The following is a 56804-nucleotide window of genomic DNA, read 5'->3' on the forward strand; positions in this document are numbered from 1 at the left end:
GCGTCGGACCCGACGCCGGCGTGGCCGACGGCGCGCCGCCGGGCGCGAAGTAGGTCGACGCGTCCTCCCGACTCAGGGTTGGCCCGGTCGGGATCAACGCGAGCAGCGAGCCGGGCACCGCCAGTGGGGTGACCCCGCCGTAGCCGAGCACGGCCAGCGTCTCGCCCGACCCGAGCGGGTAGCGGACGCCCTGCGGGCTGATCAGGTAGACCGTCGACCCGGCGGCGCCGGATCCGCTGGTCCCGGCGCCGGGGGCAGCCTGGGCGAGCACCCCCTTGCCGCCGGGCAGCAGCACGGCCTCGGCCGTACGCACCGCGTCCCGGGAGGTCTGCCGCACCGGCACCGGGCCCGGCTCGCTCGCGGTCAGCTCCGCCGGTGCCCGGTCGAAGACCTCGACGGTGGTCGTCGGCGGCCCGCCGCCGCTGCCCGCCCGGTACGTCGCGCAGAGCAGTGTCTGCCCGGTCCGGGCCGGGTACAGGGTGGGCAGCGTCTGCGGCAGCCCCTCCTCGTCCACCCGCCGGTCGGTGAAGAGCCGGCCGACCTGATCCGGCGTGATGTCGGTGATCTGACCGCCGCCGCTGATCATCAGGAGGGCGGTGATCTCAGAGATTGAGACGAGTCCCTCCCGGGTCAGCACGTAGTGCTGCCCGGCGGCCCGGAACACCTGACCGACGTTCGCCGGCCTGCCGCCCACGCTCAACCCGCTGCGGTCGCCCTGACCCGGCAGTGACGGCTTCCGCAACGGCGGCCCGGCCGGTACGGCGTTGAGCAGCTGCTGCCCGACCGGCAGCGCCGCCGTCCCGGTCATCCGCAGCGCCGCGATCGCCTGGTCGCCGCCGAGCACCTGGAGGCGGGCGTTGCCGGTGAGCAGGTGCCGCTGACCGTCCACGGTGACCAGCACCGCGCGGTCGCCCAGCGGGGTGCCGCCGGGCAGCGCCCGGTCGATGACCACCCGCGTGGTGGAGCGGCGTGGGTCGGCCGGGTCGGGCACGTCGCAGACCGACCACGGCAGCCCGGTCAGCGACTTGCGGTCCGGCAACGCGTCCGGCGCGCCGACGATGCCGACCGTGCGGCCGCGCGGCCGGTCCCGCAGCGACGCCTGGGACATCGTGCGGACCGCAGGATCCGCCTCGTTCAGGATCAGCCGGGCCGAGGTGTAGTTGAGCGTCGGGTGCAACTGCCCCTCGACGAACACGTACGTCGCGCCGGTCTCCCGTTCGATGACCAGCGTGTTCTCTTCCAGCGGCGCGGTGTTCCCGGTCAACTGGCCGTAGGCGCCGACCCCGCCGAGCACCACGGCGGCGGCGATCACACTGCCGAAGACGGCCATGCCGAGCCGTCGCATCGGCAGGTTCGTGGTCTCCGGATCGCCCGACAGCAACGCGGAGACGATCCGGCGGGTGACGAAGCGGTACGCCTGCACCTGATCGCGGCGGGTCCGCATGACTTACCTCCGGCGGGGTGGATCCGCGACGATCAGGGTCGGAGTGCCGTCGCGGGCTTCCCTACGATAAGGGGCCGACGGCGGGTCCTTGGGACCACCGCCCGTGGCCGGCGCCGGACCGACCCGGCGTGGAGCCGTACCGTGCAGGAGGGACAGTCACCGATGACGCAGGTCCAGGCGCGACCCGCCCGAGTGGCCACGAACCCGTCCGACGTCCCGGCGCGGGCAACGCCGCCGGCCGACCGGCCCGGCCGGGGACGGGTCGGTCCGGTGCTGGTCGGGCAGCTCGTCGTGCTGGAGTTGTGCGCGGTCGCCGTCTGGGCCGCCGGTGCCGGGCCCAGCTGGGTGCTCGCCGCGGTGGGCACGGTGGCGGCGCTGATCGTCCTGGCCGTGTTCGCCCGCCGGGGCGGCCGCTGGTGGTTCGAGGACCTGCTGCTGCGTCGGCGTCTGCGCCGGCGGCGCGAACGCGCGGCGGCGGCGCTGGCCGGCGGCGCGGCGTCGGACCCGCGCCTGGCCGCGCTCGCTCCCGAGCTGAGCGTCATCGAGCTGACCGACCGGGGCACCCGGCTCGGCATCGGGCAGGACGACCAGGGCTGGTTCGCGGCCGTCGCGTTGCAGCCCAGCACGGGCGCGGTGGTCGGTTCGGTGGAGGCGTCGACCGTGGACCAGGCGCTGCGGGTGCTCACGGACTTCGCCGCCCCGGTCTCCCGGGCCCAGGTCGTCGCGCACACCCTGGTCTGGTATCCGGCGCCCGGTGCGCCGCCGGCCGCGCACCGGACCGTGTGGGTCGCACTGCGGCTCACCGTCCGCGACGCCCGGGTCGAGGCGGTGAGCCGGGGCGGCGGGCTGCCCGGCGTACACCGGACGCTGGCCGCCGGGATCGGCCGGCTGGGCAAGGCGCTGACCGCCGCCGGGCTGGCCCACCGGCCTCTGAGCCGCGACGAGCTGCGCGCGGCCGTGGTCTCCGCCGCCGGGCTGGACCTGGTGCCGGAGCCACCGGCGGAGACCTGGCTGGGGCTGCGCGGCGGCGGTTGGACGCATCGCTGCCTGGCCCTGCGGGGCCGGTCGGACGCCCCGCTCGGTCCGCTGGTGGACGCGATCACGGCAACCTCCGCGCCGTCGCACACGGTGGCCGCGGCGGTGTCGCCGGACGGTCGGGTGGCGGCCCCACTGCTGCGTGTCGCGGCGATGGACAACCACGTCGAGGCGCTGGTCAAGGTAGTCCGGGACATCGCGCAGCGGGCCGGTACGCCGGCTCGGCCGGTCGACGGGCAGCACGGCCCCGGCGTCTACGCCAGCGCGCCGGTGGCCTCCACGTTGGGCGGCTCGGTCCGTCCGCAGCCGCGCTGACCGTCCGCCCGCCGACCAGCCGTCCGGCTCGCTGGCCTGCGGCCCCTCGATCAGGGCCGCAGGTTGACGATCCAGCCGTACAGGCCGCAGACCCAGACGGCGAGCGGAACCAGCGCGATGATGAGCATGATCTCGACGATGTCGAGCAGTCGGCCCCAGACCGGGGAGATGGGCTTGCCGGCCACGGTCAGCCCGTAGATCAGGCTGATCACGGCGGCCAGCAGCAGCCCGCCGAGGATCACGCCGAGCCGGACCGGCAGCGACCCGTTCGCGAAGGTCCCCGCGGCGGTCAGGCCGAGCCCGACGGTGCCGGTGAGCAGCACCGGGGTGCGCTGGGCCCGGCCCAGGAGCGGACGGGCCCGCAGCAGCGAGAGCAGGGCCAGCACCAGGCAGAGCAGCACCGCCGGGAGGCGTCCGTCCAGGGCGAGCACCAGCTGCGCGCCGAGCACCAGCAGCGACACCGTCCACAGCAGACCGGTGAGGAACTCGTCGGCCCGCTCGCTCTGCTGGAGCACCTGCCGGCCGTCGACCGACTCGCTGTCGGTCTTCAGGTCCTCCGGGCCGGTCGGGATCGACGGCACCGGCAGCCGGGCCAGCCGGTAGGCCACCATCGGCAGCGCCGGCACCACGCCGAACGCGATCGCCGCCACCACCGCCGCCGAGCCGGGCGCATCCATGCCGAAGGCCAGGCAGAGCAGCGCGCCCAGACCGATCGCGGCACCCACGCCCAGCGCCGCGAAGAGGAGTGGGTAACGGTCGCCGACGGCCAGCGCGGCGACCGCCCCGGCGACCACCACCGCGGTGGCCGCGAGCAGGACGTGCGGGCTGGCCAGGTCGGTCAGCGGTCGATCGCCGGCGAGCAGCAGCAGGCCGCCGATGCCGGCGTGCACCAGACCCACCATCGCCAGCACGGCGCCGGTCCGGCTGTCACCGGCGGCCCGGGACAGCACCGCCGCGCCGACCAGCAGCGCCACCGCGACCAGCAGCGCGGCCAGCGCGCCGGGAAGGTGCGGCGGGCCGGCGAAGAGCGCGGCCAGCGCACCGGCGCTGAGCGCCGCCGCGGCGAACAGCACCGCGAAGGACCGTGTCGTCCCGACCTGCCAGGCGCCCGGGCGCTGGTTGGTGGCGGTGGCGACCGCGTCCACGACGTCGTCGAAGACGACCTCCGGCGCGGCCGCGGACCGGGGGTTGAAGTAGAGCACCTCGCCGTCGCGGACGCCGAGCTGCCCGGCGGTACGCCCGCCGTCCAGGGGCGCTCCGCCCAACCGGGACAGTGCCCACCCGCCGTGCCGCACGCCCTCGTCCGCCAGGTCCTCCCCGGCGTAGCGGAGCAGGGTGGGGAGCAGGTCGGCCATCGGCACGTCCGACGGCAGGGCCAGATCCATTCGGGTACGGGGAGCCACGATGGTGATCCGGCTCAGACCACCGGTCGCCGTCTTCGTTGCCACAGTGGCCTCCTGGTGTCCTTCTACGATCAGCTGGCCCGCGGTGCCGCGCGGTGCGGGTCCACCGCGCCCACGGGAGATTACCTACGATGACGGGCACGTACGATGCCCACCCGCGGACTTCGGTCCGCGACGGCAGGTCGTTGAGGCCGCTTCTGGGGAGGAGACAGCCGTGAGCACGGTGGTGTTCCGCCGGCTCCCGCGTCAGCCGGGGCCGGCCTTGCCGCGCGGTGAGGTGCTGCTGGAGTCCCCACCTGAGCTGCCCGAGCCGACACCCCGCGGGATGGGGCAGCTGCTCATGATCCTGCCGATGGTCTGCGGGGTCGGCGCGATGGCCTTCCTCTACGCCGGCCGGGGCGGCGGCATGATGACGTACGTCGCCGGCGGCCTTTTCGGCGTCTCGATGCTCGGGATGGCGATCGGGTCGCTGAGCAACGGGGGCAACGACAAGGCGGAGCTCAACGCCGATCGCCGCGACTATATGCGCTACCTCGCCCAGATGCGCAAGCGCACCCGGCGCGCGGCGGGGCAGCAGCGGGCGGCGATGGACTGGCGGCACCCGGAGCCCGACGCGCTCTGGTCGATCGCCTCGTCCCGGCGGCTCTGGGAGCGGCGGATCACCGAGGACGACTTCGGCGAGACCAGGATCGCGCTCGGCCCGCAGCGGCTGGCGGTGGAGATCGTCCCGCCGGAGACGAAGCCCGTCGAGGACCTGGAGCCGATGAGCGCCATCGCGCTGCGCCGGTTCGTCCGGGCACACTCCACCGTGCCCGACCTGCCGACCGCGCTGTCGGTGCGCGCGTTCAGCCGGGTGGTGCTGCGCGGCGACCGGGAGCCGGTGCTCGACCTGACCCGGGCGGCGCTGGGCCAGCTGGCCACCTTCCACGCCCCGGACGACCTGGTGATCGCGGTGGTCGCCGCGCCCGACCGGCAGTCGGCCTGGGACTGGGTCAAGTGGCTGCCGCACGCCCACCACAGTGGACGCACGGACGCCGCCGGCGCCCGCCGGCTGGTCTTCGCCAGCCTGGCCGAGGCCGAGGAGTCGCTCGCCGGGGAGCTGGCCGGGCGACCCCGGTTCGCGCCCGAGGCGAAGCCGCTGACCACCGCGCCGCACGTGGTCGTGGTGGTCGACGGCGGCGAGATCGCGCCGACCTGTCAGCTGGTGGGTCAGGGGCTGCTCGGCGCCACGCTGATCGACCTCTCCGGGACGGTGCCGCGCGACGCCGGGCGCTGGCTGCTCTGCCTCGACGCGGGCGACGGGACCAACCTGGAGCTCGTCCGGGGCAGCTCGTCGTCGCGGCTGGGTCGACCGGACCGGCTCAGCGCCGAGGCCGCCGAGGGGCTGGCCCGGCAGATCGCCCCCTACCGGCTCTCCCAGCAGCAGGCCAGCAACGAGGAGCCGCTGGCCCGCAGCATGGAGCTGCCCGACCTGCTCGGCGTGGGCGACGCCGCCGCCGTGGACGTGCACCAGACCTGGCGTCCGCGCGGTCACCGGGACCGGCTGCGCATCCCGCTCGGCGTCGGCCCGGACGGCAACGTGGTCGAGCTGGACTTCAAGGAGTCGGCGCACGAGGGCATGGGCCCGCACGGCCTGGTCATCGGCGCGACCGGGTCCGGCAAGAGCGAGCTGCTCCGTACGGTGGTGGCCGCGCTGGCGGTGACGCACTCGTCGGAGGAGCTGAACTTCGTCCTGGTGGACTTCAAGGGTGGCGCGACGTTCGCCTCGCTGGAGGCGTTGCCGCACACCAGCGCGGTGATCACCAACCTGGCCGACGAGCTGCCGCTGGTCGACCGGATGCGCGACGCGCTCGCGGGCGAGATGGTGCGCCGGCAGGAGCTGCTGCGGGCGGCCGGCAACTACGTCTCCCGCTTCGAGTACGAGAAGGCCCGGGCGGCCGGTGAGCCGCTGGCGCCGATGCCCAGCCTGCTGATCATCTGTGACGAGTTCAGCGAGCTGCTCGCCGCGAAGCCCGACTTCATCGACCTGTTCGTGATGATCGGCCGGCTGGGCCGGTCGCTCGGCGTGCACCTGCTGCTGGCCAGCCAGCGGCTGGAGGAGGGCAAGCTGCGCGGCCTGGACACCCACCTGTCGTACCGGATCGGTCTGCGCACCTTCTCCGCCGTGGAGAGCCGGATCGTGCTCGGCGTGCCGGACGCGTACGAGCTGCCGAACGCGCCGGGCCACGGCTACCTCAAGACGGACACCAGCACGATGCTGCGGTTCCGGGCCGCGTACGTGTCGGGGCCGTACCGGGCGCCGGGGCAGCAGGCGTCCGCGTCGCAGGCCCTGGTGCAGCGCCGGATCGTGCCGTACGGCGTCGACTTCATGCCCGCGCAGGCCCCGCAGGTGCCGGTGGACACCGCGCCGGAGCCGGAGCAGCCGGCCGACGGCAAGGCCGTGGCGATGCTCGACGTGCTGATCGACCAGCTCAAGGGCCGGGGCCGGCCGGCGCACCAGGTGTGGCTGCCACCGCTGGCCGACCCGCCGAGCCTCGGTGAGCTGCTCGGCCAGTTGGCCGTCGACCCGACGTACGGGCTGTGCACCGCGTCCTGGCCGGGCCGGGGACGGCTCACCGTGCCGGTCGGCGTGGTGGACCGCCCGTACGAGCAGCGCCGCGACCCGATGATGGTGGAGCTGGCCGGCGCCGGCGGCAACGTGGTCATCGTCGGCCGCTCACTCAGCGGCAAGAGCACGATGCTGCGTTCCCTGCTCGCCTCGCTGGCGCTCACGCACACCCCGCGCGAGGTGCAGTTCTTCTGCCTGGACTTCGGCGGTGGAGCACTGCGCAGCCTGGAGCGGCTGCCGCACATGTCCGGGGTGGCCGGCCGGCGGGACGTCGAGGCGGTGCGCCGCACGGTGGCCGAGGTGGTGGCCGTCCTGGACGAACGGGAGGCGCGCTTCGCCCAGCACGGCATCGACTCGGTGGCGAGCTACCGCCGCCGGAGGGCCGCCGGCGAGTTCGCCGACGACCCGTTCGGCGACGTCTTCCTGGTGGTGGACGGCTGGAACACCCTGCGCCAGGACTACGAGGAGCTGGAGCAGACCATCACCACGCTGGCCAACCGGGGCCTCGGCTTCGGTGTGCACGTGGTGCTCACCGCGGTGCGCTGGGCGGAGATCCGGATCAACATGCGGGACCTGCTCGGCACCAAGCTGGAGCTGCGGCTGGGTGACGCGTCGGAGTCCGAGATCGACCGCCGCGCGGCGACGAACGTGCCGGAGAAGGCGCCCGGTCGCGGTCTGACCCGCGACAAGCTGCACTTCCTGACCGCCATCTCGCGGATCGACGGCCGCCGGGACATCGAGGACCTCAGCGAGGCGTCGATCGCCCTGGCGGGGCACGTGGCGGCCAACTGGCCGGGCCGGCCGGCGCCGAAGGTGCGGCTGCTGCCGCGCCGGCTGCCCGTGGCCGAGCTGGCCCGGATCATCGACCGGTCGGCGCCCGGCCTGCCGATCGGTGTCAACGAGTCGGCGCTCGCGCCGGTCTACCTGGACCTGGCCAACGAGCCGCACCTGACGGTCTTCGGCGATGCCGAGTGCGGCAAGACCAACCTGCTGCGGCTGATCGCCCGGGGCATCACCGAGCGGTACACGCCCGCGCAGGCCCGGCTGGTTATCGCTGACTACCGGCGCGGTCTGCTGGGCGTCGTGGAGGGCGACCACCTGCTGGACTACGCCCCGTCCAACCAGGCGTTCGCCCAGGGTCTCGGTTCGATCCGCAGCGCGCTGTCCAACCGGCTGCCCGGCCCGGACGTCACCACCGCGCAGCTGCGGGACCGCAGCTGGTGGAAGGGCCCGGACCTGTACATCCTGGTGGACGACTACGACCTGGTGGCGTCCGGCGGCAGCAATCCGCTCAGCGCCCTGCAGGAGCTGCTGCCGCAGGCCCGCGACATCGGCCTGCACCTGATCATCACGCGTCGGGTCGGCGGCGTGTCCCGGGCGCTCTACGAGCCGGTGCTGCAACGGCTGCGCGAGTTGGACTCGCCCGGCCTGCTGATGTCCGGCAACCGGGAGGAGGGTGCGGTCTTCGGCACGTTGCGACCGAGCCCGCAGCCACCCGGCCGGGGCACTCTCGTCCGCCGTCGGGACGGCCAGCAGCTGATCCAGACCGCCTGGTCCGAGCCGTCCTGACGAGGGTCGGTTCGGGCCGGGCCGGTCCGGTCCACGCCAGCGGGTGGTTCGCCGGCGTCGCCGGCTCGTGATGGGCGGATCGCGGCCGTGTCGGATTCCCGTCCGGTCGGGCCGCCAGGGCCGCGTTGCTGGTGGTCAGCGTGGGGAGTCAGGTCCCGCCGTGCTCCTGGTGGCGTGACCCGATTCACCACTATCCATCGAACGCGGCCGGTCAGGGCTGCGCGGGCTGGACCGGTTCCGCTACGGTCTTCACTGGAGTGTCCGTCGGTGGGGTGTTGCTGCCTTGCCGCGGGGGAGGGGCGCGGCAAAGCCGCCGCCACAACATGACGGAAGGGTGTGAAGCATGGCGTTCGAGGTCGAAGCTGCGACTCTGCATACCGCCGCGAGTGACGTGCGGTCCACGCGCAGCGAGGTCGACGGCGAGCTGAAGAAGCTGTGGAACGTAGTCGACGACCTGGCCATGGCGTGGAAGGGTCAGGCGTCCACTGGTTTCCAGTCGCTCATGCAGCGTTGGAACGAGGACACCGTCAACCTGCTGACGGCGATGGACAGCATCGCTGACCTGCTCGACAAGTCGGGTACGACGCACCAGGTCAACGACGAAGAGCAGCAGCAGATGCTGGACAAGTTCCACTCTGCTCTCAACCCGTGATCCGTAGTTAGCAGAGGAGGAAATCGTGACGATCAAAGTTGACTACGCGGTCCTCGAGAGCAGCAACCAGCAGATGCAGGCCATCTCGAAGACCATCGACGAGAAGCTGGACACGCTGCGGTCGATGCTGTCCAAGCTCCAGTGGGACGGCGAGGACCGGGCCGCCTACGAGCAGCACCAGGCGAAGTGGGACTCGTCGGTCCGGGACATCAACCGGATCCTGAACGAGATCGGCGGCGCCGTCGGCATCGCCCGCGAGAACTACGTCTCCACCGAGATGAGCAACGCCAAGGTGTGGGGCTGAGACAATCACCGGTGCGGCTCCGGTCCGGTTCGACCGGACCGGAGCCGCATTGCGTTGGCGTCGACACAGGTTCTGGGAGAGCGATGGGTACGGGGAAGTCTTACCGTTCGGCGCGGGTCACCGCCGCGGCCGTGCTGGCGTTGTGTGCCGCGATGGCCTCTGCCGTGGCCCCGGCACCCGCCCAGGCCGCCGACACGGTCCGTGGCCTGCAGTGGTATCTCGACTCGCTGAAGATCCCCCAGGCGCACAAGGTCACCAAGGGCAAGGGCGTGGTGGTCGCCGTCATCGACTCCGGTGTGGACCCGTCGCACCCTGACCTGCGTGGTCAGGTGCTGTCGGGGCACGGCGTGAACGCTGCCGCCGCTCCGGACGGGCGGCGCGACGACGACGCGGAGTCTGGGCACGGCACCTCGATGGCCGGCATCATCGCCGGCCGTGGCGGGAGCGCGACGCGGGAGTTGGGCATCGCCCCGGCCGCGAAGATCCTCCCGGTCTCCATGGGGCCCCGTGCGGCCGGCATCGACATGGTCCTCGCGATCCGCTGGGCGGCGGACGCGGGCGCCGACGTCATCAACATCTCCTACGGTGGCGACCCGGCCCGGCCCGACCCGGACCTGACGGACGCCGTCAAGTACGCGTTGGGCAAGGACGCGGTGGTGGTCGTCTCCGCCGGAAACGTCGAGGAGGGCGACCGTCAGGTCACCCTTCCGGCCAACATCCCCGGCGTGGTCGCCGTCTCGGGGCTGGACAAGCGCGGTGGCTTCTTCGCAGGCTCGGTGCAGGGCCCGGAGATCGTGCTCGCCGCGCCCATGGAGAGCATCATCGGGCCGGCGCCCAAGGCGGTCTCGCCGAACGGCTACACGGTGGCCAGCGGGACCAGCTCGGCGGCCGCCATCCTCTCCGGGGTGGCGGCGCTGGTTCGGGCGAAGTATCCGAACCTCGACGCGGCCAACGTCATCAACCGGCTGGTCAAGACCGCTCGCGATGCCGGGCCGGCCGGTCGGGACCCGCAGTTCGGCTTCGGCGCCGTCGACCCGCTCGCCGCGTTGACCCGCTCGGTGCCGGCGGTGACGGCCAATCCGCTGCTGGAGGGCGCGGCGGCCGACCCGAACCGGCCCGGCGGTGCCGCCCGGCCCGGCGACGACGACGGCCCGGCGGTCGAGTTCGGAGTCAGCAACAGGGCCGGCGCCATCGTTCAGGTGGTGCTCTGCCTGGCTGTGCCGATTGTCGCGCTGGTCATCCTGCTGGTGGTGCTGCGGCGGCGTAAGCGGCGCGCGCCGGCGGCTGTCGGCGGCCCGCTTCCCGGCCCACCGGGGCCGCCGCCCGGTTGGCCCGCGGGTCCGCCCGGGTGGCCGACGCCAGCGGGTCAGGCCCCACCTCAGTACTCCGGCCCGGGCTACGGTCCGCCGCCGGGCCAGCCGGCGCCGGGGTATCCGCCGCCGGGCTATCCGCCGGCTCAACCCGCGCCGGGCTACCCGCCGGCTCCGGCCGCGCCGGCGCCGCCGTCGGGCGGCCCCGGTTGGCCGGGTGCCGGCCCGGGGCAGGCTCCACCGCCATCCGGCCCACAGCAGCAGTGAGCGCGGACCACCAGTCAGGTTTTCGGGGAGGGGACCGATGACGGACGACACGACCAAGCAGCCGGAACGGTTCGAGACAGACAACATCTACATCCCGGTTCCGATGGGCGCGGTGCCGACGCCGGGTCTGGCCGTGACCGGCTTCGAGATCGACAACGTCAACCACGCCGCGACGCCGAAGGGGCTGGTCACCGCGCCCGGCGAGGCCGGTGTCAAGACCGAGTGGGACGCCACCAGCCTGGACTCGGCCATCAACTGGCTGGAGACCCATGCGGCGTACCTGAACAAGCTCTCCTACGACATGGTCGACATCCAGGACCTGATGGGTGGCGCCGCCGCTGGCGCCGCGGCCGGTGCGCCCGGCCAGGCGAGCCCGCTCGGTGGCTTCGACTGGGCCAGCCGGTTGGCCGCCAAGCATCAGGGCCTCTACCAGGGCACCGAGAGCGGCGTCCGGCGGCTCTCCCAGAGCCTCTACGACGCGGCGGAGGCACTGCGTCAGGTCAAGGAGAACTACGAGACGGCGGAGCATGCCAACGCGATGTCCGCCGCCGACATGCAGCGGGTCTTCGGCGACGTGGCCGGCAACGGCGACGGTCGCTAGAACGGGGAGGACGGCAGATGGGCCTGAGCTGGGAAGAGATGTGCCAGAAGGTCGTCATCGACGGCCGACCGGGTGACGTGGAGAGCGCCGCCCTTGGCTGGGAACAGCTGATCAAGAATCTCAACAACGTCAAGCAGAGTCTCGACACCAACATCAAGGACCTGGGCACGGTCTGGAAGGGCCCGGCGTACGAGGCGTTCAAGGGTCACGTCGAGCAGATCGCCAAGGACACCGGCAACATCGTGGCGGACGCCGAGAAGGGCACTGGCATCGTCCAGTCGCTCAAGAGCGCCGCGGAGAAGCTCACCGCCGCCCAGCGGGACTTCCCGGTGCCGGCGACCTGCGTCAACGACGTGCTGGAGGCGCGGAACGCCAAGCTGACCCTCAGCGTGGGCTTCTTCGAGGCCAAGGTGGCCCCAGACTTCCTCGGCTGGTTGGATCCGGTGACCGCGGTCGCCGACTGGATCAACGACCGGTCCGAGGAGGCGGCGGGCGTCTACCAGCGGGTCAGTGGCGACTACCAGAACATCGCCCCGGGCACCCCGGGTGATGCGAGCGGCTTCGAGAACAAGACACCGAAGACCGAGATTCCGAAGCTGGACAACGGTGGCGGCGGCGGTGGCGGGATCGGCAGCGTACCGGACATCGGCGGCAAACCGTCCGTCGGCGACCTGGGCGCCAAGCCCTCGATCGACGCCAACGGCATGCCGGACACCGGCAACCTGCCCGGCGGCTCCGGCACGCACCCCGACCTCTCCGGCGGGTACGACACCGGTTCGGGTGGTGGCTACCCCGGCACCGGTGGGGTGCCGGGCACCGGCGGTCTGGAGGACGACTACAGCAGCGGCCTCGCGGGTGCCGGCGGCGGTGGCACACCGGGTCTCGGCTCCGGTCTGGGGGGCGGTGGCCTGGGCTCCTCGGGCCTGGGCGGCGCCGGTGGGCTCGGCAGCGGCGGCGGCGGCTTGAGCGGCGGCGGCGCTGGTGCCGGCGTTCTCGCGGGTGGCGGCGCACTCGGGCGGGCGGTCTCCCCCAACATGGGCCCGATGATGGGTGGTGGCGCGACCGCCACCACCACGGCCGGCGCAGGTCGGGGCGCGACGGGTGCCGGGGCCGGCGGCCGGGGTGCGGGTGCCCGAGGCGCGGGTGCGATGGCCGGGATGGGCGCCGGTGCGGGCGCCGGCTACGGCGAGGAGGAGGCTCCCCGCAACACCTGGCTGGAAGAGGACGAGGACGTGTGGGGCGCGGACGGCGGTGGCACTTCCGGCGTCCTGCGCTGATCGTCGGGACACCACGGCACCGGCGGGGACGCCCCGTCGGTGCCGTGGTGCGTACGACCACCGGAGGCCGTGTCAGGCCCGCTCAACCGGCGTCGGTCAGTTGGTGACCGGCGAGTCGGTGCGCCGGCCCGGGCGCCAGCCGCGCCGGCGGCCTCGGATCAGGATCGGCCGGGCGGCCAGCAGCAGCACGGCGAGCAGGCCGCCGACCGCGGCGGCCCAGATCGCGACGGTGCGTTGCCAGCTCAGCGGGTCGTCCGACCGGTCGGGCGCCGGGAGCTTGCCGGCGGGCGGATCGGTGCGGGTGCCGAGCAGGCTCGACACGGCTCGGTACGGGTTGACCACTCCGTAACCGACCTCCCCGTTGTGCCCGTTCGGCGGGTTGTCCGCCGTCCGTTCCAGCCGCTCGGCGACCTGGTACGGATCGAGGTCCGGATGGGCGGCCCGGACCAGCGCGGCCACTCCTGACACGTACGCGGCGGCGAAGCTGGTGCCGCCGGTCGGCTCGGCGCGGTAGCCCTCTCCGCGCGGGGCCGGGCCGACGATGTTCAACCCCGGCGCGGCGACGTCGACGTAGGCGCCGCTCACCGAGGTGTCGACGTGGCCGCCCTGCTCGTTCACGCCGGCGACCGCGATCACGCCGTCGTACGCGGCCGGGTAGCCAGTCTTGTCCTGCTGCTGCTCCTGCCGGTTGCCGGCAGCGGCGACCAGCACTACCCGCTTCGCGAGCGCGTTCTTGACCGCCTCCTCCAGTTCGGGGCGGGGCAGCGTCACCAGGGACAGGTTGATCACGTCGGCGCCCTGCTCGACGGCGTAGTCGATGGCCGCGGCGATCTGCGCGGGCAGCCCTTCGTCGTTGGTGCCCTTGGTGTCCGGCAGCACCCGGACCGGCAGGATGCGGGCCGCCGGGGCGATGCCGCTGAACGGCGTGCCGGTGCCTTCCTTGCCGGCGATGATGCCGGCGACCATCGTGCCGTGCCCGGCCTGGTCGCACTGGCCCTTGTTGGCCGGCAGGCCGTTGAAGTCCCGGCCTTCGAGCACCTGGCCCTTGAGCAGCGGGTGGGTGGCGGACACGCCGGAGTCGATGACCGCCACGGTCACGCCGGCGCCCCGGGACAGCGGCCACGCCGAGGCCGGGTCCAACCGGCGAAGCGCCCACGGCATCTCCGGTAAAGCGTCCTCGCCACCCGGGCCGCAGGTGGGCGCCGCGACGGCCGGGGAGGGTACGGCCACCAGGGCGGCGCCGAGCAGGACGGCCAGCGTTCCACTGAGGACAGCACGGACGGCACGTCCGGTACGGCGGGACGGGTCGGTCGCGCTCAACGGCAGGCATTCGCGCACCCGCAGAGATTACCGCTGTGTGCTGGCGGGCAACGGCCCGGCGACGGCGGTCAGGATGGGCGGGCGGCCTCCGGGGCGGGTGTCTCGGCGAAGAGCGCGAGCAGATCCCCGACCTGGCGGTCGGCCTCCGCGGGGTGCCGGAAGTGGCCGGCAGGGTTGAGGGTGTACTCGTTGCGCCGCCCGACCCGGGTGCGGTGCAGGTAGCCGCCGGCCTCCAGGTCGGCGACGATCGCCTGCGCGGCCCGCTCGGTCACGCCGACCTCGGCCGCCACGTCGCGCAGCCGCGCCGTGGGGTTGCGGCCGATGGCCAGCAGAACGTGCCCGTGGTTGGTGAGGAACGTCCAGTTCCGGCCGCCGGTGCCGCCAGCCGCCGTCGCCGTGCTCGCCATCGTGGGACCGCCTCTCCCGTTGGTCGACCCTGCCCTCAAGCGTCGCCCGATGACCGGCCGGGGCCAACGTATGAAATCTATATCACGCATATCTTGACGCATCTTGCGGTGCGTGTGACGGTGGAGCCCGAGTCAGCGCCTGTAGCCAGCCCGCCGAAGGCTCGGTTGAACAGGTAAAACACGTGGAGACGAGGTGCGGGCGATGAGCCGTCCCGGTACAGCCGGCGGGCAGCCGGGCCCGCAGCGGGCCGCCAACCGGGTGTCAGCACCGACCGTGCCGGCCCAGGCGTACGCCGAACTGGCTGCCGGCAACCGCCGCTTCGTCAGCGGCATTCCGCGCCACCCCAATCAGGACGCCGGGCACCGCGCGGCGGTGGCCGACGGGCAGCACCCCTTCGCGGTGATCGTCGGCTGCTCCGACTCCCGGTTGGCCGCCGAGATCATCTTCGATCGTGGGCTGGGTGACCTGTTCGTGGTCCGCACCGCCGGGCACACCACCGGCCCGGAGGTGCTGGGCAGCGTGGAGTACGCGGTGACCGTGCTCGGCACCCCGCTGGTGGTGGTGCTCGGCCACGACTCGTGCGGTGCGGTGCAGGCGGCCCGGCAGTCGGCCGCCACCGGCACCCCGCCCCAGGGGCACCTGCGCGCGGTGGTCGACGCCGTCCTGCCCAGCCTGCGCCGCGCCGCGGCCGAGGGGGTGGACGACATCGACGGCATCATCGACATCCACATCGCGCAGACCGTCGAGGCGCTGCTCGGGCAGTCGCCCGTGCTGGCCGACGAGGTCGCGCAGGGGCGGTGCGCGGTGGTGGGGATGTCGTACCGGCTCGCCGCCGGAGAGGTGCGTCCGGTGGCCGCCGTGCCGCCCGCGACGCTCGATGTGCCGATCGACGCCGGCACGCCGGCCGCCTGAAACGCGTCGAGGGCCGTCCCGCGTCACGCGGGGCGGCCCTCGGACAGGAACGCGCGGGTCAGAGTAGCGACATGTGCACGTGGTCGGTGTGGTTCGACGGCCCGCTGTACGACTTCCAGCCGGTCGCCGGGAACCAGATCTGCCGGTTCCAGATCACGTAGTAGATGCCGAGCCGATCGGCGTTGCGGATGAGGAACGCCGCGACGTTGTTGCCGTACGTCCGGGTGTCCTCGTTGTGCCACGGGCTGAAGCCGCTCTTCTGCAGCGACCAGTCGCAGGCGCGGCCCTTCGGGTGCTCCCACGGCCCGCCGGAGCGGTAGCAGCCGACGAACCGGTTGAAGCCGGCCCGCTTGACCTCCTTGTACGCGTGCAGCGTGCGCGGCGTGACGCAGCCGGACGTGGTCGGGTCGTTCTCGCTGCACGACTGGGGCTTCCAGTCGCCGTCGGCGGTCCGGCCCGGGCCGAGCCGGGCGACCGGTGAGGTGGCCGACACCAGCCCGCCGGTGAAGCCCTTCCCACCGACCAGGGCGAGCGCCTTGTCCGCGTCGCGCTTCTCCTTGGCCATCAGGGCGGTCTGCTTCTGCTGCTCGCGGACCTCCGCGTCGAGGGCCAGCTTGGCCTGCTCGGCACGCTCCTTCACCGCGTTGACCTCGGCGAGCTTCTTCTCGTTGACCATGTTCATCTCGTCGAGCGCGGCGGCGCGCTGGACGAAGGAGTCGGGGGCCTCGCTCTCCAGCAGCATCGCCATCGGCCCGATCCGGCCGGTGCGGTACGACTGGGAGGCGATCTGCCCGACCTGCGGTGCCAGTGCGTCCAGGTCTGCCTTCGCCCGAGTGACCTCCACCGCCAGCTCAAGCTGCCGCTTCTTGGACTTGTCCAGTTTGGACTTGGCCGCCGAGTACTTGCGGTTGGTCTGCTCGATGACGTCGGTGAGCAGCTTGGGCTCGCCGTCCTCCTCGTGCCCGGACGGTGTGGGGGTCGTCGGGGCGGCGTGGGCCGGGAGCGGCCCGGCGAGCACGGTCAATGCGGCGATCACGGCCACCACGGGTGTCAACCAGCGGCGTAGGGGTGCCGTCACAATGTTCCCTTCCGTCGACCGCCGACCGGGTTAGCTGACGGGTTCGGGGCGGAAGTGGCCCCTACCGCTGTCGCGGATTCACCCCACGTACCTGGGTTCCCGGCTCGCCGGTTGGCGATTGGGCGGTGGTACCGCAGGCGCCGCTTCGCGCCTTCATCGGTAACCGACGGCGAGGTTACCCGAGAGCCCACCGGCTGAGCTACGCCCCGATACCGACTAAAAGCGTCATTTCGCCATGGCGTTGAGTGACCAGTGACGGGGTTCTCAGGGCGAACGCCCCTGCTGGTCACGTTGAGGAGTGTCACCATGCCGTATCCGTGCTCCTGTTCGGATCTGGCCACCGGTCGGTGGCGGGGGATGGGGGTGTGGTCCGCGCCGGGTCGGACGACGTGGGGTCGGGTCGACCCGTACGCGGGGAGCTCAGTGCGGCCAGCGCCTCGGCGCGGTCGGGCTGCGGTCGCGGCGCGGGCGTGGCGGCGGTGGGCGTGGCGCCCTGCCGGCCGGCTGCGGTCACCATCGCGGCCAGCCCGGTGGTGAGCGGCACGGCGGCGATCAGCCCGAGCGTGGCGACCGCGCTGCGGACGATCTCCTGCGCCAGGAACTCGCTGGTCAGGATCTGCCCGAGCGGCCGCGAGTCGGCGGTGAGCAGGAGCAGCAGGGGTAGGGAGGCGCCCGCGTACGCCAGCACGATGGTGTTGACGGTGGACGCGATGTGCGCCCGGCCGACGCGGGTCGCCGCCCGGTAGAGCTGCAACCGGGTCAGCCCGGGGTTGGCGTTGGCCAGCTCGGTCACGGTGGCCGCCTGGGTGACCGTCACGTCGTCGAGCACCCCGAGCGAGCCGATGATGATCCCGGCGAGCAGCAGGCCGTGCAGGTCGACGTCGGCCTGGAACATCGACAGGGTGGTGGCGTCCTCGCTGCCGAAGCCGGTGAGGTGGGTGGCGGCGGTGACGATGGTGGCCAGTACGCCGGTGAGTACCAGGCTGCCCAGGGTGCCGAGCACCGCGACCGAGGTCTGCGCGCTGACTCCGTGGGTCAGGTAGAGCACCACGAACATGATCAGCGCGGCGCCGACCACAGCGACCAGCAGCGGTGACCGGCCCGCGCCGATACCGGGCAGCACGAAGGTGAGCAGGATGGCGAAGCTGGCGGCCAACCCCGCCAGCGCGGCCAGACCACGCCACCGGCCGAACGCGACGATCGCGGCGGCGAAGATCACCGCCAGCCACAGCAGCGGCGCGCCGCGCTGGTGTTCGGCGATGTTCCAACTGCTGGCCGTGGGGTCGGTCGGGTCGGTCAGCTCGACCAGGATGACCTCGTCGTCGACCTCGACCCGGGGAGCGCCCGGTCCGGCCGGCACCGGTGTCTGGATCTGCTGGCCGGAGTCCGGCCCGTCGTTCACCCGCACGTCCACCGTGCCGCACGGCCCGTCCCCGACACCCGGTGTGCCCTCGGGGCTCGAAGCAGCCGGTGGGCACGGCTCGGTCACCACCCGGGTCACCGTGCCGTGGTAGCGCGGCACGTTCGCTCCACCGTCGGTCTGCGGTGACCCGTCGCGCGGCCAGAGCACCACCGCTGCGAGCACGGTCGCGACGAAGAGGGGCACCACCGTCGCGATGAGGATCCGTCGCACCCGGGGCGGGGCGGACGGAGCGGAACGGGTGTGGTCGGAACCCAATGCGAGACTCCCAACGATCCGGTGCGGGGTACGTGCCGGCGGGCTGGTCGGTTCAGCGCCGCGGCGGGAAAGCGGCGACGAGCGCGCCGAATCGCTGGATGGCGACCGCGTGATCACGAACGGTGAGCGCTCGGCCCGGTCGGCGGACGGCGACGCCGCACCGGGGCGGCATCTCTGCCCGGGCGCGTAGCGGGTTCCGGAGGGCCATCGTCGGAATGCTAACCAGCCCGACCCGGGGACGCAGGTCGTGGCGGAGTGTCGGAGTGGTCGAACCGCCCGCGTGGCGGTTTCCGGCGCGGCATGTTGGAGTCATGCCCGCTCCGTCACCGCCCGACCCCGATCGTCCTGCCGGCGACCAGCGACACGCCGACGGCGGGCCGCAGCAGCACGGCGGGCACGACAAGCACGCGGGGCACGACAAGCACGGCGGGCACGACAAGCGCGGCGGGCACGACAAGCATGCGGGGCACGATCCGGCGATGTTCCGCCGCCGGTTCTGGATCTGCCTGGCGCTCACCGTGCCGGTGGTGTTGACCAGTCACCTGGTGCTGGACCGGCTCGGTCTCGACCTGGACGTCCCGGGCCGGTCCTGGGTCGGGCCCGTGCTCGGCTCGGTGGTGTTCTGGTGGGGCGGCTGGCCGTTCCTGGTGGGTGCGGTCCGCGAGGTCCGCGATCGGGCGCCGGGCATGATGCTGCTGGTCGCGATGGCGATCACCGTCGCCTACACCGCATCACTGGCCACCAGTGCGGGTGCCTTCGACCTGGATTTCTGGTGGGAGCTGGCCGCGCTGGTCACCATCATGCTGCTCGGGCACTGGCAGGAGATGAAGGCGATCGGTCAGGCCAGAGGCGCGCTCGCGGCGCTGGCCGCGTTGCTGCCCGACGACGCCGAGCGGGTGACGGCGGACGGGCGGATCGAGCCGGTGCCGGTGGCCGAGCTGCGGGTGGGTGACGTGGTGCTGGTCCGGCCGGGTGGGCGGGTTCCGGCGGACGGTCGGATCGTCGACGGTGGCGCCGAGCTGGACGAGTCGATGATCACCGGCGAGTCGCGTCCGGTCGCCCGGTCGGCAGGGGACCGGGTGGTGGCCGGCACCGTCGCCACCGACTCGGCGATCCGGGTGCGCGTCGAGGCGTTGGGTGAACAGACCGCGCTCGCCGGCATCCAGCGGATGGTCGCGCAGGCGCAGCGCTCCGGCGGGCGGGCCCAACTGCTGGCGGACCGGTTCGCCGCCGCGCTGTTCTACCTGGCAACCGGCACGGCCGTGCTGACCGTGCTGGTCTGGACCGTGCTCGGCCGGCCCGACGAGGCGGTGGTCCGCGCGGTCACCGTCCTGGTGATCGCCTGCCCGCACGCGCTCGGGCTGGCGATTCCGCTGGTCGTCGCGCTCTCCACCGCGCTGGCCGCGCGGTCCGGCATCCTGGTCAAGGACCGGTTGGCGCTGGAGCGGATGCGGACCGTCGACGCGGTGCTGTTCGACAAGACCGGCACGCTGACCCGGGGCGAGCACGCGGTCACCGACCTGGTGACCGCGTCCGGCGTGGGACGGGACGAGGTGCTGCGGATCGCGGCTGGTGTGGAGTCGGACAGCGAGCATCCGCTGGCCCGGGCGATCGTGGCGGCGGCCGGGGACGTCGCCCCGGCCACCGGGTTCCGGTCGCTGCCGGGCCGCGGCGTGCAGGCCTTTGTCGACGGTACGGAGTACGCGGTGGGTGGGCCGACGTTGCTGCGGGAGCTGGGCCTGTCGCTCCCGGCCGAGCTGGACGCGCCGATCGGCCGGTGGTCGGCGCGGGGCGCCGCGGTGCTGTACCTGGTGCGGCTGCCGGGCGCCCTGCTCGGTGCGTTCGCGCTGACCGACGAGGTACGTCCGGAGGCCCGGCGGGCCATCGTCGAGCTGCGCGCGGCGGGTGTCCGCACCATCGCCATGATCACCGGTGACGCCCGGCCGGTGGCCGAGGCGGTCGCCGCCGACCTGGGCTTCCGGCCCGGCGTCGACGAGGTCTTCGCCGAGGTGTTGCCGGCGGAGAAGGACGGCCGGGTGGCCGAGCTTCAGCGGCGGGGACTGACCGTGGCGATGGTCGGCGACGGGGTGAACGACGCGCCGGCGTTGGCGCGCGCCGACGTGGGTATCGCGATCGGCGCGGGCACCGACGTGGCGATCGAGTCCGCCGGGGTGGTGCTGGCCTCGTCGGACCCGCGCGGGGTCGGCGCCGTGGCCCGGCTCTCCCGGGCGTCGTACCGCAAGATGCGCCAGAACCTGGCCTGGGCGGCGGGCTACAACGTGGTGGCGCTGCCACTGGCGGCCGGGGTGCTGGCGTGGGCCGGGGTGGCGTTGAGCCCGGCGCTGGCCGCGGTGCTGATGTCCGCGTCCACCATCGTGGTGGCGCTCAACGCCCAGTTGCTGCGCGGGGTACGCCTCGACCCGGAGCCGGACTGACGGCCCGGCCCGGCGGCCGCGCACCGTCGACGGCCGGGTCACTGCGCCCGGCCAAGGGCCAGGGTCTCAGCCGCGCTTCATCAGCCGGCCGACCGCCGCCATCATCTCGGTGGCCATCTCGTCGGCCCGGCCCTCGGCCGCGCCCTCGTGCATGCAGTGCCGGGCGTGCCCGTCGAGGAGCCCCAGCGCGACCTTGTCCAGTGCGGCCTGGATCGCGGAGATCTGGGTGAGCACGTCGATGCAGTAGCGGTCCTCGTCGACCATCTTCTCGATGCCCCGGACCTGCCCCTCGACGCGGCGGAGCCGCGCGAGCAGCTGGTCCTTGCTGGCCGTGTATCCGCGGATCGGAGTGGGTGCGGTCATGACGACCAGGATAGCCTACCCCTGGGGGGTATGGTACTGTCCCTTCCTGTCGGGATACCCCCACCGGGTACCGGTACAACATCAGGGCAGAGGTCCACCTCCGAATTACCCCAGGGGGGTATAGGCTCGGAGGTGGCGGAGGGAGACGGATCAATGGTCAACACGACGTACCAGGTGCAGGGCATGACCTGTGGGCACTGCGTCAGCTCGGTCAGCGCCGAGGTCGGCGCCATCGCGGGCGTGCGCGACGTTCAGGTCGACCTGGCCACCGGCCGGGTCACCGTCAGCAGCGAGCAGCCGCTGGACACGGAGGTCGTCCGGGCCGCCGTCGACGAGGCCGGCTACGACCTCGTCGACGCCTGATCGAGAGGTTCGGCGATGAACACGGTGACCAGACTGGGCGGCTTCGCCCTGGGCCTCGCGGTGGTCTTCGGCGCGGCGTACGGGATCGGGCAGGTGGCCGGCCCCGCCGCCCCGGTCGCCGAGAGCTCGCACGACGACGGCGCCGTCCACCAGCCGGGCCCGGCCGACCAGGGCGAGCACGACGAGGCGGCCGACCGGCTCCCCGGCGGCCTGCTCGTCTCCGACCGCGGCTACACCCTCGAACCGGTCGCCGCCCCGGCCGGCGAGTTCGCCTTCCGGATCGGCGGCCCCGACGGCCGGCCGGTGACCCGGTTCGACGTGGCCCACGACAAGCGGATGCACCTCATCGTCGCCCGGCGGGACCTCTCCGGCTTCCGCCACGTGCATCCCGACCTGGCCCCGGACGGCACCTGGCGGGTCGCCACCCCGCTGGCCGGCCCCGGCCAGTGGCGGGCGTTCGCCGACTTCGCCCCGACCGGGGGAGAGCCGCTGACCCTCGGCGTGGACGTGACCGTCCCCGGCCCCTTGGTCGAGCGACCACTGCCCGCACCGGCGACCAGCACGACCGTCGACGGCTACACGGTCACCCTGACGCGCGCGGTACGGCCCGGCGGCACCTCGCCGCTCACGCTGACCGTCAGCCGGCACGGGCGGCCGGTCACCGACCTGGAGCCCTACCTGGGCGCGTACGGACACCTCGTGGCGCTACGCCGGGGCGACCTGGCGTACCTGCACGTGCACCCGGAGGGGACGCCCGGTGACGGGCGCACCCGGCCCGGTCCGGCCGTCACCTTCCTCGCCGAGGCGCCCTCGGCCGGCAGCTACCGGCTCTACCTCGACTTCCGGCACGGCGGGTCGGTGCACACCGCCGAGTTCACCGTGGTCGCCGGCACGCCGACGACCGGCGGCGATCCCACCCCGGGCGGATCCGCACCGACCGAGGGCGCCGACCACGGCACCCCCGGGCACGGGCACAACTGACGGGACCAGATGATGACCACCACCAGCAGACCGCTGCCCGAGGCGCCGAACCGGATCGAGTTGGCGATCGGCGGCATGACCTGCGCCGCCTGCGCCGCCCGGATCGAGAAGAAGCTGAACCGGATGGACGGGGTCAGCGCGACCGTCAACTACGCCACCGAGAAGGCCACCGTCCGGTACGCCGACGGCGTCACGCCGGACGACCTGATCGGCACGGTGCAGAAGACCGGCTACACGGCCGCCCTGCCGTCCCCGCCGGCCACCGCCGAGGAGCCGGTGGACGCGCTGCGCGGCCCGCGTACCCGCCTCTGGGTGTCGGTGGCGCTCAGCGTGCCGGTGGTCGTGCTGGCCATGGTGCCGGCCTGGCAGTTCGACTACTGGCAGTGGCTGTCGCTGACCCTGGCCGCTCCGGTGGTGGTCTGGGGCGGGCTGCCGTTCCACCGCGCCGCCTGGACCAACCTGCGGCACGGCGCGGCGACCATGGACACCCTGGTCTCGCTCGGCACCCTCGCCGCGTTCGGTTGGTCGCTCTGGGCGCTCTTCCTCGGCGACGCCGGGATGCCCAGGATGACGCACCCGTTCCGTTTCGACATCACCCGCACCGAAGGCGCCGGCAACATCTACCTGGAGGCGGCCGCCGGGGTGACGGTGTTCATCCTGGCCGGCCGCTATTTCGAGGCCCGCTCGAAGCGGACCGCGGGCGCCGCCCTGCGCGCTCTTCTCGAACTGGGCGCCAAGGAGGTGGCGGTGCTCCGCGACGGGGTGGAGACCCTGATCCCGGTGGACCAGCTCGCCGTCGGTGACCGGTTCGTGGTCCGCCCCGGCGAGAAGATCGCCACCGACGGCGTGGTCGACGAGGGCACCTCGGCCGTCGACGCCAGCATGCTCACCGGCGAGTCGGTCCCGGTCGAGGTCGGCCCGGGCGACGGCGTGGTGGGTGCCACGATCAACGCGGGCGGCCGGCTCGTCGTCACCGCCACGCGGGTCGGCGGGGACACCCAGCTCGCCCGGATGGCCGACCTGGTCGAGCAGGCCCAGAGTGGCAAGGCGGCCGTGCAGCGGCTGGCGGACCGGATCTCCGGCGTCTTCGTGCCGATCGTCATCACGCTCGCCGTGGGCACCCTCGGCTGGTGGCTCGGCACCGGGGCCGGGCCGACCGCCGCGTTCACCGCCGCGGTGGCCGTGCTGATCATCGCCTGCCCCTGCGCGCTCGGCCTGGCCACGCCGACCGCCCTCCTGGTCGGCACGGGCCGGGGCGCGCAGCTCGGCGTGCTGATCAAGGGGCCGGAGGTGCTGGAGTCGACCCGGCGGGTGGACACGGTGGTACTGGACAAGACCGGCACCGTGACGACCGGCCGGATGACCCTGGTGGACGTGGTGCCGGCCGCCGGTGCGGACCGTGCCGAGCTGCTCCGGCTCGCGGGGGCGGTCGAGGCCGCCTCCGAGCACCCGATCGCGCGGGCGGTCGCCGCGGGCGCCGCCGAGGCCGGGGCGCTGCCCCCGGTGGCCGGTTTCGCCAACGTCGAGGGGCTGGGCGTGACCGCCACGGTGGACGGCCGGAGTGTGCTGGTGGGCCGGCTCCGACTGCTGCGCGAGCGCGGGCTCGACGTACCGCCGGAGGTTCAGCAGGCGGTCGCCGACGCGGAGGCCGGCGGCCGGACGGCGATCGTCGCCGGTTGGGACGGGCGGGCCCGGGGGATGCTCGCGGTCGCCGACGTGGTCCGGCCGACCAGCCGCGCGGCGGTGGCCCGGCTGCGCGCCCTGGGGCTCACCCCGGTCCTGCTGACCGGGGACAACGTCACCGTGGCCCGGGCGGTCGCCGCCGAGGTGGGCGTCAACGAGGTGATCGCCGAGGTGCTGCCGGCCGGCAAGGTCGACGTGGTCAGGCGACTCCAGTCCGAGGGCAGGTCGGTGGCGATGGTCGGCGACGGGGTCAACGACGCTCCGGCGCTGGCGCAGGCCGATCTGGGCCTGGCGATGGGCACCGGCACCGATGTGGCGATCGAAGCGTCGGATCTCACCCTGGTCCGTGGTGACCTGGACGCCGCGGTGGACGCCATCCGGTTGTCCCGACGCACGCTCGGCATCATCCGGGGCAACCTGTTCTGGGCCTTCGGGTACAACGTGGCGGCCCTGCCGCTGGCCGCTGCCGGGCTGCTCAACCCGATGATCGCCGGCGCCACGATGGCCCTGTCCTCGGTGTTCGTGGTGGCCAACAGCCTGCGCCTGCGCCGGTTCCGCCCGGCCGCCCCCGCTGACGGGGTGTGACGGCGGAGTCGGCCGAAATGGTTGGACCGGGGACGGTGGGGGTACTGCTGGTGGCGTAGCGACGCTCGCGATGGAGGTTGGCACATGGGTATCGACGACAAGATCAACAACGCCACCGAGGACGCGGCCGGCAAGCTGAAGGAAGGCGCCGGTCGGGCCACCGACAACGAGCAGCTCGAGGCCGAGGGTCGCAACGACCAGGCCGGGGCCAAGCTCAAGCAGGCGGGCGAGAAGATCAAGGACGCTTTCAAGAGCTGACGTTCGACGTGCCCCGCACGCCGGGCCGGTGACCTCGCCGGCCCGGCGTTCTGTCTGTCCGACCGCTCCGGTGACCCTGAGATCCCCCTGATTCCGTCTCCGCTTCCGACCGCCGCGCGGCGACACCTGCTAACTTCTGTTGGCATGTGCAAGGGCTGGTTATGAGTGCCGCTTCGCCGCCAACCGGTGACGACCTGGTCCGGATGCTGGCGACCCTGGCCAACCCGCACCGGCTGCGGGTCGTCGCCGCGCTGGCCCGCGAGCGCGCCTACGTCAGCCGGCTGGCCCGCCAACTGGGCATCAGCCGGGCGCTGTTGCAGGTCCACCTACGGAAGCTGGCGGCGGCCGGGCTGGTCACCGCACGCCTGGAGTTGTCGGAGGACGGAAAGGCCATGAACTACTACGAGGTGGAGCCCTTCGTGCTCACACTGACCCCCGAGATCATCGCGGCGGCGGTCGAGACGCTGACCGTGCCCGACTCGGCCGAGCAGCCGGGAGCGGAGCGATGAGCGAGCACGACTGGACCGAGGTGGTCGGCGCGATCGGCATCTTCGCCCTGCTGATCAGCGTGTTCACGGTGACCATCGTGCAGCTCGCCAAGACCCGGCGGGCCCGGCTCGAATCGGACCGCGCGCACGACTACCGCCGGCTCGCCGAGACAGCCGCTCAGGCCCAGGCCGAAAACGCCCGACTGCTCGCGGCGTTGGACGGCCGGCTGGGCGGGATGGAGACCCGGATGGGCGCGCTGGAACGCGTCCTGCGCGAGGTCGACTGACCCCGACGAAAGGCCCCGGGCCGTCGAGCGGCTACTCGACGGCCCGGGTGGAAGCAGCCCCACCTCGCCCGACGGGCGAGTTTCACCCGTGACGCTCCTTCGAGGAGAGGACAGCACTCCATGCTGCGCGTACGCAAATCCGCCGTCGGCTGGGCGGTCGCCCTGGCCCTCACGGCCACCGGCCTGGCCCCGGCCAGCCCGGCCGCCGCCCGGCCACAACCGGCCCCGACCATCGACTGGCAGCCCTGCGCCACGGACGCCACCGCCGAGTGCGGCACGCTGTCGTTGCCGATCGACTGGCGACGGCCCCGAGGCGAGCGTTTCGACCTGGCGCTGGCCCGGCGGACGGCCACCGACCCCTCCGCCCGGACCGGAACGCTGATGTTCGGCCCCGGCGGGCCGGGCGACAGCGGTGTCGACCGGGTGGTGACCGGCAGCTCCCGGTTCAGCGCCGAGCTGCGTCGCCGCTTCGACATCGTCAGCTTCGACCCGCGCGGAACCGGCCGCAGTCACCCGGTGGTCTGCTCGACCGACCTGCTCGCCCGGCAACCGCAACTGATCGCGGACCAGGCTCAGTTCGACGCCACGCTGGCCGGCAACGCGCTGCTGAGGGCCGACTGCCGGGTCCGCACCGGGCCCCTCTACGACCACGTGGACACCACCAGCGCCGCCCGCGACCTCGACGCGGTCCGCGCCGCGCTCGGCGAGCGGCAGCTCACCTTCCACGGCAGCTCGTACGGCACCCTGCTCGGCACCCGGTACGCCGAGCTGTTCCCGCACCGGGTCCGCGCCATGGTGCTGGAGTCGACGGTCGACCACAGCCTCGGCACCAGAGCCTTCCTGGACACCCAGGCCGTCACCGCGGAGGACTCGTTCGACGAGTTCGTCGCCTGGTGTGCCCGGTCCACCGGCTGCGCTCTGCGCGGGTGGGACGTCCGTGCGGTCTGGACCGGGCTGCACACCCGGGCCGAGCAAGGCGGGCTGACCGACCCGGACCGACCCGGTGTCGTGCTGACCCCGTTCGAGCTGAGCCGGCTCGCCCACAAGAAGCTCTACGAGACGCAGCGATGGCCGGGGCTGGCCGACTGGATGGCGAAAATGGACGCCGCCACCGGGTCGATCGCCGCCCGACCGGCCGCGGGCTCGACGGCGGCCACCGTGGCGCCGTACCCGTTCGCGGTCTTCTGCCAGGACTGGAGCCTGCCCGTCCGCGACTACCGGGAGTACGCCGAACACCTGCGCCGAGTGGGCCGCCTCGCACCCGACCTGCGCTACCCGCCAGCCCTGTTCGCCCTCGTCACCTGCCTGGGCACCCCGACGCCGGTCGCCAACCCGCAGCACCGCCTGCGGGTCCGCACCGACGTGCCGCTGCTGCTCGCCGCCACCCGGCACGACCCGGCCAGCGGCTACAACTGGGCCACCAACGTGGCCCGGCAGTTGGGCGACCACGGCGTGCTGCTCACGTACGAGGGATGGGGGCACGGCAGCTACACCACCAGCCCGTGCGTGGGCGGTGCCGTCGACCGCTACCTGAACAGCGTGGTGCCGCCCCGGCCCGGAACCACCTGCCCGGCCGTCGAGCCGTCGTCGTGACGCGCCCGCCGGTCTGACCGGCCGGACGTCCGGCCGAGTGTCGGTCCCGGTCGCCGCGCGGCGACCGGGACCGACGCCCCGGTCAGCGCAGGACGCGGTAGCGCAGGTGCGCCACGGTCGGCCCGGCCACCACCGCCACCTGCTCCAACCGTGGCGCGATCCCGTCGAAGAGCCGTTCACCGGCCCCGAGGAAGATCGGCACCAGGTGCAGGTGCAGCGTGTCGATCAGCCCGGCGGCCAGGTACTGCCGGACCGTGCTCGCGCCGCCGCCGATCGACACCTGACGGTCACCCGCCACCTCCCGGGCCTGCCGCAGCGCTGATTCGATCCCGTCGGTGACGAACCGGAACTCGGTGCCGCCCCGCATCACCAGCGGTGCTCGGGGATGGTGGGTGAGCACGAAGACCGGGGTGTGGAACGGCGGATCGTCGCCCCACCAGCCCTGCCAGCTCTCGTCCCAGTCGCCGTCCCCGCCGCCGAACATGCGCCGGCCCAGCACGTACGCCCCGACGTCGCGGGTCAGCTCGTCGACCAGGTCGGCGTCGACGCCCCGCTCGCCGCCGGTCAGCCCGTGCTGCGCCCGCCAGCTGTCCAGGCCGAAGAACCACTCGTGCAACCGCAGCCCGCCACGGCCCAGCGGATCCTGGCGGCTCTGGTCCGGCCCGGCCACGTACCCGTCCAGCGAGATCGACAGTTGACTGCTCACCGTTCCCATGCCAGGACGACTCCCGCGGCCGTCCGAACTCATCGCTGGGTGGCCAGTCGGGCCGCTCGCAGCTCCAGGTAACGCTGCTCGGGCAGGCTGGTGGTGCCCCGCGCCGCCGCCAGGTACGCGTCCCGCGCCGCCGCGGGCTGCCCGGCGAGCTCCAACAGGTGGGCCCGGACGGCGGCGAGCCGGTGGTGCCCGGCGGTGCGCTCATCGTCGTCCAGCGCGGTGAGCAGGGCGAGCCCGGCCTGGGGCCCGTCCACCATGGCCACGGCCACCGCCTGGTTGAGGGTGACCATCGGGTTCGGCGCGATCCGGGCGAGCAGCCGGTATAGCGCCGCGATCTGCCGCCAGTCGGTGGTCGCGGCCGTCGGGGCCTCGGCGTGCACGGCGGCGATCGCCGCCTGGAGCTGGTACGGGCCGGGCGGTGACCAGGTCAACGCCTCGGTGATCAGCGCGATGCCGGCCGCGATGGCCGTCCGGTCCCACCGGGACCGGTCCTGCTCGGTCAGCGGCACCAGCTCGCCGTCCGGGCCGACCCGGGCGGCCCGGTGCGCGTCGGTGAGCAGCATCAGCGCCAGCAGCCCGGCCACCTCGCCGTTGTCGGGCAGCAACCCGTGCAGGACGCGGGCCAGCCGGATCGCCTCGCCGGTCAGCTCCACCCGGTGCAGGTCCGGCCCGCTGGACGCCGTGTACCCCTCGTTGAAGATCAGGTAGAGCACCCGGAGCACCGTCCCCAGCCGCTCGTCGCGCTCCTCCGGTGCGGGCATGCTGAACCGCGCGCCGGCCGCCTCGACCCGCTGTTTGGCCCGGCGGATCCGTTGGCTCATCGTCGCTTCCGGCACCAGGTGCGCCCGGGCGATCTGCGCGGTGCTGAGCCCGCCGACGGCGCGCAGGGTGAGCGCCACCTGCGCCGAGGGCGCCAGCGCCGGATGGCAGCAGAGGAAGAGCAGGGTCAGCGTGTCGTCGGCGTCCGCCACCGCCGGCTCCGCGTCGGCCGCCGGCGCCAGCCCGGCGTACGCCGGCTCGCGCAGCGCCACCGCCACCTCGCGGTCCCGGCGGGCGCGCTCGCTGCGCCACTCGTCGGTGAGCCGGCGGGTGGCCACGGTGAGCAGCCAGGCGCGAGGGTTGTCCGGCACGCCCTGCCCGGGCCACTGCGTCGCGGCGGCGAGCAGCGCCTCCTGCACCGCGTCCTCGCACCGGTCGAACTGCCCGTGCCGGCGGACCAGCAGGCCGAGGACCTGCGGCGCGAGCGTGCGCAGCAGGTCCTCGACCGTCCGGTCCTCGGTCACATCTCCGTCCCGGCCTCGTCCATGATCGGGCGGACCTCCATCACGCCGCCGAAGCGCACGTCCGGCCAGCGGGCGGCGATCTCGGCGGCCCGTTGCGGACTGTCACAGTCGACGGCCAGATAGCCGGCGAACTGCTCCTTGCTCTCCATGAACGGCCCGTCGATGACCTCCGGGTGGCCGCCGGCGAGCCGGACCGTCCGGGTCTGCGACGGGTCGGCCAGCGCCTGCCCGCCGACCAGCTCGCCGGACTCGGTCAGCTCCTTCATGATCTCGTCGACCTCGCCGAACAGGGCGGTACGCTCCCGCTCGGTCAGCTCCTCGGTGAAGCCGGGCCGGTTCCAGATCAGCAGCATGTACTTCACGGCGACGCTCCTCGGGTCCTGGTCGCGCCCCGGTCGGGGCGCGGTCTCACCGGAGGGTCGGAGCCGAAGCTCCGTTCCCTACCGGCTACCGAAGAACATCGCAGAATCTTTTCGACGGTGGCGGTCCCACGCCGCCCGGTTCAGCGGTGGCGGTCCCACGTCGACCGGTTCAGCGCGGGTCGGGCCGTCCCGGCACCTGTCGGGGCGGTGGCCCGCCGCCGACGTCCAGCGACGCCCGGTCGGCCGCGGAGGTGCCCGAGGACCAACCCTCGGCGTCGCGGACGCTGAGCCGGTGCCGGGTGACGCCGGGGAAGAGGGTGTCCAGCCGCTCCCGGACCGCCTCGCCACGCGCGGCGAGGGCCGGAAGCAGCCGCTCCGGGCCAGCCGTCTCGGCCGCCGCCCGGTCCGCCGCCTCGGTGGTCGCGCGCAGCCGCTCACCGATCCGCAGCGCGAACGCGTTGAGGAAGGACTCGTCCCACACCTTCGTCCGCCGTCCCGACCCCGGCCGCCGCTCGGCCCGCCCGCGCAGCATCGCGGCGGTGGCCTGGACCAGCAGCGAGGTGTAGAGCAGCTCCACCGCCACGAGGTCGGCCGGCCAGCCCAGCACGGTGGCGAAGCCGAGATCGTCGGACCAGACCGCCTCACAGCGGTTCGCCGCCGCGACCTCCTGCACCAGCAGCGCCTTCGCCCCCGCGTACGGGGCGTCGGTGCCGAGCCGTACCCCGCCGGGCAGGTCGCCACGGTCGGCCCCGGCGGCCAGCAGCGCCTCGTCGATGCTGTGTCGGGCGATCAGCTCCTGCGCCTTGGCGGTCAACGCCTCCGCCTCGGCCGGGAAGGTGGTCGACTCGGCCTTGGCCAGCAGCGCCCGTACCCGGTCGAGCATCCCGGACCCGCTACGGGCCGCGCCGCCCTGCCGGCTGGCGGCCGCCGCACCGGTCGTGCCGGGTGGCGGGCGCAGCACCGCGATCGGCGGCAGGCTCTCCACCAGGACGAGGGTGCCCACCGCCGCGCGCAGGGCGTCGACCCGGTCCAGCCCTTCCCGGACGGACCAACCGGCCAGCACGTTCCGGTCGTCGTCCCACCACACCTCGGCGGCCAGCTCGCGTAACTGCTCGTCCCACCACGCCGGGACCGGCCCGGCCTGCTCGCGCCGCTGGGCGGCCATCGCGTCCCGGACCAGCCGGGCCGGGCGGGCGCCGAGTCGTCGGGTGGTGAGCCGGTCCAAATCGGCCGGCTGCCAGCCGCGTGGCCAGAGCCGCGCCACACCACGGACCAGCCGACGCAGCAGCGCCGCGTCCACCGCCGCCGCGCCGTCCGCCGCGCCGCTGCCGACCATCAGCCGGTCCAGCTGCCGTTCGGCCTGCCGTACGTCGGTGCCGCGCACCGCCGCGAGCGCATCGGCGACGAGTTCGTCCGGGCCCGGCACGTGCACCTCCTCCTGCGGGTTCCGCTGCCGGAGCGGCTCCGGCCGCCCCAACTCCATGATCATGCCGGTAGTCGTGCCGGCGGCTCGGAACGGGGATGTTGCCGGTCGGCCGTCCCGGACGGCGTGCCGGCATGGTCCGTCCCGTTCCGGGTAGTTCGGGGCTGACCCGAGGCGATGCGAGGTGTGCGATGACCGGTTCCTCCCTGCCGGACGCGCGCGCCACCGACGTACCGGACAACCGTTCGTCCACCCTCGCCGGCGTCCTGATCGGGATCGCGGTGATGGCCGCGGTGGACGAGATCGTCTTTCACCAGCTGCTGGCCTGGCACCACTTCTACGACCGGTCCACCCCGTCGGTGGGCCTGCTCTCCGACGGGCTGCTGCACGCCGCTGAGCTGCTGGCCCTGGTCGGCGGGTTCTTCTGGTTCGCCGACCTGCGCCGGCGTGGCGCCCTGGCGGCCCGGTTCGCCTGGGGCGGGTTCCTGCTCGGTGCCGGAGGCTTCCAGCTCTTCGACGGGCTGGTCGACCACAAGGTGCTCCGGCTGCACCAGATCCGCTACGGCGTGCACCTGGTCCCGTACGACGTGGTGTGGAACGTCGGCGGCGGCGTACTGCTGCTCGCGGGCGCCGCCCTGGTCTGGCGGGCCCGTTCCCGCCCGCCGCGCGACGGATCCCGGTGACGACGCCGCTCGGCCCGGCCTGGTTCGCGTCGCCGGCGCTCGCGCACGGGGGGCACGCGGCGGCGGATGGTCCGGGCTGGTTCCCACTCGCGGCGGTCGGTCTGCTGGCCGGTGGCTACCTGCTGGCCGCCGCGCGCGACACCCGGGGCTGGGACCATCGGCGCACCGCCGCCTGGCTGGCCGGGTGCGCGCTGCTGGCGGTCGCCGTGGGGCCGCTGGGCCAACCGTCCGACGACCCGCGTGGGCACATGGCGCAGCACCTCCTGCTCGGCATGGTGGCGCCGCTCGGGCTGGTGCTCGGCGCTCCGGTGACCCTGCTGCTGCGGATCTCGTCCACAGCCACCCGCCGGTTCGTCGGCCGGCTGCTGCGCGCCCGCCCGGTGCACCTGTTCGCCCACCCGGTCACCGCCGCGCTGCTCAGCACGGGTGGGCTGGCCCTGGTGCTGCTCACCCCGCTGTACGCGGCGGCGGAGCGCCAGCCCGCCCTGCACCACGCCCTGCATCTGCACTACCTGGCCGCCGGGTACCTGTTCGCCTGGGCGCTGGCCGGCCCGGACCCGGCGCCGCGCCGCCCCGGGCTGGCCGTTCGGATCGGCGCGCTGCTCGGCGCGGCGGCCGGGCACTCGGTGCTCGCCAAGTACCTCTACGCGCACGCCGACACCCTGCCGCCCGGCGTCACTGATCCGGATCCGGCGGCGTTCCGTTCCGCTGCCCAACTCATGTACTACGGCGGTGACGTCGCCGAACTGCTGCTCGCCGTGGCTCTCTTCGCCACCTGGTACCACCGGCCCTCCCGCCTCCACCCGGCGCGACCATCGCGGGTGATCAAGAGGTTCGCGTCACGAAAGGGCCGCTCCCTGACGGAAACCTCTTGATCGACGACGGGAGGAGGAGCGGGAGGGGGCTAGTTGCGTGAGGAGAGAGCGGTGGAGAGTCGACCCAGGAACGCGCGGATGCTCTCCTCGCTGTGGTGCGTCTCGGCCTGGTCGTTGAGGGGGCCCGAGTAGCGCAGCGCCTGGTCGAGCGCGTCCAGCGTCTCGGCCCGGTCACCCGGGTAGAGCCCGCCGACCACGCCGTCGGCGACCCGGGACACCACCGTGTCGTCGAGCGCCTGGTCGAACTGGACCCCGTAGAGGATCCCGTTGACGTGGCCCTTCCAGCTGTCCGTACCCATGCTTCTAATCTCCCCTAGAAGATCTGTTTGCCGTCCCAGCCCATGATCGGGACGCCATTGAGCCCGTTGCGCTTGAATTCGGCGTCGAGGTTGGCCATGTGGCTCACCTCGGGCTGGTAATGACCGCTGCGCGCCGTCGCGTGCTGGACCATACCGTCCTTGACGACCAGCTCACCCGCCGCCGCGACCGGCTGCCCGTTACCCAGCGTCGAGTGGTGGAAGTCGCCCACCTTCTGGTAGTTCGACGCGTACAGGTTGCCGTTCCGGTCCATCACGAAGATCGCCTGGCCGTTGCCGCTGAACACGGTCTGCGCGCTCGACGTGTCGAACGGCTCGCCGTTCCTCGCGCTGCGCAGGACGCCGTTGCCGTCGAAGAACACCCGGTGCTGTTCGAGCTCCTCCGGGCTGAGCCGGCGCACCGCCGTCGGGAAGTGCCCACCCGGCAGGTGCTCGTTTTCGTACTTTTTGAGCATCGGCTTCAGATTGTCGTAGCGGGGCGTGGTGTGCGGGCCGGGCACGCCGGGTCGTCCCGGGCCACCCCGTCGCGGGCCCTTGCGAGTGAATCGGCGCAGCAGCGTCTTCGCCCGCTTCAGCAGCCGCGGAATGATCTCCTTGACGACCCGCTCGACGACCTCCTTGATGATCCGTTGGATCGCCATCCGCGCCAGGCCGATCGACACGGGGATCTGGGCCAGCGAGGCGCCGAGCGTGGGGGCCGCCGCCGCCAGCGCGATCGCCACCTGCACCACGAGGATCGTCAGTTGGACGATGACCAGGATCTTCTGCGTCAGGGTGATGATGGCCATCACCAGCAACGCCATGCCGATCAGCTCGGCCGCCTGCGCGCCGTCCTCCATCCGGCGGGGCGCACCCTCCTCGTCCCGCCAAGCCTGCTCGAACGCGCGGACGTCGTCCCCGCTGTTGGTCGCCCCGACCTTCGCCGCCCCGGCCTCCGCCTCCGCGAGCGTCGTGCGCAGCCGGCCGGCGAACGCGAACCACAGCTGCGACGCCTCGAACAGCAATTCCTCATCGGCGGTCGGCCAGGTGAAGCCCACCCAGCCCAGCGCCTCGACGAGCTCAGGAGGTAGCTGCATACCCACTGGGCAGCTCCATCCTCGTGAAGAGTTCCGCGTTGGCGGTTTCGGTCGCCTCGTGCGCGTCGGCACCGAGGTCGAGGTTCGCGGCAGTCTCCAGCAACTGGTCGGCCATCGACCGGTACACGTCCAGCGCGTGGGTCAGAACCTCGACGTACACGGCACCGAAGAGCGAGCCCGCCTCGTCGGCGCCCCACGGATTACCCGCGCCGTTCACCGTCGATTCGAGGCTGGCGATCTCCGCGCCGAGCTGCTGACCGGTGGCTGCGAGCGACCCCGCCGCCGCGTGGAGGGCGTCGACGTCGACCTGGATCCCGTCGGACATGGGCTCAGCGTCGATCCATCCGCCGGGTGACCGCGTCCAGGTCGCCGATCATCTGCTCGAACCCGCGGAACGCGTCCTCCGAGACGCGTTCGAGCTGACGGGTCAGGGCCGCGCTGTCGGCGCCGACGGCAGCGGTCAGCTCGGCGCGCCGGGCGCGCTCGTCGGCCTGTGCCGCCTTGACCGCCTCCAGGACGTACTCGGCGATCGCGCTGGTGCCGGCCCGGGACAGGCTCGGGTCGATCACCAGAGTCTCGAGGCCGCCGAACGCGGACACCTCCGCCTCGACGAGACCGTCGGCGCCGGTGCCCCGCCCCACCATCTGCTCGACCGCTGGTACGGCCGGCTCTCCGACACCGTCCGGCTGCGCCGAGGTGGAACCCGTGGCCTGGCTCAGCAGTCGCATCGCTTCTTCGAGCGAGCGACTCAGGCCGGACGGGTCGATTCCGCTCGCCATGCTCGTCCCCCTACGACTCGCAGTTCTCTTCCCCGTGAGCGACAGTAGCAACGCGACACCTGCCCTCGCGGCCCGAAGTCCTCTGTGGATAGTCCGTACGGTCGATGACCTGCGGATCGTCGTAGGCGACCTGCCGGTCAGGTTTGTGGGAAGGCCAGGGCGGCGGCGAGGAGCGCCGCCAGTTTCGCGGCTCGGCCGGGATGGGCGTGGCCGACCCACGCGACCCGGCCCGCCAGGTGCTCGGCGAAGGCCGGGTGGCCGGCGTGGTTCTGGGCGGCCAGCCCGGTGCGGGCGGCATTGTGCAGGATCGCGCGCAGCCGGTCGTATTCGACGCGGGGCGCCGCCGGTCGTTCGTTGACCACCAGCCCGGCAAGGAGCTGCCGGTCGGCCCGGCCACGCACCCGGGTCTTACGCGCGTGTACGCGGAAACCCTCGTCCCGAACCACCTCGGTCACCGCGGCGAGCAGGTCGGCGACCCGCCGTGGCGGCAGTTCGCCGGAGAAGGCGAGGTCGTCGGCGTACCGCTGGTAGTCGACGTCGAACGCGGTGGCCAGCCCGGTCAACCGGCGGTCGAGCCGGAACGCGCAGAGGTTGGCCAGCGCAGGCGAGGTGGGCGCGCCCTGCGGTAGGTGCCCGCCGCGCAGCACGGCCAGCCGCCAGACCCGGTCGGGCAGGTCGGCCGGCGCGGCACGAAGCACCGCCGCCGGGGTCCGGGTGGTGCAGATCGCGGTGAGCGAATGCGCGACCGGCTCCGGATAGCCCGCGGTGCGGAACAGCCCGTACACCCGGCGCGCCGGCACGCTGCCGAAGAACGCGGTCAGGTCGATCCGGACCACCACCGCTCGCCCGGCGTGCGCGGCGGCGAAGGTGTGCGCCGACCGACCCGGCACGAACCCGTGCGCGGCCGGGTGCACCGGCAGCGGACCCAGCACCTCGGCGAGCAGCCGCCGGTGCAGTGCGCGCAAGCGTGGCTTCGGCGCCTCGATCAACCGGCCGGCGCTGGTCCAGCGGTACCGATAGTGGTGCAGCCGGTGATCGCCGGCGCGACGGTTCATGGCCCGTCGGTCGGCGTACCAGTCGAGCTGCTCCGGGGTCAGGTCGAGCATTCGGGCCAGGTCGGCCAGGTTGTCCAGGACCGGGGTCGACCAGGGCCGGCGGACCGTGCGGGCCGGCGTCACCGGCCGGGCGCGGACCGCGACGGTCTGGCCGCGTTGCCGCGCCGCGCCGACCACCTCGGCCGGCAGCGCCAGGTTCGTGAGGAAGGCGGCCAGCTCCCGGGGCCGGTCGCGCGGGGCCCGGGGGTACGCGGCGAGCGCGGCGTCCGCCACCGGCCACAGCCACCGGCGGCGTACCCCCAGCACCCGCCCGCCGGACGCGACCAGGTCCCCGCGCTGCCACCGGTCGGCGGCGAGGAACGCGTCGGCGAGCGCGACGGCCAGCGAGCGGACCGTCGTCACGGCCGGCCCAGGGTGGATGACAGCGTGCCCCGACGAATCCCGGTCGTACGGGTGCACAGGCTCGCGGAGCGTGCCGACGCACCTGTGGTGTGGTGCCCAGGTGGATGTGACGCCCCCGGGGTTGCCCCGGAGAGACTCCGACCGCGTCCCCACCGGGGGCGCGGCCAGGTCAGCTCGGGGCACGCTGCCATCGGGGCAGCGTATCCCCGGTCGGCCGGTGACGGGCAGGGCCGTGGCCCGGCCCGCCGCGGGTCACCGCCAGTCGGCGAGGATCGTGTCGACCGGTAGGACGTCGTGCTCCGGGTCCGGCGCCGGAGCTGGCCGGCCGGTCGGCGTCCGGTCGAAGCGGGGTGCCGGGGCCGGCTGGATCTCGCCGCCCACCTCGACGAAGGTGCCCCGTGCGGCGTTGTGCGGATGCCGGTGCGCCTCGCGGGGGGCGAGCACCGGCGCGACGCACGCGTCCAGGTCGGCGAAGACCGCCGTCCACTCGTCCCGGCTCCGCTCGGCGAACCGTTCGGTGAACCGCCGGCGCAGCTCGTCCCAGCCGCTCGGGTCGTACTGGGCGGGCAGGTCCGGCTCGTCGGCGAGGCCGAGGCCGCTCAGCAACTCGGCGTAGAAGGCCGGTTCCATCGCGCCGACGGCCATGAAGCCGCCGTCGGCGGTGCGGTACGTGTCGTAGAACGGCGCGCCGCCGTCGAACATGTTGCGCCCACGGGGCGCGGCCCACAGGCCGGTTTCGAGCAACCCGTGCAGGAACGCGGTGAGCAGGGCCGAACCGTCCACCATGGCCGCGTCGACCACCTGGCCGACGCCGGAGCGTTCCCGTTCCAGCAGCGCGGCCAGCACGCCCACGGCGAGCAGCATGCCGCCCCCGCCGAAGTCACCGAGCAGGTTCATCGGGGCGTACGGACGTTCGCCGGCCCGACCCAGCGGCTCCAGCGCCCCGGCCACCGCGATGTAGTCGATGTCGTGCCCGGCCCGAGGCGCCAGCGGGCCGTCCTGGCCCCAGCCGGTCATCCGCGCGTACACGAGCCGGGGGTTGCGGGCCCGGCAGACCTCCGGGCCGAAGCCCAGCCGCTCGGCCACCCCGGGCCGGTACGCCTCGACCAGCACGTCCGCCCGCTCCACCAGGCGCAGCAGGTCCGCCGCCCCGGTCGGGGACTTCAGGTCGAGCGCGGTGACCCGCCGGCCCCGTTGCAACGGCCCGCCCGTCGGCGCGGCCAACCTCCCCGCGGCCGGGCCGCCGGGCCGGTCCACCCGCACCACGTCCGCGCCGAGGTCGGCGAGCACCATGCAGCCGAACGGCGCCGGAGCGAGGCTGGCCAACTCGACCACCCGTACCCCGGCCAGCGGACCGCCGCGCGCCGGCCCGTCCGCCGTGCCACCGGTGGCCGTCACGCGGCGCTCACCGCCTCGGTCGGGTGGTTGGCGAGCCGGTCGACGAGGTCGGCGGGGGGCGTGAACCGGTCGCCGTAGCGGGCGGCCAACTCCGTCGACCGGGCCGCGAAGCCGGCCGGGCCGCCCGCGTACTGCCGGACGTAGCGGATCACCCCGCCCGTCCAGGCCGGGAAGCCGATGCCGAAGATCGAGCCGATGTTGGCGTCGGTCTCGGTCCGCAGCACCCCCTCGTCCAGGCAGCGCAGCGCGTCCAGCGCCTCGGCGAAGAGCATCCGCTCCTGAAGGTCGGTGAACGGCACCGCCCGCCCCGCCTCGGTGGCCAGGTCCGCGAGGCCGGTCCACAACCGACCCCGGCCGCCGTCGGCGTATCCGTAGAAGCCGCGCCCGGCGGCGCGCCCGGGCCGGTCGTACGCGTCCACCAGCTCGTCCACGAGCCGGTGCGCGGGCAGCGGCAGGAAGTCTTCGCCGGCCGCCTCGAACTGTCGACGGATCCGCTGGATCAGGGTGAGGCTCACCTCGTCGGCCAGCGCCAGCGGCCCGGTCGGGTAGCCGGCCTGGAGGGCGGCCTGCTCCACCGAGGCGGCCGGCACCCCCTCGGCGACCATGCCGACCGCCTCGTCGATGAACCGGCCGATGACCCGGCTGGTGAAGAAGCCCCGGCCGTCGTTGACCACGATCGGGGTCTTGCCGATCCGCCGGCCCAGGTCGAACGCCCGGGCCAGCGCGGCGTCGCCGGTACGCTCGCCGACCACGATCTCCAGCAGCGGCATCCGGTCCACGGGTGAGAAGAAGTGCATGCCGATGAAGTCGGCCGGGCGGTCCACCCCGGCGGCCAGCCCGGTGATCGGCAGCGTGGAGGTGTTGGACGCGAGCAGGGCGTCCGGCGCCAGCACCGGCAGCACCTCGGCGAAGACCGAGCGTTTCAGCGCCGGGTCCTCGAAGACCGCCTCGATCACCGCGTCGCAACCGGCCAGCGCGTCCACCCGGTCGGTGGTGGTGATCCGGTCCAGCACGGCTCGGGCGTCCGCCTCCGTGGCGCGACCCTTGCGGACCCTCCGCGCCAGCAGCCGTTCGGCGTGCGCCCGGGCCCGGCCCGCGGCCTCCGGCGAGACGTCCTTCACCACCACGTCCAGGCCGGCGCTGGCGCAGGCGTACGCGATGCCGGCGCCCATCATTCCGGCGCCGAGCACCGCGATCCGTCGCACCGGCGCGACGTCCACTCCGGTTGGTCGGGCCGCGCCGCCGTTGACGGCCTTCAGGTCGAAGAAGAACGCGCCGATCATGTTCTTGGCGATCTGCCCGGTGAGCAGGCCGATCAGGTGCCGGGTCTCCACGGTGAACGCGGTCTCCAGGTCGACCTGGGCACCCTCGACGGCGGTGGCCAGGATCGCCTCCGGCGCCGGCAGCCGGGCGCCCTTGAGCTGCTTGCGCAGGGTCGCCGGGAAGGCCGGGAGTTGCGCGGCCAGCGATCGGCTGGCCGGGGTGCCGCCGGGCATCCGGTAGTCCGGACGGTCCCACGGCTGCGTCGGGTGGGGATTGGCGGCGATCCAGGCCCGGGCCCGGTCCAGCAGCTCCGTCGGGGTGGCCACCACCTCGTCGACGAGCCCGGCGTCCAGGGCGTCGGCCGGGCGCATCCGCCGGCCGGTGAGCAGCACCGTGGTGAGCGCCCCGGCCAGGCCGAGCATCCGCACCGTCCGGGTGACACCGCCGGCGCCGGGCAGCAGGCCCAGGGTCACCTCGGGCAGCCCGAGCCGGCTGCCGGGCGCGTCCAGGGCGACCCGGTGGTGGCAGGCGAGCGCGATCTCCAGGCCGCCGCCGAGCGCCGAACCGTTGACGGCCGCCACGACCGGCCGGCCCAGCGTCTCCAGCCGGCGCAGGTCCCGCTTGATGGTGCCGAGCAGTTCGGCCAGCGCGGGTGCGTCGGCGCGCGTCGCCCGGACCATCTCCGGCAGGTCACCGCCGGCGAAGAAGGTGGACTTCGCGCTGGTCACGATGACGCCGGTCAGCTCGTCGCGCTCGGCCTCCAGCCGGTCCAGCACCGCGCTCATCGACGCGGCGTACGCCCGGTTCATCGTGTTGGCGGACTGGTCGGGGTCGTCCAGGGTGAGCGTGACGATGCCGTCGGCGCCGCGGTCGTACCGGATGGTGTCGGTCATGGTCATCCTCCGGGTCAGCAGCGCTCGAGAACGGTGGCGACGCCCATGCCGCCGCCGATGCAGAGGGTCACCACGGCGCGGCGCAGGTCACGGCGCTCCAACTCGTCCAACGCGGTGCCGAGCAGCATCGCACCGGTGGCGCCGAGCGGGTGGCCGAGGGCGATCGCGCCACCGTTGACGTTCACCCGGTCCGGGTCCAGGCCCAGGTCGCGGACGTACTTGAGCACCACCGCGGCGAACGCCTCGTTGATCTCGAACAGGTCGATGTCGGCGAGGGTCAGTCCGGCGACGGCGAGCGCCTTGTGGGTGGCCGGGATCGGGCCGGTCAGCATCAGCGTCGGGTCGGCGCCGGTGACCGCCGCGCCGACGATCCGGGCGCGCGGGGTGAGGCCCAGGTCCCGGCCGACCTGATCGGAGCCGATCAGCACCAGCGCCGCGCCGTCCACGATGCCGGACGAGTTGCCGGCGTGGTGGACGTGGTCGATCGCCTCCAGCCAGTGGAACTTCTGCAAAGCGACCGCGTCGAAGCCGGCCGCCTCGCCCATCGTGGCGAAGGACGGGGTGAGCCGGGCCAGGGCCTCCCGGGTGGTCTCGGGGCGGGGGTGCTCGTCGGTGGTGAGGATGTCCAGCCCGTTGCCGTCGCGGACCGGCACCACCGAGCGGGCGAAGTGCCCGCCGGCCCACGCCTTGGCGGCCCGCTCCTGCGAGCGCAGCGCGTAGCCGTCCACGTCGTCGCGGGTGAACCCCTCCAGGGTCGCGATCAGGTCGGCGCTGACGCCCTGTGGCACGAACGACGTGGCCAGCGCGGTCTGCGGGTCGGTGGCCCAGGCCGCGCCGTCGGAGCCCATCGGCACCCGGGACATCGACTCGACCCCGCCGGCGAGCAGCAGGTGCTCCCAGCCGGAGCGGATCCGTGCGGCGGCCGCGTTGACCGCCTCCAGTCCGGAGGCGCAGAACCGGTTGAGCTGCACCCCGCCCACCTGGTCGGGCAGCCCGGCGAGCAGCGCGGCGGCCCGCGCCAGGTCGCCGCCCTGTTCGCCGACCGGGGTGACGATCCCGAGCAGCAGGTCTTCCAGCCGGTCGACGTCCAGGCCGGGGTTGCGCTCGCGCAGCGCGTCGATCAGGCCGACCACCAGGGAGATCGGCTTGACCCCGTGCAGCGCGCCGGTATCCCGGCCGCGTCCGCGCGGGGTGCGGACCGCGTCATAGACGTACGCCTCAGAGGGCACGGGCGATCAGCTCCTTCATGATCTCGTTGGTGCCGCCGTAGATCTTCTGGACGCGGGCGTCGGCGTACATCCGGGCGATCGGGTACTCGGTGGTGTAGCCGTAGCCGCCGAAGAGTTGCAGGCACCGGTCGATGACCTCGCACTGCCCGTCGGTCAGCCAGTACTTCGCCATCGCGGCGGTGGCCACGTCCAGGTCGCCGCGGGTGTGCCGGACGATGCAGTCGTCCAGGAAGACCCGGCTGACCCGGGTGCGGGTGGCGCACTCGGCGAGCACCATCCGGGTGTTCTGGTGGCCCATCAGCGGCTTGCCGAAGGCGGCCCGCTCCTTCGTGTACGCGACGGTCAGCTCGACGGCGCGTTCCATCGCGGCGACCGCGCCGACGCCGATCACCAGTCGTTCCTGCGGAAGCTGCTGCATGAGCTGGATGAAGCCCAGCCCTTCGGCGCCGCCGAGCAGGTTGGCCGCCGGCACCCGGAACTCGTCGAAGAACAGCTCGGCGGTGTCGTTGGCGTGCAACCCGATCTTCGACAGCAGTCGGCCCCGGCGGAAGCCCTCCGGGTCGTCGCCGACCTCGCAGACCAGCAGCGATACGCCGGCCGCCCGCTGCTCGGGGTCGGTCTTCACGGCCACGATGATCAGGTCGGCCAGGCCACCGTTGGTGATGAACGTCTTCGCGCCGGTGACCAGGTAGTCGTCGCCGTCGCGGACCGCGCGGGTGCGCATCGCCTGGAGGTCGGAGCCGCCGTCCGGCTCGGTCATCGCGATCGCGCCGATCAGGTCACCACTGCACAGGCCGGGCAGCCAGCGGCGCTTCTGCTCCTCGCTGCCGTACGCCGCCAGGTAGCCGGTGACGATGCCGCTGTGGACGGCCAGTCCGAGGCTGCTCTCCCCGGTGTACGCCTGCTCGTGCAGCAGAACAGCCTCGTGGGTGAAGCCGCCGCCCCCGCCGCCGTACTCCTCCGGCACGGACAGGCCGAGCAGCCCCAGCTCACCGGCGCGCCGGTAGTGCTCGCGGTCGGGGTGGCCCTGCGCCAGCAGGCGTTCGGTGTGCGGCAGCACCTCCTTGGTGAAGAAGGTGCGGGCCAGGTCGGCCAGGTCGTCGTGCTCCGGCTCACGCCAGGGCGAGGGGGCACCGTCGGATGCGGGCGTCGGCATGTGCACCACCCTCGCGCCCTGTTGACGGCATGTCAATAAGTCTCGATCAAGAGCCGGAGGCCGCCGGAGCGGTCGGCGATCGACTCCGGTTCATTGACGTCGGGCCATCCACAGCGCAGGGATGCCACGACTTCAAGGAGGCCGAGTCGATCAAGCGGCGCCAGTAGCGTGCTGCGCACGAAGGGCCGGCACGTGGTCCGTCGTCGCCGTGGGGTCCATTGATCACTTGACAACGAACCACTCGACAACGAACTGGTGAGGGGGCGGTTCTGGCACCTGTTCTCCATCAAGTGATCAAAGTGAGGGCGGTCGTTGACGGCTGAGCTGCCGATAGGGTCGGGCAGATGAGTGTCGAGACGGCTCCGCGCCGACGCCGGTTGGAGCCGGACGCCCGACGGGGGCAGATCCTGGCCTGCGCGGTCCGGCTGTTCGGCGAGCGTGCGTACCCGGACGTGTCGACCACTGACATCGCCCGGGAGGCCGGCGTCGCGCGCGGCCTGGTCAACCACTACTTCGGCACCAAGAAGGACCTCTACCTGGAGGTCGTCCGGGTCATGGTGACCATCCCCGAGGTGGCCCTGGAGCGGCTGCCCAAGGGGGACCTGCGAACCCGGGTCGACGCCAGCGTCTCCTGGTTCCTCGACGTGGTCTCCCGGCACAGCACCTCCTGGTTGGCCGCCGTCACCGCGCGGGGGATGGGCGGCGACGCCGACGTGGAGCGGGTGCTGGCCGAGGCCGAGGAGGTCGCCGCGGACCGGATGCTCGTCGCCGTCGGCCTGGCCGACGAGGCGGAGCACCGCGAGGAGTTGCGCGGCATGGTCCGGGCGTACGGCGGGCTGGCCACCTCGACCGCGCGGGAATGGCTCCAGCGGGGCGCGCTGACCCGCGCCCAGGTGCACCTGCTGCTCACCACCACGCTGTTGACCATCGTCGAGCAGGTCATTCCGCGGGCGATCACCCCCGGCGGCCGGGCCGCTTCCTGACGGAGCCGGTACTCAGGCGGCCCGCCGGTCCGCGGCCCGTGCCGCCGGGACGGCGTGGCGGTCGGCGACCTGCCCGGGGTAGGGCTCGGAGCGGACCACCCGCAGCGGCCGGTCGACCTCGTCGGCTCGGAACCGCCAGCGTGACGGTGCCGGCTGCCGCTGCGGCGCGGGCCCACCGGGGCGCAGACCGGGCCGGGACAGCAGCACTGTGATCAGGTAGCCGACCACCAGGAACCCGTGGCTGACCAGCCGTGCCCCGCCCACCGATCCGGTGGCCAGGTCGTTGACCGAGAGCAGCAGCAGCGTGCCGACGAACGCGCTGAGCATCGGCAGCAGGCCGGCCGGTGGGCTGCGGCGTATCGCGACGAAGAGGAAACCGGCGCCCACCGCCACGTTCCACGCGGCCGATTCGTGCCACAGGTGCTGGCCGGCGGGGTGCAGGTGATCGGCGGCCGCGCCGCGGCCCACCTGGGCCAGGCCGAGCACGAGTTGCACCGCGCCGAGCAGCGCGAGCGCCCCGCGCAGGCCGGCGACCAGTCGGCCCGCGCCGGGCCGCCGCCGCCAGCGCGACCGGCGGGCCGGCGGCACGGCGGCGGCCAGGATCGCGTCGGTCCGGTCGGGCGGTTCGGTGACCAGGCGGGTACGCACCCGACGGGTCACCCCGGCCGCCACCGTGAACCAGGCCCGGCACTCCGCGCACCCGTCGAGGTGCCGCTGCCCCGCTGCCCGTTCCTCGGCGGTCTCCTCGCCGTCCAGCTGCGCCGACAGGACCTCCCGCCACTGCTCACACCCCATGTACGGGTAGTCGGTCCGGCCCCCGCTCCAGTTCCCGGAGGCCCGGGCGGGTTGTGGAATACTCGCCGGACCATGACGCGCTACGGCCTGCTGATCCTGCCCTCCACCAACCGGGTGTACGCCCGCTCCGCCATCGACCTCACCCGGGCCGAGCTGGAGATCTTCGGCCACTCGGCGCTGGACGGCCGGATCGGCGAGCTGGACACCGAGGTCGTCGGAGGAGCGTCCTACGTCACCTTCATCGGCGACGGGCTGACCGAGCGGGACCTGGCCGTCCTGGGCAACCTCTCCGCCGGGTACGCGCTGTTCGAGATCGTCGGCGACCTGCTGCGCCCGATCGAGTGGAACCGGCTGGACCGCTACGACGACGACCTGATCACCATCCAGAAGTACCCGGGCAAGACCAACGAGCAGTTCACCAAGCTGCTGCTCAACGTCACGCTGCTCGCCTCGGACTGGGCCGCCGAGCTGACCAGCCGGCGGTTCCGGGTGCTCGACCCGCTCTGCGGTCGGGGCACCACCCTCAACCAGGCGCTGATGTACGGCTTCGACGCCGCCGGGGTCGAGCGCGACCAGAAGGACGTCGAGGCCTACCGGGCGTTCGTCACGACCTGGCTGAAGCAGAAGCGGATCAAGCATCGGGTGCTGGAGTCGGGGCCGGTGCGCCGGGAGCGCAAGGTCGTCGGTCGCCGGGTGCGGATCGAGCTGGCCCCTACCCGCGAGGCGCACAAGGCCGGGGACCTGCAACTGCTGGACGTGGTCAACGCCGACACCACCCGCGCCGGGGAGTTCTTCCGGCCGGAGACCGTCGACCTGGTCGTCGCGGACGCCCCGTACGGCGTCCAGCACGGCAGTCGTACCGCCGATCATGGGCTGACCCGGGACCCGCTGGCGCTGCTCGCGGACGCCGCGCCGGTCTGGGCTCGGCTGTTGCGCCCCGGTGGGGCGCTCGGCATCTCCTGGAACACCCACGTGGCCAGCCGGGACGACGCGGCGGCCGCGCTGGCCGCCGCCGGCCTGACCGTGGTCGACGCGGAGCCGTACCGCGCGTTGCGGCACCGGGTGGACCAGTCGATCATGCGCGACGTGCTGGTGGCCCGTAAGCCGGCCTGACCGGCCTCCGCCCCCGCCGCGCCATGCGCCACCCCATCTGGGTCGCGCCTGGTCTCTCCGTGCGTCCTTTGCTCTGCACCCGCGGAGGCGACAGTCACGGTCTGTAGCTGGTGCCTCCGTAGGTGCAGAGCAAAGGATGGACAACTGGTCTTGACCTCGAGGGGCAGCGAGGTCTGTGCCGCATTTCACCTGCTGACTCGGCGGGTGTGAAAACCGCGTCAAGAAATGGTTCACCGCCGTCATGGTCGCGTTATGACCCCTGCCGTCGGGCAGGTGGTGGGGCTTTGATTGCCCGGCGCGACCGGAAGGCGGTCGCGACGAACCTTTCCGCTATGAGGAGTCAGCGTGTCTGACGTGGTGTTCGTGGTCCTGACGGTGGCGCTGTTCGCAGCGCTCGCCCTGGTGGTCCGGGCGGTGGAGAAGCTGTGAACGCGGTCAATGCCGTCGGTCTGGTGCTCGCGATCGTCCTGGGCGCGTTCCTGGTGTTCGCCCTGTTGTTTCCGGAGCGCTTCTGATGACCATGACAACAGCGGGCGTCATCTTCGTGCTGGCGCTGGTGGCGGCCCTGGTCGCCGTCCACAAGCCGTTCGGTGACTACATGTTCCGGGCGGTCTCCGGCACCCGGCAGTCCCGGGTCGAGCGGGGGGTCTACCGCCTGGTCGGCGTCAACCCGGCCGCCGAGCAGACCTGGGGGGTGTACGCCCGCAGCGTGCTGGCGTTCTCCGCGATCTCGCTCCTGTTCCTGTACCTGTTCCAGCGGGTGCAGAACCACCTGTGGCTGTCACTGGGCTTCGACCCGGTGGTGCCGCACGGCGCGTGGAACACGGCCGTGTCGTTCGTGGCCAACACCAACTGGCAGTCGTACTCGGGTGAGTCGACCATGGGTCACCTGGTGCAGATGGCCGGCCTGGCCGTGCAGAACTTCGTGTCGGCGGCGGTCGGCATCGCGGTGGCGGTGGCGCTCCTGCGGGGATTCGCCCGCAGCCGCACCGGCCAACTCGGCAACTTCTGGGTCGACCTGACCCGGATCACGCTGCGGATCCTGTTGCCGGTCGCCGTGCTCGGCGCCATCGCGCTGATGATCGGCGGGGCGGTGCAGAACCTGTCCGGCGGCACCGACGTGACGACGCTGACCGGCGGCTCCCAGACGATCACCGGTGGTCCGGTGGCCAGCCAGGAGGTCATCAAGCTGCTGGGCACCAACGGTGGCGGCTTCTACAACGTCAACAGCGCCCACCCGTTCGAGAACCCCACCACCTGGACGAACTGGCTGCAGATCTTCCTGATCCTGCTGATCCCGTTCAGCATGCCCCGGGTGTTCGGCCGGATGGTCGGGCAGAAGCGCCAGGGCTACGCCATCGCCGCGGTCATGGCCATCCTCGCGTTCGCCAGCGTGGTCATCACCAACGTCTTCGAGCTGGCCGGCCACGGCACGGTGCCGCAGGCGGTCGGAGCGGCGCTGGAGGGCAAGGAGGTCCGGTTCGACGTGTCGAACTCGGCCACCTTCGCCGCCGCCACGACGCTGACCTCGACCGGCGCGGTCAACTCGTTCCACGACTCGTACACCCCGCTCGGCGGCATGATGACGATGTTCAACATGATGCTCGGCGAGGTCGCCCCGGGCGGTACGGGGTCCGGTCTCTACGGCCTGCTCATCCTCGCGGTGATCACCGTCTTCGTGGCCGGCCTGATGGTGGGCCGCACCCCCGAGTACCTGGGTAAGAAGATCGGCTCGCGGGAGATCAAGTTCGCCTCGCTCTACTTCCTGATCACGCCCATCCTGGTGCTGGTCGGCACGGCGGCGGCCTTCGCCACCGGCAACAACTCCACCGCCCTCAACGTCGGGCCGCACGGCCTCTCCGAGGTGCTCTACGCGTTCACCTCGGCCAGCAACAACAACGGCTCCGCCTTCGGCGGCATCACGGTCAACACCACCTGGTGGGACACCGCGCTCGGGTTGTGCATGCTGCTGGGCCGGTTCCTGCCGATCATCTTCGTGCTCGCGTTGGCCGGCTCACTGGCCCGCCAGGCACCCACCCCCGCGTCCGAGGGCACCCTGCCGACCCACCGACCGCTGTTCATCGGCATGGTCGTCGGCGTCACGGTCGTCCTCGTCGCGCTGACCTTCCTGCCCGCACTCGCGCTCGGCCCGCTGGCCGAAGGGCTGTGACCATCATGAGGAACGAGGACATGTCCGTCACCTCTGTGACATCCGGGACCGGCGAGCAACCGACGCCCGGCACTCCGGCGACCCAGGGCAACCGGGTCGGCGGGGGTCTGCTCGACCCCAAGCAGTTGATCCGGTCCCTGCCGGACGCGCTGCGCAAGCTCGACCCGCGCACGCTGTGGCGCAACCCGGTGATGCTGATCGTGGAGGCCGGAGCGGCCTTCACCACCGTCCTGGCGGTCACCGACCCGTCGGTCTTCGCCTGGGCGATCACCGTCTGGCTCTGGCTGACCGTGGTCTTCGCCAACCTCGCCGAGGCGGTCGCGGAGGGCCGGGGCAAGGCCCAGGCCGCCGCGCTGCGGCAGGCCAAGCAGGACACCATCGCCACCCGGCTGGTCGACTGGACCCCGGGTGCCCGGGCCAACGCCTACCGTGACGAGGCGGTGCCCGCGCCGCAGCTGCGTCAGGGCGACATCGTGCTGGTCGAGGCCGGCGGCATCATCCCCGGCGACGGCGACATCGTCGAGGGCATCGCCAGCGTCGACGAGTCGGCCATCACCGGCGAGTCGGCCCCGGTCATCCGGGAATCCGGTGGCGACCGCAGCGCGGTCACCGGAGGCACGAAGGTGCTCTCCGACCGGATCATCGTGAAGATCACCCAGAAGCCGGGGGAGAGCTTCATCGACCGGATGATCGCCCTGGTCGAGGGCGCCAACCGGCAGAAGACGCCGAACGAGATCGCGCTGAACATCCTGCTCGCCGCGCTCACGATCATCTTCCTGCTGGCCGTGGTCACCCTCCAGCCGCTGGCCATCTTCTCCAAGGCGTACCAGGCGGCCGCGCCGGACAGCGGCGCGATCACCGACTCCGGTGTCACCGGGGTGGTGCTGATCTCGCTGCTCGTCTGCCTGATCCCCACCACCATCGGCGCGCTGCTCTCCGCCATCGGCATCGCCGGCATGGACCGACTGGTCCAGCGCAACGTGCTCGCCATGAGCGGCCGGGCCGTCGAGGCGGCCGGCGACGTCAACACCCTCCTGCTGGACAAGACCGGCACCATCACGCTGGGCAACCGGCAGGCCGCCGAGTTCGTACCGGTCGAAGGGGTGACGGCCGCGACCCTGGCCGACGCCGCGCAACTGTCCAGCCTGGCCGACGAGACGCCCGAGGGTCGCTCGGTGGTGGTGCTGGCGAAGAACGAGTTCGGGCTCCGCGAGCGCGAGCCCGGCGTGATGCCGCACGCCACGTTCGTACCGTTCACCGCGCAGACCCGGATGAGCGGCGTCGACATGACCCCGGACGGCAGCGTGGACGGCGGGGCGGTGGGCACGGCCCGTCGGGTCCGCAAGGGCGCCGCCGCCGCGGTGATGAAGTGGGTACGCGAGAACGGCGGACACCCGACCGAACAGGTCGGCGAGATCGTGGACGCGATCAGCGGCACCGGTGGCACCCCACTGGTCGTCGCCGAGCACGTCGACGGTGAGCCCGCCCGAGCCCTGGGCGTCATCCACCTCAAGGACGTCGTCAAGTCCGGCATGCGGGAGCGGTTCGACGAGATGCGCCGGATGGGTATCCGGACCGTGATGATCACCGGTGACAACCCGCGTACCGCGAAGGCGATCGCCGACGAGGCCGGGGTGGACGACTTCCTGGCCGAGGCGACGCCGGAGGACAAGCTCGCGCTGATCAAGCGGGAGCAGGAGGGTGGCCGGCTGGTCGCGATGACCGGTGACGGCACCAACGACGCACCGGCGCTCGCCCAGGCCGACGTCGGGGTGGCGATGAACACCGGCACGTCGGCCGCCAAGGAGGCCGGCAACATGGTCGACCTCGACTCCGACCCGACCAAGCTGATCGAGATCGTGGAGATCGGCAAGCAGTTGCTGATCACCCGGGGTGCGCTGACCACGTTCAGCATCTCCAACGACATCGCGAAGTACTTCGCGATCATCCCGGCCATGTTCGCCGGCCTCTACCCGAGCCTGGACGCGCTGAACATCATGCGGCTGTCCAGCGCGGAGTCGGCGATCCTCTCCGCCGTCATCTTCAACGCCCTGGTGATCATCGCGCTGATCCCGCTCGCCCTGCGCGGCGTGCGGTACCGGCCGGCCGCCGCGTCGAAGCTGCTCAGCCGCAACCTGCTGGTGTACGGACTGGGCGGCGTCATCGTGCCGTTCATCGGGATCAAGCTCATCGACCTGCTCATCCAGTTCATCCCGGGGATTTCGTGATGCGCCTACCCACCTGGCTCGCCCAACACCTCGCCGCCCTGCGCGCCGTACTCGTCTTCACGGTGCTGCTCGGCCTGGTCTACCCGCTGGCCCTGGTAGCGCTCGGTCAGCTGCCCGGCCTCAACCACAAGGTCGACGGCTCGCTGATCACCGTCGGTGGGAACACCGTCGGCAGCGCGCTGATCGGGCAGTCCTTCACCGACGCGGACGGCAACCCCATCCCGCGTTACTTCCAGTCCCGCCCCTCCGCCGCCGGCGACGGCTACGACCCGACCTCCACCTCGGCCAGCAACCTGGGCCCCGAGAGCGTGGTCGACACCATCGCCACCGACCCGGAGGAGTCCAGCGAGAGCCTGCTCACCCAGGTCTGCGGGCGCAGCAAGTCCGTCGGCGAGCTCAACGGCGTCGACGGCGCGCGCCCGTTCTGCACCGCCGACGGGGTGGGCGCCGTGCTGGCGGTCTTCCGCGCGGACGGTCTGACCGGCCCGGTCACCCGGGTGGTCAGTGTCAACCAGACCGCGCCGGCCACCCCGTTCGTCCCCTCCTACCAGGGGGTGCCGGTGGAGCTGGCCCAGCCCGGCGAGGACTACGTCGCCGCCGGTGGCGTGGTCACCCCGATCCGCGGCAACGCCCCCGCCGACCCGGCCGTGCCGGCTGACGCGGTCACCGCCAGCGGCAGCGGCCTCGACCCGCAGATCAGCCCGGCGTACGCCGAGCTGCAGGTGAACCGGGTCGCGCGCGAGCGTGGCGCGGACCTGGAGGCGGTGCGCTGGCTGGTGGCTGAGCACACCACCGGGAGGGGGCTCGGCTTCCTGGGCGAGCCCGGGGTCAACGTGCTGGAGCTGAACATCGCGCTCGACGAACAGTTCCCGCCCCGCTGACCGTGTCGGGAAGGGCCCCTTCACCCGCATCAGGTGGGCAGAAGGGGCCCTTCCTTTCAGAGAGGATGGTTCCCGTGGCACGCGGAGAACTGCGCATCTATCTCGGGGCCGCTCCCGGCGTCGGCAAGACGTACACCATGTTGGAGGAGGCGCGGCGGCGGGCCGCGCGCGGCACCGACGTGGTGATCGGCTTCGTGGAGACCCACGGCCGCCAGCACACCGCGGCCATGGTCGGCGACCTGGAGCAGGTCCCGCGCCGCACGATGAGCTACCGGGGCGCCGAGTTCACCGAGATGGACCTCGACGCCGTGCTGGCCCGCCGGCCGGAGATCGCGGTGGTGGACGAGCTGGCCCACACCAACGTGCCCGGTTCCCGGCACGACAAGCGCTGGCAGGACATTCAGGAGCTGCTCGACGCGGGAATCGACGTGCTGTCCACGGTCAACGTGCAGCACCTGGAATCGGTCAACGACGTCGTCGCCCAGATCACCGGCACCACCCAGCGGGAGACCGTGCCGGACGAGATCGTCCGCGCCGCCGAGCAGGTCGAGCTGGTCGACATGACCCCCGAGGCGCTGCGTCGGCGGATGGCGCACGGCAACATCTACCGCCCCGACAAGATCGATGCGGCGCTGGGCAACTACTTCCGGGTCGGCAACCTCACCGCGCTGCGCGAACTGGCGTTGCTCTGGCTCGCGGACAAGGTCGACGAGCAACTCGACCGGTACCGCAGCCAGCAGGGCATCGAGGCCACCTGGGAGGCCCGGGAACGCGTCGTGGTGGCGTTGACCGGCGGCCCGGAGGGCGAGACGCTGATCCGCCGTGCGGCGCGGGTCGCGGCCCGCAGCAAGGGCGCCGACCTGCTCGCCGTGCACGTGGCCCGCAGCGACGGCCTCGCCGGCGCCGACCCGGCCCAGCTGGCCCGCCAGCGGGTGCTGGTGGAGAGCCTCGGCGGCACCTACCACCAGGTGCTCGGCACCGACGTGCCGGCGGCGTTGCTGGACTTCGCCCGTGGCGTGAACGCCACCCAGTTGGTGCTCGGCGCCAGCCGGCGGGGCCGCTTCGCGCAACTGTTCGCCCGCGGCGTCGGCGTGACCACCACCGCGCTCTCCGGCTCGATCGACGTGCACCTGGTCACCCACACCGAGGCCGGTAGGGGACGCCGGGCGGGGGCCGTGCCGGCGGCGCTGTCCCGGCGGCGCCGGTTGCTCGGCTTCGCCCTGGCCGTGTTCGGCATGCCACTGCTCACCCTGCTGCTGAGGACGCTGCCCGACCTGACGCTGACCAACGACATCCTGCTCTTCCTCACCGGGGTCGTCGGGGTCGCGCTGGTCGGCGGGCTGTGGCCGGCCCTGGTCGCCGCGCTCGGCGGTTCGCTGCTGCTGAACTGGTTCTTCACCCCGCCCTACCGCACGCTGACCATCGCCGAGGCGGACAACCTGCTCGCCCTGGCCGTCTTCGTCGGCGTCGCGCTGGCGGTGAGCTGGATCGTCGACGTGGCCGCCCGGCGGACCCGCGAGGCGGCGCGGGCCGCCGCCGACGCGCAGACCCTCGCCGCCGTGGCCGGCGGCGTGCTGCGCGGCGAACGTCCGCTGCCCGCGCTGCTGGACCAGCTCCGGGAGACCTTCGGGCTGCGCGCGGTGAGCGTGCTGGAGCTGGCCGAGGAGGCCAGCGGACGGCCGGGGCGGGCCCGCGAGGAGCACGCCTGGCGCGTGGTCGCCAGCGTCGGCGAGCGGCCCGCCTGCACACCCGACGAGGGCGAGACGGCGGTACCGGTCGACGAGCGGATCACCGTCGTGCTCAGCGGCCGGCGGCTGGAGGCGGCCGACCGGCGGATCGTCGAGGCGTTCGCCGCGCAGGCCGCCCTCGCGCTGCGCCAGGAGCGGCTGGCTGAGGAGGCGGCCACCGCCCGACCCCTCGCCGCGGCGGACCGGATGCGCACCGCGCTGCTCGCCGCGGTGAGCCACGACCTGCGTACCCCGTTGGCCTCGGCGAAGGCGGCGGTGACCAGCCTGCGCAGCCCCGACATCGAGTTCGACGAGAGCGACCGCGAGGAGCTGCTGGAGACCGCCGAGGAGTCGCTGGACCGGCTCGCCCGGTTGGTCGGGAATCTGCTCGACATGAGCCGGCTCCAGGCCGGCGTTCTCGGCATCACGCCGACCGCGATCGGCCTGGAGGACGCCGTACCCCGGGCGCTGGACGAACTCGGCCCGCCCGCCGCGGCCGTCGGCACCGACATCCCGCCCGACCTGCCGGCGGCCACCGCCGACCCCGGCCTGCTGGAACGGGTGCTGGTCAACGTCATCGCGAACGCGCTGCGGTACAGCCCGCCCGGACAGCCGCCCACCGTCACCGCGAGCGCACACGCCGGCCAGGTGGAGCTGCGGATCATCGACCGTGGTCCGGGCATCCCGGAGGACCAGTGGGAGCACGTCTTCCTGCCGTTCCAGCGCCTCGGTGACCGGGACAACCAGACCGGCGTCGGCCTCGGGCTCGCCCTGTCCCGGGGTCTCGCCGAGGCGATGGGTGGCAGCATCAGCCCCGAGACCACGCCCGGCGGCGGGCTCACGATGGTGCTGCGGCTGCCCGCCGCCGCGCAGACCAGCTCGGAGGGGCCACCGGAATGACGCGCATCCTGGTCGTCGACGACGAACCGCAGATCCTGCGGGCGCTGCGGATCAACCTGCGCGCCCGCCGGTACGACGTGGACATCGCCGGCACCGGGGCGGCCGCGCTGAAGGCTGCCGCCAGCCACCCGCCCGACCTGGTGGTGCTCGACCTCGGGTTGCCCGACATCGACGGGGTCGAGGTGATCCGCGGCCTGCGCGGCTGGACCACCGTGCCGATCATCGTGCTCTCCGGAAGGGCGGGCAGCGAGGACAAGGTCGCCGCGCTCGACGCCGGCGCGGACGACTACGTCACCAAGCCGTTCGGGGTGGAGGAGCTGCTGGCCCGCATCCGCGCGGTGACCCGGCGACTCGGCGCGTCCAGCGAGGCGGTGCCCGCGCTGCGGATCGGGCAACACACCGTCGACCTCGCCGACCACCGCGTCTGGCGGGACGACGACACCGAGGTCAAGCTGACCCCCACTCAGTGGAGCGTGCTGGAGAAGCTGCTGCGCCACCCCGGCAAGCTGGTCAGCCAGCGCCAGCTGCTCCACGACGTGTGGGGGCCGGAGTACCAGAACGAGACCAACTACCTGCGGCAGTACCTGGCCCAGCTGCGGCGCAAGCTGGAGGACGACCCGGCCCGACCCCGGCACCTCATCACCGAGCCGGGGATGGGCTACCGCTACCGCCCCTGACCGGCGCCCGCTGCGGTGCCCACCGGGACCGGATCGGCAGCGGGCCGTGGGTCGACGGGGCGTCCCGGTCCCCGGGCCGGCACGGTCGGCGCGGCCCGGTCGCCGAAGGACGGGTCGAGCGGCGGCGCCACCAGCAGCGGGTCGACCTGGATCCGGTCGATTCCGAGCGGGCGCAGCATGCCGCGCAGGGCGGACTCGCACAGCTCTTCCCACGCCTGGTCCGCGCCCATCGCGGCGACCAGCAGCTCCGGCCGGGTGAAGGCGATGCCCACCCGCTGACCCTGTGGTGACCGGCCGGTCCGTACGGTCCCCACCGGCCGTCCCGGCAGCTCACGCACCGGAACGGCGTAGATTATCGGGGCCTCGTCCATGGTCGGGGCGATCCTTTCCATTCGTGCCGCCGCTCCGGCGGCGGTCATCGGCTGAACCGTTCAAGGTCGCGGACGAAGCGGCGGATCGTCGCGGCCCGGGCCCAGGACGGCGCGGGCACCGTGACGACCGGCACGGCCGCCCGCGTGACGCAGTACCGGGTGACGTGACCGCGCGACCCGCCGAACCGACCGCGTTCCGGGCTGCCGACGACGAGCAGGTCGGACTCCCGGTGCGCGTGGTCGACGAGCACCTGCCCGGCGTAGCCCTGCGTCGCCACGAGCCGCACCGGCAGGTCCGGCGGCAGTCCCCCGAGCGCCGCGTCGAAGACTCCCCGCAGGTAGGCCAGGGCCGCCCGGTCACACTCGTCCTGCCAGCGCCAGGTCAGCGTGCCGGGCCGCCATGTCGGCGCGAAGACCCAGGCCCGTACGGCGTCCAGCTGCGCTCCGTCGCGTCGGGCCAGCTGCACCGCCCGGCGCAGCGCCTGCATCCCGGCGAAGGACCGGTCGACTCCCACCACGACGCGTGGGGTGGTGCGGGGGTTGCTCATGCTGCGGGCACGGCCCAGGCCGGCGCGTTCGGTGTGGTCTCCGGCTCGGCCGGCGCCAGGTCGAGCGCACGGAGGATGAAGTGCGCCACCACCACCTCCACACCGGCGCGGCGGCGCAGGTCGGCCACGGCACGGTGCAACACGGTCATGCTGTCGGCGGAGAGCCGCACCACGGCGTCGACGTCGGCCGCGATCCACCAGGCGTCGACGGCGCACGGCTCGTGCCGCAGGTACTCCACCAGGTGACTGCCGGGGGCGGACGGGCCGAGCCGGACGCTGACCAGCGCCTCGTGCCGCCGTTCGGGCTCGCCCGGCCCGGTCGTGGGAGGTTCCGCCAGGTGGCCGGGGCGGCCATCGGGTGGCGCGTCGTCCCACGCCGCCGGTGCCGGGGTGCCGGTCGGCAGGTGTCCCCGTTCCCAGCGCGTCATCCGCCAAGGACTCATGGACCCATCGTCACCACCCGGCGGCGACGGACGGCCTGTCGATACGCCGTTCTGACGGGACACCGCCAAACGTTGACGCCCCGTTCACGCCGACTGCCGGTGGGGCGACCGGGCGCGACGAGTAGCGTTCGTGACGGACCAATGATTTGCGTACGAGGAGGACCGGTGCAGACGACGACCGTGGACATCGTGACCGACGACGGAGTCGCGGACGCATGCCTCACCCGTCCGGACGGCGACGGTCCGTTTCCGGCGGTGCTGCTGTTCCAGGACGCGTTCGGCCCGCGTCCACGCCTGGTGGAGATTGCGGAGCGGATCGCGGCCCGGGGATACCTGGTGCTGACGCCCCACCTGTTCCACCGGGCCGGCCGTGCGCCGCTGTTCGACCTGTCCCGCCTCGGCGAGGCGGACCAGCGCGGCGCGATCCTGGAGAAGATCATGCCGCTGGTCGGTGCGCTGACCGCCGACGTGATCAGCCGGGACACCGCCGCGTACCTCGACTTCCTGGCGGCCCGCGACGACGTGCGGCCGGGCCCCGTGGCGATCACCGGCTACTGCATGGGCGGCACGAACGCGCTGCGGGCCATCGAGGCGCACCCGGACCGGATCGCCGCGGCGGCGAGCTTCCACGGCGGACGGATCGTCACCGAGGCGCCGGACAGCCCGCACCTGGGCGTCGGCTCGATCAACGGCGAGGTGTACTTCGGGCACGCCGACGAGGACCAGTCGATGACGCCCGCGCAGATCGCCACGCTGGAGAAGGCACTCGACGCCGCGGGCGTCCGGTACGGCTCCGAGGTGTACGAGGGCGCACACCACGGCTACACCATGTCCGACACCGCGGCCTACGACGAGCAGGCCACCGAACGCCACTGGGCCGCCCTGTTCGACCTGCTGGACCGCACCCTGCCCACCCGCTGACCACCGGCGGGCGGTACTCGTCGGGCACGGATCAGCCGAAGCCGCCCGAGGCGCCGGAATCGTCGCGGGACCGGCCGGGTATGCGGGTGGTGACACTGAACTGGCCGTCGGGTTCCATCCGCATCTCGCGGACCTCGGCGAGGTCGGTGACGCCCTGCTTGCGCAGCAGGGTGTACAGCTCCTCGTCGGTGATCAGCTCCCGACGCATGTTCGCGCGCAGGATCCGTCCGTCCCGCACCAGCACCAGCGAGCCCGGCCGGATCAGCCGGGCGGCGGCGGGCCACCGGTAGGCGACGGCGTTCAGCAGGTACGACCAACCGATGATCACGGCGACCAGCAGCACCCCGTCGGTGATCGAGTTGTAGCCGCCCGACAGGCCGTTCTGCGCCGCGTCGGCGAGCAGCACGATCACCAGCAGGTCGGTGACGCCGGTGGTGCCGCTCTCCCGTTTGAGGATGACCCGCAGCAGCGTGAACAGCGCGAGGTACATGACGCTGCCCCGGACCACGATCTCCAACAGTGGAGTGTCCGGGACGAACAGCTCTGACCAGTCGGCCACCTGACGGGCTACCCCCCGGTCGCCCCCGCCATGCCTGCCGGCCGCGCGATCGAGGGGAATCAGCTCGCGGCGGTCAGCGGCGCAGGAGCACCGGCCCGGCGTCGATCCGGGTGCGGAACAGCGCGTACGGCCGGCGCCGCAGGTCCTGGCCCCGCTGGTACTGCGGTTGCCGGTGGAGCTGGTTGGCGGTCACGTAGAGGTAGCCGTCGGTGGCCACCGACATGGTGTCCGGCCAGAGCAGTCGAGGGTCGTGGACCAGGGTCTCGTACTCGCCGTCCGGCCGCCGGCGCAGCACCGCGTTGTGCTCGTAGGAGGTGAGGTAGAGCCGCCCGGCGTCGTCGGACTCCAGCCCGTCCGACGCG

Annotated in this window: 53 protein-coding genes and 1 riboswitch (2 of these 54 cut by a window edge); of the genes, 27 read left to right on the forward strand and 26 right to left on the reverse strand. The window is 73.1% G+C overall.

The genetic code is table 11. From position 1 onward, the window contains the following. Nucleotides 1-1444, reverse strand: the 5' portion of a protein-coding gene (eccB, locus tag EAD89_RS14555) for a type VII secretion protein EccB (RefSeq protein WP_121676059.1). 50 nt of this gene lie to the left of the window's left edge; the window shows 1444 of its 1494 coding nt (coding positions 1-1444); it begins with the start codon at nt 1442-1444; the stop codon falls past the left edge of the window. 162 nt (nt 1445-1606) lie between these two features. Here eccB and EAD89_RS14560 point away from each other — a divergent pair, with 162 nt between their 5' ends. After that, on the forward strand, nt 1607-2794 hold the full coding sequence (locus EAD89_RS14560; protein ID WP_121676060.1) for a type VII secretion protein EccE: 1188 nt from the start codon (nt 1607-1609) through the stop codon (nt 2792-2794). A gap of 50 nt (nt 2795-2844) precedes the next feature. Here EAD89_RS14560 and eccD read toward each other — a convergent pair whose 3' ends face one another. Further along, nucleotides 2845-4242 carry a type VII secretion integral membrane protein EccD gene (eccD, locus tag EAD89_RS14565; RefSeq protein WP_121676061.1) on the reverse strand — a complete coding sequence of 466 codons (1398 nt, stop codon included), beginning with the start codon at nt 4240-4242 and terminating at the stop codon, nt 2845-2847. A gap of 169 nt (nt 4243-4411) precedes the next feature. Here eccD and eccCa point away from each other — a divergent pair, with 169 nt between their 5' ends. From eccCa to EAD89_RS14595, 6 genes are all read left to right on the forward strand, one after another. Further along, nucleotides 4412-8374, forward strand: coding sequence for a type VII secretion protein EccCa (gene eccCa / locus EAD89_RS14570; protein WP_121676062.1), 3963 nt, complete (start codon nt 4412-4414; stop codon nt 8372-8374). Nucleotides 8375-8717: 343 nt separating this feature from the next. After that, nucleotides 8718-9026, forward strand: coding sequence for a WXG100 family type VII secretion target (locus EAD89_RS14575; RefSeq protein ID WP_074316322.1), 309 nt, complete (start codon nt 8718-8720; stop codon nt 9024-9026). A gap of 25 nt (nt 9027-9051) precedes the next feature. After that, a complete protein-coding gene (locus tag EAD89_RS14580) occupies nt 9052-9330 on the forward strand; it encodes a WXG100 family type VII secretion target (protein WP_074316323.1) in 279 nt (92 codons plus the stop codon). A gap of 152 nt (nt 9331-9482) precedes the next feature. Beyond that, the gene (locus EAD89_RS30475; protein ID WP_158610736.1) at nt 9483-10907 is read left to right on the forward strand and encodes a S8 family serine peptidase; all 1425 of its coding nucleotides are present in this window, start codon (nt 9483-9485) and stop codon (nt 10905-10907) included. Between the two features lie 37 nt (nt 10908-10944). Next, nucleotides 10945-11508: a WXG100 family type VII secretion target gene (locus tag EAD89_RS14590; RefSeq protein WP_121656683.1), complete on the forward strand. Its 564-nt coding sequence runs from the start codon at nt 10945-10947 to the stop codon at nt 11506-11508. Between the two features lie 17 nt (nt 11509-11525). Continuing rightward, the gene (locus EAD89_RS14595; RefSeq protein WP_121676063.1) at nt 11526-12785 is read left to right on the forward strand and encodes a WXG100 family type VII secretion target; all 1260 of its coding nucleotides are present in this window, start codon (nt 11526-11528) and stop codon (nt 12783-12785) included. 96 nt (nt 12786-12881) lie between these two features. On the opposite strand, the gene mycP is transcribed toward EAD89_RS14595, so the two are convergent. Together mycP and EAD89_RS14605 are read right to left on the reverse strand one after the other, a co-directional pair. Further along, entirely contained in the window at nt 12882-14123 is a 1242-nt protein-coding gene (gene mycP / locus EAD89_RS14600; protein ID WP_233578666.1) for a type VII secretion-associated serine protease mycosin, read from the reverse strand. A gap of 50 nt (nt 14124-14173) precedes the next feature. After that, nucleotides 14174-14512: a helix-turn-helix domain-containing protein gene (locus EAD89_RS14605; protein ID WP_121656525.1), complete on the reverse strand. Its 339-nt coding sequence runs from the start codon at nt 14510-14512 to the stop codon at nt 14174-14176. 202 nt (nt 14513-14714) lie between these two features. Here EAD89_RS14605 and EAD89_RS14610 point away from each other — a divergent pair, with 202 nt between their 5' ends. After that, nucleotides 14715-15425 (forward strand): carbonic anhydrase, encoded by a 711-nt coding sequence (locus EAD89_RS14610; protein WP_121676064.1) that lies wholly within the window; start codon nt 14715-14717, stop codon nt 15423-15425. Nucleotides 15426-15483: 58 nt separating this feature from the next. Here the strand turns inward: EAD89_RS14610 and EAD89_RS14615 are convergent, their stop codons facing one another. Together EAD89_RS14615 and EAD89_RS14620 are read right to left on the reverse strand one after the other, a co-directional pair. Next, entirely contained in the window at nt 15484-16503 is a 1020-nt protein-coding gene (locus EAD89_RS14615; protein ID WP_121656524.1) for a hypothetical protein, read from the reverse strand. 4 nt (nt 16504-16507) lie between these two features. Further along, nucleotides 16508-16638: riboswitch (cyclic di-AMP (ydaO/yuaA leader) on the reverse strand. Nucleotides 16639-16804: 166 nt separating this feature from the next. Further along, nucleotides 16805-18181: a YibE/F family protein gene (locus EAD89_RS14620; protein WP_121676065.1), complete on the reverse strand. Its 1377-nt coding sequence runs from the start codon at nt 18179-18181 to the stop codon at nt 16805-16807. A 311-nt stretch (nt 18182-18492) separates the two neighbouring features. Between EAD89_RS14620 and EAD89_RS14625 the strand changes: the two genes are divergently transcribed. Next, nucleotides 18493-20616: a heavy metal translocating P-type ATPase gene (locus EAD89_RS14625; protein ID WP_121676066.1), complete on the forward strand. Its 2124-nt coding sequence runs from the start codon at nt 18493-18495 to the stop codon at nt 20614-20616. 66 nt (nt 20617-20682) lie between these two features. On the opposite strand, the gene EAD89_RS14630 is transcribed toward EAD89_RS14625, so the two are convergent. Further along, nucleotides 20683-20979, reverse strand: a complete 297-nt coding sequence (locus tag EAD89_RS14630; RefSeq protein WP_007454936.1) for a metal-sensitive transcriptional regulator — start codon at nt 20977-20979, stop codon at nt 20683-20685. Nucleotides 20980-21132: 153 nt separating this feature from the next. Between EAD89_RS14630 and EAD89_RS14635 the strand changes: the two genes are divergently transcribed. From EAD89_RS14635 to EAD89_RS14665, 7 genes are all read left to right on the forward strand, one after another. Next, nucleotides 21133-21342, forward strand: coding sequence for a heavy-metal-associated domain-containing protein (locus tag EAD89_RS14635; RefSeq protein ID WP_121676067.1), 210 nt, complete (start codon nt 21133-21135; stop codon nt 21340-21342). Nucleotides 21343-21357: 15 nt separating this feature from the next. Continuing rightward, nucleotides 21358-22323 (forward strand): hypothetical protein, encoded by a 966-nt coding sequence (locus EAD89_RS14640; protein WP_121676068.1) that lies wholly within the window; start codon nt 21358-21360, stop codon nt 22321-22323. 12 nt (nt 22324-22335) lie between these two features. After that, nucleotides 22336-24591 carry a cation-translocating P-type ATPase gene (locus EAD89_RS14645; RefSeq protein WP_121676106.1) on the forward strand — a complete coding sequence of 752 codons (2256 nt, stop codon included), beginning with the start codon at nt 22336-22338 and terminating at the stop codon, nt 24589-24591. 84 nt (nt 24592-24675) lie between these two features. Further along, complete coding sequence (locus EAD89_RS14650) at nt 24676-24849, forward strand: CsbD family protein (protein ID WP_121656519.1); 174 nt, start codon at nt 24676-24678, stop codon at nt 24847-24849. A gap of 161 nt (nt 24850-25010) precedes the next feature. Then, nucleotides 25011-25358, forward strand: coding sequence for a helix-turn-helix domain-containing protein (locus EAD89_RS14655; protein ID WP_121656518.1), 348 nt, complete (start codon nt 25011-25013; stop codon nt 25356-25358). Further along, nucleotides 25355-25624, forward strand: coding sequence for a hypothetical protein (locus tag EAD89_RS14660; protein WP_121656517.1), 270 nt, complete (start codon nt 25355-25357; stop codon nt 25622-25624). Before EAD89_RS14655 ends, EAD89_RS14660 begins: the two co-directional genes overlap by 4 nt. 120 nt (nt 25625-25744) lie before the next feature. Then, nucleotides 25745-27217: an alpha/beta hydrolase gene (locus tag EAD89_RS14665; RefSeq protein WP_121676069.1), complete on the forward strand. Its 1473-nt coding sequence runs from the start codon at nt 25745-25747 to the stop codon at nt 27215-27217. A gap of 82 nt (nt 27218-27299) precedes the next feature. On the opposite strand, the gene EAD89_RS14670 is transcribed toward EAD89_RS14665, so the two are convergent. The 4 genes from EAD89_RS14670 to EAD89_RS14685 all read right to left on the reverse strand — a co-directional run bounded on the left by EAD89_RS14670 (nt 27300) and on the right by EAD89_RS14685 (nt 31066). Further along, a complete protein-coding gene (locus EAD89_RS14670; RefSeq protein WP_121676070.1) occupies nt 27300-27932 on the reverse strand; it encodes a dihydrofolate reductase family protein in 633 nt (210 codons plus the stop codon). A gap of 29 nt (nt 27933-27961) precedes the next feature. Next, on the reverse strand, nt 27962-29215 hold the full coding sequence (locus EAD89_RS14675) for an RNA polymerase sigma factor (protein ID WP_121676071.1): 1254 nt from the start codon (nt 29213-29215) through the stop codon (nt 27962-27964). Beyond that, nucleotides 29212-29568 (reverse strand): YciI family protein, encoded by a 357-nt coding sequence (locus EAD89_RS14680; RefSeq protein WP_233578684.1) that lies wholly within the window; start codon nt 29566-29568, stop codon nt 29212-29214. Before EAD89_RS14680 ends, EAD89_RS14675 begins: the two co-directional genes overlap by 4 nt. 178 nt (nt 29569-29746) lie before the next feature. Next, nucleotides 29747-31066 (reverse strand): DUF2786 domain-containing protein, encoded by a 1320-nt coding sequence (locus EAD89_RS14685; RefSeq protein WP_233578669.1) that lies wholly within the window; start codon nt 31064-31066, stop codon nt 29747-29749. Between the two features lie 125 nt (nt 31067-31191). On the opposite strand from EAD89_RS14685, the gene EAD89_RS14690 reads away from it, so the two are divergent. Further along, complete coding sequence (locus EAD89_RS14690) at nt 31192-31683, forward strand: DUF2243 domain-containing protein (RefSeq protein ID WP_121676073.1); 492 nt, start codon at nt 31192-31194, stop codon at nt 31681-31683. Beyond that, a complete protein-coding gene (locus EAD89_RS14695) occupies nt 31680-32558 on the forward strand; it encodes a cytochrome c oxidase assembly protein (protein WP_121676074.1) in 879 nt (292 codons plus the stop codon). The genes EAD89_RS14690 and EAD89_RS14695 overlap by 4 nt, the downstream gene beginning before the upstream one ends. Nucleotides 32559-32587: 29 nt before the next feature. Here EAD89_RS14695 and EAD89_RS14700 read toward each other — a convergent pair whose 3' ends face one another. The 9 genes from EAD89_RS14700 to EAD89_RS14740 form a co-directional block, all read right to left on the reverse strand. Then, on the reverse strand, nt 32588-32857 hold the full coding sequence (locus tag EAD89_RS14700; protein ID WP_121656510.1) for a hypothetical protein: 270 nt from the start codon (nt 32855-32857) through the stop codon (nt 32588-32590). 14 nt (nt 32858-32871) lie between these two features. Further along, nucleotides 32872-33951: a hypothetical protein gene (locus tag EAD89_RS14705; RefSeq protein ID WP_121676075.1), complete on the reverse strand. Its 1080-nt coding sequence runs from the start codon at nt 33949-33951 to the stop codon at nt 32872-32874. Next, a complete protein-coding gene (locus tag EAD89_RS14710; RefSeq protein ID WP_121676076.1) occupies nt 33935-34276 on the reverse strand; it encodes a WXG100 family type VII secretion target in 342 nt (113 codons plus the stop codon). The genes EAD89_RS14705 and EAD89_RS14710 overlap by 17 nt, the downstream gene beginning before the upstream one ends. Before the next feature lie 4 nt (nt 34277-34280). Beyond that, complete coding sequence (locus EAD89_RS14715) at nt 34281-34730, reverse strand: YbaB/EbfC family nucleoid-associated protein (protein WP_121676077.1); 450 nt, start codon at nt 34728-34730, stop codon at nt 34281-34283. Nucleotides 34731-34867: 137 nt separating this feature from the next. Next, the gene (locus EAD89_RS14720; protein ID WP_199733508.1) at nt 34868-36187 is read right to left on the reverse strand and encodes a reverse transcriptase family protein; all 1320 of its coding nucleotides are present in this window, start codon (nt 36185-36187) and stop codon (nt 34868-34870) included. 252 nt (nt 36188-36439) lie between these two features. Further along, nucleotides 36440-37585 carry a CaiB/BaiF CoA-transferase family protein gene (locus EAD89_RS14725; RefSeq protein ID WP_121676078.1) on the reverse strand — a complete coding sequence of 382 codons (1146 nt, stop codon included), beginning with the start codon at nt 37583-37585 and terminating at the stop codon, nt 36440-36442. Next, nucleotides 37582-39741: a 3-hydroxyacyl-CoA dehydrogenase NAD-binding domain-containing protein gene (locus EAD89_RS14730; RefSeq protein WP_121676079.1), complete on the reverse strand. Its 2160-nt coding sequence runs from the start codon at nt 39739-39741 to the stop codon at nt 37582-37584. The genes EAD89_RS14725 and EAD89_RS14730 overlap by 4 nt, the downstream gene beginning before the upstream one ends. A gap of 14 nt (nt 39742-39755) precedes the next feature. Then, nucleotides 39756-40970 carry an acetyl-CoA C-acetyltransferase gene (locus EAD89_RS14735; RefSeq protein WP_121676080.1) on the reverse strand — a complete coding sequence of 405 codons (1215 nt, stop codon included), beginning with the start codon at nt 40968-40970 and terminating at the stop codon, nt 39756-39758. After that, nucleotides 40960-42126: an acyl-CoA dehydrogenase family protein gene (locus EAD89_RS14740; RefSeq protein ID WP_121676109.1), complete on the reverse strand. Its 1167-nt coding sequence runs from the start codon at nt 42124-42126 to the stop codon at nt 40960-40962. Before EAD89_RS14740 ends, EAD89_RS14735 begins: the two co-directional genes overlap by 11 nt. A 344-nt stretch (nt 42127-42470) precedes the next feature. Between EAD89_RS14740 and EAD89_RS14745 the strand changes: the two genes are divergently transcribed. Continuing rightward, complete coding sequence (locus tag EAD89_RS14745; RefSeq protein WP_121656502.1) at nt 42471-43109, forward strand: TetR/AcrR family transcriptional regulator; 639 nt, start codon at nt 42471-42473, stop codon at nt 43107-43109. A 12-nt stretch (nt 43110-43121) separates the two neighbouring features. Here EAD89_RS14745 and EAD89_RS14750 read toward each other — a convergent pair whose 3' ends face one another. Continuing rightward, entirely contained in the window at nt 43122-43904 is a 783-nt protein-coding gene (locus EAD89_RS14750) for a zf-HC2 domain-containing protein (RefSeq protein ID WP_121676081.1), read from the reverse strand. Between the two features lie 72 nt (nt 43905-43976). Here EAD89_RS14750 and EAD89_RS14755 point away from each other — a divergent pair, with 72 nt between their 5' ends. The 7 genes from EAD89_RS14755 (at nt 43977) to EAD89_RS14790 (ending at nt 53600) form a co-directional block, all read left to right on the forward strand. Beyond that, nucleotides 43977-45017 carry a TRM11 family methyltransferase gene (locus EAD89_RS14755; RefSeq protein WP_121676082.1) on the forward strand — a complete coding sequence of 347 codons (1041 nt, stop codon included), beginning with the start codon at nt 43977-43979 and terminating at the stop codon, nt 45015-45017. A gap of 425 nt (nt 45018-45442) precedes the next feature. Beyond that, nucleotides 45443-45532 carry a K(+)-transporting ATPase subunit F gene (kdpF, locus tag EAD89_RS14765; protein ID WP_036390805.1) on the forward strand — a complete coding sequence of 30 codons (90 nt, stop codon included), beginning with the start codon at nt 45443-45445 and terminating at the stop codon, nt 45530-45532. After that, a complete protein-coding gene (gene kdpA, locus EAD89_RS14770) occupies nt 45532-47187 on the forward strand; it encodes a potassium-transporting ATPase subunit KdpA (protein ID WP_121676083.1) in 1656 nt (551 codons plus the stop codon). Before kdpF ends, kdpA begins: the two co-directional genes overlap by 1 nt. 20 nt (nt 47188-47207) lie before the next feature. Continuing rightward, on the forward strand, nt 47208-49415 hold the full coding sequence (gene kdpB, locus EAD89_RS14775; protein WP_121654775.1) for a potassium-transporting ATPase subunit KdpB: 2208 nt from the start codon (nt 47208-47210) through the stop codon (nt 49413-49415). Beyond that, nucleotides 49415-50296, forward strand: coding sequence for a potassium-transporting ATPase subunit C (locus EAD89_RS14780; RefSeq protein ID WP_121676084.1), 882 nt, complete (start codon nt 49415-49417; stop codon nt 50294-50296). Before kdpB ends, EAD89_RS14780 begins: the two co-directional genes overlap by 1 nt. A 74-nt stretch (nt 50297-50370) precedes the next feature. Beyond that, complete coding sequence (locus EAD89_RS14785; RefSeq protein ID WP_121676085.1) at nt 50371-52923, forward strand: DUF4118 domain-containing protein; 2553 nt, start codon at nt 50371-50373, stop codon at nt 52921-52923. Beyond that, a complete protein-coding gene (locus EAD89_RS14790) occupies nt 52920-53600 on the forward strand; it encodes a response regulator (RefSeq protein ID WP_121676086.1) in 681 nt (226 codons plus the stop codon). Before EAD89_RS14785 ends, EAD89_RS14790 begins: the two co-directional genes overlap by 4 nt. On the opposite strand, the gene EAD89_RS14795 is transcribed toward EAD89_RS14790, so the two are convergent. The 3 genes from EAD89_RS14795 to EAD89_RS14805 are packed head-to-tail and all read right to left on the reverse strand — an operon-like array spanning nt 53588 to nt 54962. Beyond that, on the reverse strand, nt 53588-54019 hold the full coding sequence (locus EAD89_RS14795) for an SAV_915 family protein (protein WP_147458802.1): 432 nt from the start codon (nt 54017-54019) through the stop codon (nt 53588-53590). The genes EAD89_RS14790 and EAD89_RS14795 overlap by 13 nt on opposite strands. Further along, complete coding sequence (locus EAD89_RS14800) at nt 54016-54519, reverse strand: universal stress protein (protein ID WP_121676088.1); 504 nt, start codon at nt 54517-54519, stop codon at nt 54016-54018. Before EAD89_RS14800 ends, EAD89_RS14795 begins: the two co-directional genes overlap by 4 nt. Then, on the reverse strand, nt 54516-54962 hold the full coding sequence (locus tag EAD89_RS14805; RefSeq protein WP_147458803.1) for a hypothetical protein: 447 nt from the start codon (nt 54960-54962) through the stop codon (nt 54516-54518). Before EAD89_RS14805 ends, EAD89_RS14800 begins: the two co-directional genes overlap by 4 nt. 165 nt (nt 54963-55127) lie before the next feature. On the opposite strand from EAD89_RS14805, the gene EAD89_RS14810 reads away from it, so the two are divergent. Next, entirely contained in the window at nt 55128-55883 is a 756-nt protein-coding gene (locus EAD89_RS14810) for a dienelactone hydrolase family protein (RefSeq protein WP_121676090.1), read from the forward strand. A gap of 31 nt (nt 55884-55914) precedes the next feature. On the opposite strand, the gene EAD89_RS14815 is transcribed toward EAD89_RS14810, so the two are convergent. Beyond that, nucleotides 55915-56442 (reverse strand): DUF421 domain-containing protein, encoded by a 528-nt coding sequence (locus tag EAD89_RS14815; RefSeq protein WP_121676091.1) that lies wholly within the window; start codon nt 56440-56442, stop codon nt 55915-55917. Nucleotides 56443-56515: 73 nt separating this feature from the next. Next, on the reverse strand, nt 56516-56804 hold the final stretch of the coding sequence (locus EAD89_RS14820) for an L-dopachrome tautomerase-related protein (RefSeq protein ID WP_121676110.1). 815 nt of this gene lie beyond the right edge of the window; the window shows 289 of its 1104 coding nt (coding positions 816-1104); the start codon falls outside the window, past its right edge; its stop codon occupies nt 56516-56518.

The organism is Micromonospora sp. BL4 (assembly GCF_003667505.1).
Classification (GTDB): domain Bacteria; phylum Actinomycetota; class Actinomycetes; order Mycobacteriales; family Micromonosporaceae; genus Micromonospora.

Coding starts and splice junctions, on each gene's coding strand:
- EAD89_RS14560 (WP_121676060.1), top strand. CDS start 1,607: ATGACGCAGGTCCAGGCGCGACCCGCCCGAGTGGCCACGAACCCGTCC.
- EAD89_RS14575 (WP_074316322.1), top strand. CDS start 8,718: ATGGCGTTCGAGGTCGAAGCTGCGACTCTGCATACCGCCGCGAGTGAC.
- EAD89_RS30475 (WP_158610736.1), top strand. CDS start 9,483: ATGGCCTCTGCCGTGGCCCCGGCACCCGCCCAGGCCGCCGACACGGTC.
- EAD89_RS14590 (WP_121656683.1), top strand. CDS start 10,945: ATGACGGACGACACGACCAAGCAGCCGGAACGGTTCGAGACAGACAAC.
- EAD89_RS14595 (WP_121676063.1), top strand. CDS start 11,526: ATGGGCCTGAGCTGGGAAGAGATGTGCCAGAAGGTCGTCATCGACGGC.
- EAD89_RS14605 (WP_121656525.1), bottom strand. CDS start 14,512: ATGGCGAGCACGGCGACGGCGGCTGGCGGCACCGGCGGCCGGAACTGG.
- EAD89_RS14610 (WP_121676064.1), top strand. CDS start 14,715: ATGAGCCGTCCCGGTACAGCCGGCGGGCAGCCGGGCCCGCAGCGGGCC.
- EAD89_RS14625 (WP_121676066.1), top strand. CDS start 18,493: ATGCCCGCTCCGTCACCGCCCGACCCCGATCGTCCTGCCGGCGACCAG.
- EAD89_RS14630 (WP_007454936.1), bottom strand. CDS start 20,979: ATGACCGCACCCACTCCGATCCGCGGATACACGGCCAGCAAGGACCAG.
- EAD89_RS14635 (WP_121676067.1), top strand. CDS start 21,133: ATGGTCAACACGACGTACCAGGTGCAGGGCATGACCTGTGGGCACTGC.
- EAD89_RS14640 (WP_121676068.1), top strand. CDS start 21,358: ATGAACACGGTGACCAGACTGGGCGGCTTCGCCCTGGGCCTCGCGGTG.
- EAD89_RS14645 (WP_121676106.1), top strand. CDS start 22,336: ATGACCACCACCAGCAGACCGCTGCCCGAGGCGCCGAACCGGATCGAG.
- EAD89_RS14650 (WP_121656519.1), top strand. CDS start 24,676: ATGGGTATCGACGACAAGATCAACAACGCCACCGAGGACGCGGCCGGC.
- EAD89_RS14655 (WP_121656518.1), top strand. CDS start 25,011: ATGAGTGCCGCTTCGCCGCCAACCGGTGACGACCTGGTCCGGATGCTG.
- EAD89_RS14660 (WP_121656517.1), top strand. CDS start 25,355: ATGAGCGAGCACGACTGGACCGAGGTGGTCGGCGCGATCGGCATCTTC.
- EAD89_RS14665 (WP_121676069.1), top strand. CDS start 25,745: ATGCTGCGCGTACGCAAATCCGCCGTCGGCTGGGCGGTCGCCCTGGCC.
- EAD89_RS14670 (WP_121676070.1), bottom strand. CDS start 27,932: ATGGGAACGGTGAGCAGTCAACTGTCGATCTCGCTGGACGGGTACGTG.
- EAD89_RS14680 (WP_233578684.1), bottom strand. CDS start 29,568: ATGCTGCTGATCTGGAACCGGCCCGGCTTCACCGAGGAGCTGACCGAG.
- EAD89_RS14685 (WP_233578669.1), bottom strand. CDS start 31,066: ATGATCATGGAGTTGGGGCGGCCGGAGCCGCTCCGGCAGCGGAACCCG.
- EAD89_RS14690 (WP_121676073.1), top strand. CDS start 31,192: ATGACCGGTTCCTCCCTGCCGGACGCGCGCGCCACCGACGTACCGGAC.
- EAD89_RS14700 (WP_121656510.1), bottom strand. CDS start 32,857: ATGGGTACGGACAGCTGGAAGGGCCACGTCAACGGGATCCTCTACGGG.
- EAD89_RS14705 (WP_121676075.1), bottom strand. CDS start 33,951: ATGCAGCTACCTCCTGAGCTCGTCGAGGCGCTGGGCTGGGTGGGCTTC.
- EAD89_RS14710 (WP_121676076.1), bottom strand. CDS start 34,276: ATGTCCGACGGGATCCAGGTCGACGTCGACGCCCTCCACGCGGCGGCG.
- EAD89_RS14715 (WP_121676077.1), bottom strand. CDS start 34,730: ATGGCGAGCGGAATCGACCCGTCCGGCCTGAGTCGCTCGCTCGAAGAA.
- EAD89_RS14730 (WP_121676079.1), bottom strand. CDS start 39,741: ATGACCGACACCATCCGGTACGACCGCGGCGCCGACGGCATCGTCACG.
- EAD89_RS14740 (WP_121676109.1), bottom strand. CDS start 42,126: ATGCCGACGCCCGCATCCGACGGTGCCCCCTCGCCCTGGCGTGAGCCG.
- EAD89_RS14745 (WP_121656502.1), top strand. CDS start 42,471: ATGAGTGTCGAGACGGCTCCGCGCCGACGCCGGTTGGAGCCGGACGCC.
- EAD89_RS14750 (WP_121676081.1), bottom strand. CDS start 43,904: ATGGGGTGTGAGCAGTGGCGGGAGGTCCTGTCGGCGCAGCTGGACGGC.
- EAD89_RS14755 (WP_121676082.1), top strand. CDS start 43,977: ATGACGCGCTACGGCCTGCTGATCCTGCCCTCCACCAACCGGGTGTAC.
- kdpA (WP_121676083.1), top strand. CDS start 45,532: ATGACCATGACAACAGCGGGCGTCATCTTCGTGCTGGCGCTGGTGGCG.
- kdpB (WP_121654775.1), top strand. CDS start 47,208: ATGTCCGTCACCTCTGTGACATCCGGGACCGGCGAGCAACCGACGCCC.
- EAD89_RS14780 (WP_121676084.1), top strand. CDS start 49,415: ATGCGCCTACCCACCTGGCTCGCCCAACACCTCGCCGCCCTGCGCGCC.
- EAD89_RS14790 (WP_121676086.1), top strand. CDS start 52,920: ATGACGCGCATCCTGGTCGTCGACGACGAACCGCAGATCCTGCGGGCG.
- EAD89_RS14795 (WP_147458802.1), bottom strand. CDS start 54,019: ATGACCGCCGCCGGAGCGGCGGCACGAATGGAAAGGATCGCCCCGACC.
- EAD89_RS14800 (WP_121676088.1), bottom strand. CDS start 54,519: ATGAGCAACCCCCGCACCACCCCACGCGTCGTGGTGGGAGTCGACCGG.
- EAD89_RS14805 (WP_147458803.1), bottom strand. CDS start 54,962: ATGAGTCCTTGGCGGATGACGCGCTGGGAACGGGGACACCTGCCGACC.